Annotated in this window: 38 protein-coding genes and 1 riboswitch; of the genes, 35 read left to right on the forward strand and 3 right to left on the reverse strand. The window is 71.5% G+C overall.

Annotated elements, in window-relative coordinates; translation table 11 throughout:
- The first annotated feature begins 220 nt into the window (after nt 1-220).
- The 9 genes from I0C86_RS08230 (at nt 221) to I0C86_RS08270 (ending at nt 9,108) form a co-directional block, all read left to right on the forward strand.
- Nucleotides 221-892 (forward strand): hypothetical protein, encoded by a 672-nt coding sequence (locus tag I0C86_RS08230; RefSeq protein WP_407676277.1) that lies wholly within the window; start codon nt 221-223, stop codon nt 890-892.
- Nucleotides 893-1,029: 137 nt separating this feature from the next.
- Entirely contained in the window at nt 1,030-1,500 is a 471-nt protein-coding gene (locus I0C86_RS08235; RefSeq protein ID WP_196200617.1) for a DUF948 domain-containing protein, read from the forward strand.
- A 44-nt stretch (nt 1,501-1,544) separates the two neighbouring features.
- Complete coding sequence (locus I0C86_RS08240) at nt 1,545-1,850, forward strand: hypothetical protein (protein WP_196200618.1); 306 nt, start codon at nt 1,545-1,547, stop codon at nt 1,848-1,850.
- Nucleotides 1,847-4,528 (forward strand): alanine--tRNA ligase, encoded by a 2,682-nt coding sequence (alaS, locus tag I0C86_RS08245; protein ID WP_196200619.1) that lies wholly within the window; start codon nt 1,847-1,849, stop codon nt 4,526-4,528. Before I0C86_RS08240 ends, alaS begins: the two co-directional genes overlap by 4 nt.
- A gap of 109 nt (nt 4,529-4,637) precedes the next feature.
- Nucleotides 4,638-5,099 carry a Holliday junction resolvase RuvX gene (gene ruvX / locus I0C86_RS08250; RefSeq protein ID WP_196200620.1) on the forward strand — a complete coding sequence of 154 codons (462 nt, stop codon included), beginning with the start codon at nt 4,638-4,640 and terminating at the stop codon, nt 5,097-5,099.
- Nucleotides 5,096-6,322: an endolytic transglycosylase MltG gene (gene mltG / locus I0C86_RS08255; RefSeq protein WP_196200621.1), complete on the forward strand. Its 1,227-nt coding sequence runs from the start codon at nt 5,096-5,098 to the stop codon at nt 6,320-6,322. Before ruvX ends, mltG begins: the two co-directional genes overlap by 4 nt.
- Nucleotide 6,323: 1 nt before the next feature.
- Nucleotides 6,324-7,154, forward strand: coding sequence for a shikimate dehydrogenase (locus tag I0C86_RS08260; RefSeq protein ID WP_196200622.1), 831 nt, complete (start codon nt 6,324-6,326; stop codon nt 7,152-7,154).
- 236 nt (nt 7,155-7,390) lie between these two features.
- Nucleotides 7,391-8,569, forward strand: coding sequence for a chorismate synthase (aroC, locus tag I0C86_RS08265; protein WP_196200623.1), 1,179 nt, complete (start codon nt 7,391-7,393; stop codon nt 8,567-8,569).
- Nucleotides 8,569-9,108, forward strand: a complete 540-nt coding sequence (locus tag I0C86_RS08270; RefSeq protein ID WP_196200624.1) for a shikimate kinase — start codon at nt 8,569-8,571, stop codon at nt 9,106-9,108. Before aroC ends, I0C86_RS08270 begins: the two co-directional genes overlap by 1 nt.
- Nucleotides 9,109-9,168: 60 nt before the next feature.
- Here the strand turns inward: I0C86_RS08270 and I0C86_RS08275 are convergent, their stop codons facing one another.
- Nucleotides 9,169-9,918: an alpha/beta fold hydrolase gene (locus I0C86_RS08275; RefSeq protein WP_196200625.1), complete on the reverse strand. Its 750-nt coding sequence runs from the start codon at nt 9,916-9,918 to the stop codon at nt 9,169-9,171.
- An 83-nt stretch (nt 9,919-10,001) separates the two neighbouring features.
- Here I0C86_RS08275 and I0C86_RS08280 point away from each other — a divergent pair, with 83 nt between their 5' ends.
- A complete protein-coding gene (locus tag I0C86_RS08280) occupies nt 10,002-10,982 on the forward strand; it encodes a helix-turn-helix transcriptional regulator (RefSeq protein ID WP_196200626.1) in 981 nt (326 codons plus the stop codon).
- Here the strand turns inward: I0C86_RS08280 and I0C86_RS08285 are convergent.
- Nucleotides 10,969-14,280, reverse strand: coding sequence for an NACHT domain-containing protein (locus I0C86_RS08285; RefSeq protein ID WP_323373532.1), 3,312 nt, complete (start codon nt 14,278-14,280; stop codon nt 10,969-10,971). The two genes, I0C86_RS08280 and I0C86_RS08285, sit on opposite strands and share 14 nt — an antisense overlap.
- Before the next feature lie 111 nt (nt 14,281-14,391).
- Here I0C86_RS08285 and aroB point away from each other — a divergent pair, with 111 nt between their 5' ends.
- Genes aroB through nusB form a run of 4 tightly spaced genes read left to right on the forward strand, consistent with a single transcriptional unit; the run spans nt 14,392 to nt 17,010 of the window.
- A complete protein-coding gene (aroB, locus tag I0C86_RS08290) occupies nt 14,392-15,474 on the forward strand; it encodes a 3-dehydroquinate synthase (RefSeq protein ID WP_196200627.1) in 1,083 nt (360 codons plus the stop codon).
- Nucleotides 15,471-15,974 carry a type II 3-dehydroquinate dehydratase gene (gene aroQ / locus I0C86_RS08295; protein WP_196200628.1) on the forward strand — a complete coding sequence of 168 codons (504 nt, stop codon included), beginning with the start codon at nt 15,471-15,473 and terminating at the stop codon, nt 15,972-15,974. The genes aroB and aroQ overlap by 4 nt, the downstream gene beginning before the upstream one ends.
- A 44-nt stretch (nt 15,975-16,018) precedes the next feature.
- The gene (efp, locus tag I0C86_RS08300; protein WP_196200629.1) at nt 16,019-16,576 is read left to right on the forward strand and encodes an elongation factor P; all 558 of its coding nucleotides are present in this window, start codon (nt 16,019-16,021) and stop codon (nt 16,574-16,576) included.
- Between the two features lie 23 nt (nt 16,577-16,599).
- The gene (nusB, locus tag I0C86_RS08305; protein WP_196200650.1) at nt 16,600-17,010 is read left to right on the forward strand and encodes a transcription antitermination factor NusB; all 411 of its coding nucleotides are present in this window, start codon (nt 16,600-16,602) and stop codon (nt 17,008-17,010) included.
- 386 nt (nt 17,011-17,396) lie between these two features.
- On the opposite strand, the gene bldD is transcribed toward nusB, so the two are convergent.
- Nucleotides 17,397-17,885: a transcriptional regulator BldD gene (gene bldD / locus I0C86_RS08310; RefSeq protein ID WP_101366736.1), complete on the reverse strand. Its 489-nt coding sequence runs from the start codon at nt 17,883-17,885 to the stop codon at nt 17,397-17,399.
- 284 nt (nt 17,886-18,169) lie between these two features.
- Here bldD and pyrR point away from each other — a divergent pair, with 284 nt between their 5' ends.
- The 21 genes from pyrR (at nt 18,170) to I0C86_RS08415 (ending at nt 43,532) form a co-directional block, all read left to right on the forward strand.
- Entirely contained in the window at nt 18,170-18,751 is a 582-nt protein-coding gene (pyrR, locus tag I0C86_RS08315) for a bifunctional pyr operon transcriptional regulator/uracil phosphoribosyltransferase PyrR (protein ID WP_196200630.1), read from the forward strand.
- The gene (locus tag I0C86_RS08320) at nt 18,751-19,677 is read left to right on the forward strand and encodes an aspartate carbamoyltransferase catalytic subunit (RefSeq protein ID WP_196200631.1); all 927 of its coding nucleotides are present in this window, start codon (nt 18,751-18,753) and stop codon (nt 19,675-19,677) included. Before pyrR ends, I0C86_RS08320 begins: the two co-directional genes overlap by 1 nt.
- A complete protein-coding gene (locus I0C86_RS08325) occupies nt 19,674-21,053 on the forward strand; it encodes a dihydroorotase (protein WP_196200632.1) in 1,380 nt (459 codons plus the stop codon). The genes I0C86_RS08320 and I0C86_RS08325 overlap by 4 nt, the downstream gene beginning before the upstream one ends.
- Nucleotides 21,054-21,105: 52 nt before the next feature.
- Nucleotides 21,106-22,224 carry a glutamine-hydrolyzing carbamoyl-phosphate synthase small subunit gene (gene carA, locus I0C86_RS08330; RefSeq protein ID WP_196200633.1) on the forward strand — a complete coding sequence of 373 codons (1,119 nt, stop codon included), beginning with the start codon at nt 21,106-21,108 and terminating at the stop codon, nt 22,222-22,224.
- Nucleotides 22,224-25,565: a carbamoyl-phosphate synthase large subunit gene (carB, locus tag I0C86_RS08335; protein ID WP_196200634.1), complete on the forward strand. Its 3,342-nt coding sequence runs from the start codon at nt 22,224-22,226 to the stop codon at nt 25,563-25,565. Before carA ends, carB begins: the two co-directional genes overlap by 1 nt.
- 8 nt (nt 25,566-25,573) lie before the next feature.
- On the forward strand, nt 25,574-26,626 hold the full coding sequence (locus I0C86_RS08340) for a quinone-dependent dihydroorotate dehydrogenase (RefSeq protein WP_196200651.1): 1,053 nt from the start codon (nt 25,574-25,576) through the stop codon (nt 26,624-26,626).
- 58 nt (nt 26,627-26,684) lie between these two features.
- Nucleotides 26,685-27,959 (forward strand): adenosylmethionine--8-amino-7-oxononanoate transaminase, encoded by a 1,275-nt coding sequence (locus I0C86_RS08345; protein WP_196200635.1) that lies wholly within the window; start codon nt 26,685-26,687, stop codon nt 27,957-27,959.
- A gap of 97 nt (nt 27,960-28,056) precedes the next feature.
- The gene (gene pyrF / locus I0C86_RS08350; protein WP_196200636.1) at nt 28,057-28,899 is read left to right on the forward strand and encodes an orotidine-5'-phosphate decarboxylase; all 843 of its coding nucleotides are present in this window, start codon (nt 28,057-28,059) and stop codon (nt 28,897-28,899) included.
- 171 nt (nt 28,900-29,070) lie between these two features.
- Nucleotides 29,071-29,388, forward strand: a complete 318-nt coding sequence (gene mihF / locus I0C86_RS08355) for an integration host factor, actinobacterial type (RefSeq protein ID WP_196200637.1) — start codon at nt 29,071-29,073, stop codon at nt 29,386-29,388.
- 26 nt (nt 29,389-29,414) lie between these two features.
- On the forward strand, nt 29,415-29,927 hold the full coding sequence (locus tag I0C86_RS08360; protein WP_196200638.1) for a nucleoside/nucleotide kinase family protein: 513 nt from the start codon (nt 29,415-29,417) through the stop codon (nt 29,925-29,927).
- A 192-nt stretch (nt 29,928-30,119) separates the two neighbouring features.
- A complete protein-coding gene (gene rpoZ / locus I0C86_RS08365) occupies nt 30,120-30,383 on the forward strand; it encodes a DNA-directed RNA polymerase subunit omega (protein ID WP_007075826.1) in 264 nt (87 codons plus the stop codon).
- A gap of 20 nt (nt 30,384-30,403) precedes the next feature.
- Nucleotides 30,404-31,609 carry a bifunctional phosphopantothenoylcysteine decarboxylase/phosphopantothenate--cysteine ligase CoaBC gene (gene coaBC, locus I0C86_RS08370; protein ID WP_196200639.1) on the forward strand — a complete coding sequence of 402 codons (1,206 nt, stop codon included), beginning with the start codon at nt 30,404-30,406 and terminating at the stop codon, nt 31,607-31,609.
- Nucleotides 31,610-31,698: 89 nt separating this feature from the next.
- Nucleotides 31,699-32,892: a methionine adenosyltransferase gene (gene metK, locus I0C86_RS08375; protein ID WP_196200640.1), complete on the forward strand. Its 1,194-nt coding sequence runs from the start codon at nt 31,699-31,701 to the stop codon at nt 32,890-32,892.
- Nucleotides 32,893-32,951: 59 nt separating this feature from the next.
- On the forward strand, nt 32,952-34,919 hold the full coding sequence (locus tag I0C86_RS08380; RefSeq protein ID WP_323373533.1) for a primosomal protein N': 1,968 nt from the start codon (nt 32,952-32,954) through the stop codon (nt 34,917-34,919).
- A gap of 232 nt (nt 34,920-35,151) precedes the next feature.
- Entirely contained in the window at nt 35,152-36,135 is a 984-nt protein-coding gene (locus tag I0C86_RS08385; protein ID WP_196200641.1) for an AAA family ATPase, read from the forward strand.
- A gap of 177 nt (nt 36,136-36,312) precedes the next feature.
- On the forward strand, nt 36,313-36,930 hold the full coding sequence (def, locus tag I0C86_RS08390; protein ID WP_196200642.1) for a peptide deformylase: 618 nt from the start codon (nt 36,313-36,315) through the stop codon (nt 36,928-36,930).
- Between the two features lie 7 nt (nt 36,931-36,937).
- A complete protein-coding gene (locus I0C86_RS08395; protein ID WP_196200643.1) occupies nt 36,938-37,864 on the forward strand; it encodes a methionyl-tRNA formyltransferase in 927 nt (308 codons plus the stop codon).
- 17 nt (nt 37,865-37,881) lie between these two features.
- Entirely contained in the window at nt 37,882-39,519 is a 1,638-nt protein-coding gene (locus I0C86_RS08400; protein ID WP_323373534.1) for an RsmB/NOP family class I SAM-dependent RNA methyltransferase, read from the forward strand.
- A 130-nt stretch (nt 39,520-39,649) separates the two neighbouring features.
- Nucleotides 39,650-41,758 (forward strand): xanthine dehydrogenase family protein molybdopterin-binding subunit, encoded by a 2,109-nt coding sequence (locus tag I0C86_RS08405; RefSeq protein ID WP_456319946.1) that lies wholly within the window; start codon nt 39,650-39,652, stop codon nt 41,756-41,758.
- A gap of 54 nt (nt 41,759-41,812) precedes the next feature.
- A complete protein-coding gene (rpe, locus tag I0C86_RS08410; protein WP_196200646.1) occupies nt 41,813-42,493 on the forward strand; it encodes a ribulose-phosphate 3-epimerase in 681 nt (226 codons plus the stop codon).
- 76 nt (nt 42,494-42,569) lie between these two features.
- Nucleotides 42,570-43,532: a GGDEF domain-containing response regulator gene (locus tag I0C86_RS08415; protein ID WP_196200647.1), complete on the forward strand. Its 963-nt coding sequence runs from the start codon at nt 42,570-42,572 to the stop codon at nt 43,530-43,532.
- Between the two features lie 81 nt (nt 43,533-43,613).
- A riboswitch (FMN riboswitch) is annotated at nt 43,614-43,787 on the forward strand.
- The last annotated feature ends 76 nt before the right edge of the window (nt 43,788-43,863 follow it).

Genomic DNA, 43,863 nt, shown 5'->3' on the forward strand with positions numbered 1-43,863 from the left:
GCGTCAGATGGGTATAAGAGACAGTCCCGACGGTGTCGTCCGTCCCGACGGTCCGGCTCGCCCGGCCGTGCGGCCGGAGGGTCCGGTCCGGCCCGACGGTCCCGGACGCCCCGAGGGCGCGGGCCGGTCCGGTGCCGCGCCCGGGCGTAACGAGCCGGTCGTCGGCGTGCTGCCGGACCGGCCGCTGGGCGCCGAGGAGCCCGGTCCGGCGTCGGCCGCGGTGGAACCGGTGCGGGGGGCGCGGGCCGAAATCCGCCGTCAGCTTCGGGAGCAACGGCGGCTGAAGACCATCGCGCTGCTGCTGGCGAGCCTGCTGGTGCTGGGCGCCCTGCCGATGTACTTCGGTCTCCGGGCCGCCACCCGTGATCCGGTGTTCAACTCCCTCGACGCGCTCGCGGTGCCGGCCTGGGCGGCGACCGACACCGTCGACGGGGTGAGCGGTAGCCGGTGGTGCTTCATCGAGTGCCGGTTCCGGGAGCGGACCGTCACCTCCGAACGGAAGTGGGAGGAGACGGCGCAGGCGTACGAGACCGCGCTGGGTAGCGAGGGTTGGCGGCCATGGAAGGTGGCGTTCTGCCCCGAGCAGCAGGTGGAGGGGCACTACACGTGCTGGCGTCGGGACGAGCTGACGCTCGACCTGTGGGTGCGGCAACCCGCCTGCCAGCCCCCCGTGGCGGGTCAGCCCGCTCCCGGTGCGACGCCCGACGCGACCGCCCGGGACGCCGAGAACTGCGAGGGATCGCTGGTCTCGATCAAGGTCCGGAACGCCATCGCGGACGAACGGACCGGTCCCCAGCCGCGCACTGATCCGTCGCTCACCGGCGAGGACCCCGATCCGCTGCTCACCGGCGACCCGCTCGGTGGGCTGACGCCCACACCGACCCCGTCGTGAGGCCGGTTGTCGTCACCGACGGTAGGGTTGGATGTTGGTACTTCGGCGGGTGACCCGGGTCTGCCGCCGGTCGGCGGCGCCGGGCGTCCCGGTGAGACGGTCGCGTGATTCGAGACGGTGCATAGAGGAGGACACGGGTGGACGCTGGAGAGATCGGCCAGATCGCCGCGCTCGTCGCGGCCGGGGCATTCCTGATGCTGGTGCTGGTGCTGACCAGGCCCATCTGGAAACTGGGTAGCACCGTGGACGCGGCGACCCGGGCGATCAACGACCTCAACGACCGTACCGCGCCACTGTTGGGCAACATGAACGTCACGGTGGAGAACGTGAACACGGCGCTGGGACAGGTGCACACCTCGCTGGACGGGGTGAACATCCAACTCGCCAAGATCGATACGATGACCGGCCACGCCCAGAACGTCACCGCCAACGTCGCCAACCTGGCCACCGTGGTCTCCGCCGCCGCGGCGAACCCCCTGGTCAAGGTGGCGGCGTTCGGATATGGCGTCCGTAAGGCCGCCTCGGCGCGCCGGCACGCCGAGCAGGAGCGCGAGGTCCGTACCACCCTCAAGCAGCAGCGCCGGGCCAGCCGACGCGGCGAGCGCTGAACCCGCCGCGTCCGACAACCGGTGGTACGAGGAAGGATGAGGCCATGAAGCGACTGCTCTGGTTGGGCATCGGGCTCGCCGTAGGTGCGTTGGTCGTCCGCAAGCTGACCCGCACGGCACAGGCGTACACCCCGGGCGGCATCGCCAGTTCGCTGACGGAGTCCGCCGGTGGTCTGGTCCAGGCGATGCGGGAGTTCGCCGACGACGTCCGCGACGGCATGGCCGAACGTGAGCAGCAGATCCACGAGGCGTTCGCCGAGGGCGTGCAGTTCGACGACCAGTTCGCCGAACTGCGCGAGGACCCCCGGATCGGCGACCGCGAGTTGTTTCCGGAGGAAGGCACCAGATGAAAACGGCGGAAGTCAAGCGGCGCTACCTGTCGCACTTCGAGGCCAACGGGCACACCGTGGTCCCGTCCGCTCCGCTGCCGGCGATCGACGACCCGAACCTGCTGTTCGTCAACGCCGGCATGGTGCAGTTCGTGCCGTACTTCCTCGGGCAGCAGACGCCGCCGTACCGGCGGGCGGTGTCGGTGCAGAAGTGCATCCGTACGCCGGACATCGACGAGGTGGGGAAGACCTCCCGGCACGGGACGTTCTTCCAGATGAACGGCAACTTCTCGTTCGGTGACTACTTCAAGGACGGCGCGATCTCGCTGGCCTGGGACCTGGTCACCAAGCCGGTGGCCGAGGGCGGTTTCGGGTTGGATCCGGAGCGGATCTGGCCGACGGTCTACCTCGACGACGACGAGGCCGAGGCGATCTGGCGGAAGATCGGGGTGCCGGCGGAGCGGATCGTCCGGCGGGGCAAGGCGGACAACTTCTGGTCGATGGGGATCCCGGGGCCGTGCGGCCCGTGTTCGGAGATCTACTACGACCGCGGCCCGGCGTACGGCGCCGAGGGTGGTCCGGCGGTCGACGAGGACCGGTACCTGGAGTTCTGGAACCTGGTCTTCATGCAGTTCGAGCGGGGTCCGGGCACGGACAAGGAGAACTTCCCGATCCTGGGTGACCTGCCGGCGCAGAACATCGACACCGGCATGGGTCTGGAGCGGATGGCGTCGATCCTGCAGGGGGTCGACAACCTGTACGAGATCGACGAGGTGCGGCCGATCCTGGACCGGGCGGCCGAGCTGACCGGGAAGCGGTACGGGGCGCACTCCGGGCACGCGGCGAGCGAGTCGCATCCGGACGACGTACGGCTGCGGGTGGTCGCCGACCACGTCCGGACCGCGTTGATGCTGATCGGTGACGGGGTGACTCCGGCGAACGAGGGCCGGGGTTACGTGCTGCGCCGGATCATGCGGCGGGCGATCCGGGCGGTACGGCTGCTGGGCTGGCAGGACCGGGCGTTGCCGGAGTTGCTGCCGGTGGCCCGGGACTGCATGTCGCCGTCGTACCCGGAGCTGGCGACGGAGTTCGAGCGGATCTCGTCGTACGCGTACGCGGAGGAGGACGCCTTCCTCTCCACGCTGCGGGCCGGTACCACGATCCTGGACACGGCGATCGCGCAGACCCGGTCGTCGGGCGGTGCCCGGCTCTCCGGGGCGAAGGCGTTCCAGTTGCACGACACGTACGGCTTCCCGATCGACCTGACCCTGGAGATCGCGGCCGAGCAGGGGCTACAGGTCGACCAGGACGGGTTCCGCCGGTTGATGGCCGACCAGCGGGCCCGGGCCAAGGCCGACGCGCAGGCCCGGAAGACCGGGCACGTGGACCTGTCCGCGTACCGGACCGTGCTGGATGCCGGCGGGCCGGTGCAGTTCACCGGGTACACCGAGGTGTCCCGGGAGTCGTCGGTGCGGGCGCTGCTCGGCGCCGGTGGTGGCCCGGTCGAGGTGGCCGGCGAGGGCGAGACCGTCGAGCTGGTGCTGGACGCGACCCCGTTCTACGCCGAGGGTGGTGGTCAGCAGCCCGACATCGGCCTGATCACGGTCGGTGGCGGGCAGGTCGAGGTGCTCGACGTCCAGCAGCCGGTGCCGGGCCTGATCGTGCACCGGGCCCGGGTGGTACGCGGCGAGGTACGCACCGGCGAGGCCGGGCTGGCCGAGATCGACGTGACCCGGCGTCGGGCGATCTCCCGGTCGCACACCGCCACGCATCTCGTGCACCAGACGATGCGGAACTTCCTCGGCGAGTCGGCGACCCAGGCCGGTTCGCTGAACGCCCCGGGTCGGCTGCGGTTCGACTTCAACACCGCGACCGGGGTGTCGCCGAGCGTGTTGACCGACGTCGAGCAGCAGATCAACGAGGTGCTCCTCGCCGACCTGGAGGTGCACGCCTTCATCACCTCGCAGGAGGAGGCCCGCCGGATCGGCGCGATGGCGCTGTTCGGCGAGAAGTACGGCGAGGAGGTCCGGGTCGTCGAGGTCGGTGACTACGCCCGCGAGCTGTGCGGCGGTACCCACGTCGCCCGGTCCGCGCAACTCGGCCTGGTCAAGATCCTCTCCGAGTCGTCGATCGGCTCCGGGGTACGCCGGGTCGAGGCGCTGGTTGGCCTGGACGCGTTCCAGTTCCTGGCCAAGGAACACCTGCTGGTGTCCCGGCTGGCCGAGCTGTACCGGGTGCCGGGCGACCAGGTGGCCGACCGGGTCGAGCAGACCATCGCCCAGTTGCGGGACGCCGAGCGCGAGCTGGAGAAGATGCGGGCGCAGTTGGTGCTCGGCGGTGCGGCGGCGCTCGCCGGTCAGGCTCGGGACGTACGGGGCGTCGCCTTCGTCGGTACCGAGGCGCCGGAGGGCGCGGCTGGCAACGACGTCCGTACCCTCGCGCAGGAGATTCGCGGCAAGATCGACCAGGCTCGCCCGGCGGTGGTCGCGGTGGCCGCCCGGTCCGGTGGCAAGGCGTCGCTCGTGGTCGCGGTCAACGCGGCGGCGAAGAACCGGGGGGTCTCGGCGGCCGCGCTGGTCAAGGGTGCGCTCTCCGGGCGGGGTGGCGGCAACGCCGACCTGGCCCAGGGTGGCGGCCTGCCGGCCGGCGAGGCGCCGAGCCTGCTGGCCGCGGTCGAGAAGGCGCTCGCCGAGGCGTGAGTTCCCGCTCTGGTTGCTCCCCGGCGGGCCGTTGTGATTGGATCTCCAGCCACGACGGCTCGCCGGTCGGCCCGACCCTGGCCGTGACCTGGTTGAGCGGAGGATGTGGATGACCGGACCTGCCCGTGGCGTGCGGCTCGGCGTGGACGTCGGCCAGGTGCGGGTGGGCGTGGCGGTCTCCGACCCGGATGGGATCCTCGCCACCCCGCTGGTCACGCTGGCCCGAGACCTCAAAACCGGTATTGATGGGGTTCCTACCGATATCTCGGAAATTGCACGGCTTGTCGAACTGCATGAGGTGGTCACGGTCGTGGTCGGTCTGCCGGTGACACTCGCCGGTGGAAACGGTCCCGCGGCACAGCACGCGACGGCGTACGCCCAGCGGGTCGCGGCGGCGGTAGCTCCCGTGCCGGTGGATCTGGTGGATGAGAGGATGTCGACCGTCGTGGCTTCTCGTAGGCTGGCCGAGCGGGGCGTCCGAGGACGACGCCAACGGGCGGTGGTCGATCAGGCGGCCGCGGTGGAGATTCTGCAGAGCTGGCTGGACAGGCAGCGGAGGCGGACGGGATGATCGACGACTTGGAGCTCGCGTTCGACGAGCGTGCGGAGAAGGGACGGCACCGCCGCGGCGCGCAGCGCAAGCTGAACAACAAGAAGAAGAAAAAGCGTGGTGGACGCGGCAGGACGATCACCGCACTGCTGATGGCGTTCGTGCTGCTCGGCGTGCTGGGTGGGGTCGGCTGGTACGGCTTCGACCGGATCTCGGGCTACTTCGTCACCCCGGACTACGACGGCGGCGGCACCGGCGAGGCCCAGATCCAGATCGAGGAGGGCCAGAGCATCGCCGAGATCGCCAACACCCTCGTCGCAGCCGGTGTGGTGAAGAGCACGAAGGCCTTCATCGAGGCGGCTCAGGCGAACTCGCGCAGCCAGAACATCCAGCCGGGCGTGTACAAGGTCCGCAAGGAGATGAACGCCGAGGCGGCGCTGGGCCTGCTGCTGGATCTGAAGAACAAGATCGTGAACGGCCTCCTCATCCCCGAGGGCGCCACCTCGACGCAGATCTACAAGCTGCTGTCGAAGGAGACGAAGCTCCCGGTCAAGGACTTCCAGGAAGCCGCGAAGGACCTGAAGGGGCTGGGCATCGCGGACTTCTGGTTCAAGCGCGACGACCGTCAGGCGGCCAAGAAGTCGATCGAGGGCTTCCTGTTCCCGGACACCTACGAGCTGCCGCCGAACGCGACCGCGGAGCAGATCCTCAAGCTGATGGTGGATCGGTTCATGGCCGTGGCCAAGGACCTCGACTTCGTCGACCGGGTGCAGAAGGAGCGCGAGATCAGCCCGTACGAGGCGCTGATCGTGGCGTCCCTGGCCCAGGCCGAGGCCGGGAAGACGGCCGACCTCGGCAAGGTCGCCCGGGTGGCCTACAACCGCATCTACTCGGAGAACCACTACTGCAAGAACGGAAACGGGCTGACCGGCTGCCTCGAGTTCGACGTCGGAGTCAACTACTACTGGGAGTTGACCGGCAAGAAGACCAAGCGGTCCGGACAGATGACCGACGCCGAGCTCTTCGACAAGAACAACCCGTACCGGATGCACGGCAAGGCCGGGTTGCCACCGGGACCGATCAACAGTCCGGGTCAGAAGGCCCTGGAGGGCGCGATGAACCCGCCCAAGGGGACCTGGCTGTTCTTCGTGGCGGTCGACAAGGACGGCACCACCAAGTTCGCGACCACCAACGAGGAACACGAACGGAACATCCAGGAGGCCCGAGAGAACGGCGTGCTCTGAGGTGACCCGGACACGTCGGGCGGCGGTGCTCGGCAAGCCCATCGCGCACTCGCTCTCCCCGGTGATCCACAACGCCGGTTACGCGGCGGCCGGGTTGACCGGCTGGTCGTACTCCGCGATCGAATGTGCCGAGGTCGAGCTGCCCGAGCGGGTGGCCGACCTCGGCCCGGAGTGGGCCGGGCTGTCCCTCACCATGCCGCTCAAGGAGGTGGCGCTCGCGGTGGCCACCGAGGTCTCCCCGGTCGCCGCCGCGATCGGCGCCGCGAACACCCTGGTACGTCGTCCGGACGGCTCCTGGGCCGCCGACAACACCGACGTTCCCGGCATGGTCGACGTGCTGACCGGAGCGGGGGTGCCGGAAGGGGCCGAGATGCTGCTGCTCGGCGCCGGTGGCACGGCGCGGGCCGCGCTGGCCGCCGCTTTCGCGCTGAAGACCAGCCGGGTCACCTGCCTGGTACGGCGACGTACGGCCGGCGAGGAACTGGCCCGGCTGGCCGACCGGCTCGGCGTGCGCTTCGAGATCCGGGACTGGGCCGATCCGGGTGATCCGGCTCGGGCCGACCTGGTGATCTCCACCGTGCCGAGGGGCGCGGCCGACGGTTTCGCCGGGGCGGCCGGGTCCTGGCGTCCCGAGACCGTGGTCTTCGACGTCGTGTACGACCCGTGGCCGACCCCGCTCGCGGCGGAAGCCGCGGCGGCCGGCTGCCGGATCGTCTCCGGCCTCGACCTGCTGCTGGCCCAGGCCGTCGGGCAGTTCGAGCAGTTCACCGGTGTTGCCGCCCCGGTGCCGGCGATGCGATCCGCGCTGGCGGCGGCTCGGGGAGCGCGCTGAGTCGTCGGGCGCCTCGCCGACCAGGAGGGCGGTGAGCGGCGGTCCGCCGGGCGTTCCGCGCCGCGCGCCGGAGCGCCGGCCCTGGCCCGTCGAGGGCACCCGATCGGCGGCCGCGCAGCCCGCCGGAGGGACGCCGTCCGCAGAGCGGGACGGTCCGGGCGGTGCGGACCGGCGGGCACGGTCCGTGCCAAACTTGACCGGCGGTCGGCCCGGCCGCGGCGAGGAGAGGGTTTGTCGTGTTGCGCTGGTTGACCGCTGGAGAGTCCCATGGTCCCGCCCTCGTCGCGCTGCTCGAAGGGCTGCCGGCCGGCGTCGAGGTGACCAGCGACGAGATCGTCCGCGAGTTGGGTCGTCGGCGGCTCGGTTACGGCCGCGGTGCCCGGATGGCCTTCGAGCGGGACGAGGTCGAGATCATCGGTGGTCTCCGGCACGGTGTCACCCTGGGCAGTCCGTTCGCGGTCCGGGTGGGCAACTCCGAATGGCCGAAGTGGCGCACGGTGATGTCCGCCGATCCGGTGGACCCGACGGAACTGGCTGGCCAGGCCCGTAACGCGCCGCTGACCCGCCCCCGTCCGGGGCACGCCGACCTGGCCGGGATGCAGAAGTACGGCCACACCGACGCGCGGCCGATCCTGGAGCGGGCCAGTGCCCGGGAGACCGCGGCCCGGGTCGCGGTCGGCACCGTGGCCCGCGCGCTGCTCCGACAGGCGTTCGGCATCGAGATCGTCTCGCACGTCGTGGAACTCGGTCCGGTGGCCGCGAAGCCGGGTCTCCAGCCGCGTCCGGAGGACGCCGACCGGATCGACGCCGACCCGTTGCGCTGCCTGGATCCGGAGGCCAGTGCCCGGATGGTCGCCGAGGTGGACGCCGCGAAGTCGGATGCCGACACGCTCGGCGGAATCGTCGAGGTCCTCGCCTACGGCGTACCGCCGGGCCTGGGCAGCCACGTCCAGTGGGACCGCAAGCTCGATGCCCGACTCGCCGCCGCGCTGATGTCCATCCAGGCGATCAAGGGAGTGGAGATCGGCGACGCCTGGCAACAGGCCCGGTCCCGGGGCTCGGTGGCGCACGACGAGATCGTCCCCACCGCCACCGGCGTACGCCGGGTCACCGACCGGGCCGGCGGCCTGGAGGGCGGGATCAGTACGGGCGAGCCGCTGCGGGTACGCGCCGCGATGAAGCCGATCTCCTCGCTGAACCGCGCACTGTCCACGGTGGACGTGACGACCGGGGAGGCGGCGACCGCGATCAACCAGCGTTCCGACGTCTGCGCGGTGCCGGCCGCCGCAATCGTCGCCGAGACGATGGTCGGGCTGGTGCTGGCCGAGGCGGCGATGGAGAAGTTCGGCGGCGACTCGGTTCCCGAGATCCGCCGCAACCTGGCCGGCTACCTGGACAACCTGGTGATCCGCTGATGGCGCCGGTGTGTGTGCTGGTGGGTGTGATGGGCGCGGGAAAGACCAGCACCGGACTGCTGGTCGCCAGCGGCCTCGGAGTCGGCTTCCGGGACACCGACAGTGACGTCGAGGCGCTGGCCGGCAAGCCGATTCCGGAGATCTTCGTCGACGACGGCGAGGAACACTTCCGTACCCTGGAACGGGCCGCCGTGGCCGAGGCGCTGGCGTCCCACGACGGGGTGCTGGCGCTCGGCGGCGGCGCCATCCTGGCCGAGGAGAACCGGGCCGCGCTGGCCGGACACCGCGTCATCTACCTGTCGGTGGAGCTGACGGACGCGGTCAGGCGGGTCGGCCTGGGCGCCGGCCGCCCGCTGCTCGCGATCAACCCCCGGGCCACCCTGAAACACCTGCTCGACCAGCGGCGCCCGCTCTACACCGAGGTGGCCGGCCAGACCGTCGTCACCGACGGCCGGACCCCGGAGCAGGTCGCCGAGGAGATCCTGGCTGGACTCGCCGACGACCGCGTCGGCCGCCCGGCCGGTCCGCCCGCGGGTTGACCGGCCGGGGCACGCCAACCGGTCCGCCCGCGGGTCGACCGGCCGGGGCACGCCAACCGGTCAGCGTGGGACGTCGGCCGGGACCTTCCGGCCGATCCGGTCCAGCAGCTCGGTCAGGCCCTTCGGCTCGCTGAACATCGGCCAGTGCCCGGTCGGCAGGCCGTAGAGGTCGGCGCCGGTCAGCCCGGCGAAGAACGGGTTACCCTCCTCGATCATCCGCCGCACCAGCTCGACCGGGAAGGTGCAGGCGATCAGCGCGGTCGGGACCGTGCCGCCGCCGGACAGTCGTACCGGGCGGGTGGCGCTACCCAGCGGTTGCCCGGTGGCACGCCTCCGGAGCAGGTCCAGGAACTCGTCGTCCAGCCCGGCGAGGTTGGTCGGATCCTCGGTCGGATCCCAGGCCGGTGGCGGCACCAGGTGGCCGTCGCCGATCAACGCCCGGAGCCGTTCCTGCTCCTGTGGCGGGTGGGTGTCGAACTGCGCCACGCCGTCCGGCAGCGGCCCGCTGTCCAGGTAGACCACCCGAGCCAGCCGTTCGGGAATCCGGTCCGCCGCCTGCTCGACGGGCATCCCGCCGCCGGAGTGCCCGACCAGCACCACCTCGCGGAGGTCCTCCGTTTCGATCAACCGGACGATGTCGGTGGTGTGGGTGTCGAGGTCGACGTCGGGGCCGGCGAGGTGGGCCCGCTCGGCCAGTCCGGTCAGGGTCAGCGGGTGCACGTCGTGCCCGGCCGCCCGCAGCCCGTCGGTCACCTCGCGCCAGGCCCACGCGCCGAGCCAGAAACCGGGGACGAGAACGAACGTGGCCATCTGGATCTCCTTCGATCTGCTGTTGTGCCTCGAACGGTAGAGTCGAATCCGGACGTGTTCCGCCCGGATTTGGAGTGTGACCCGTGGCACATCCGGCCGCTCGGGTGCTCGGCATGCTGGAACTGCTCCAGAGCCATCACCGGCTCACCGGTCCCGAACTCGCCGCCCGGCTCGACGTCGACCAGCGGACCGTCCGCCGGTACGCCGACACCCTCGTCGAACTCGGCATCCCGGTGCTCGCCGCCCGCGGCCGGTACGGCGGATACCGGTTGCGCCCCGGCTACAAACTGCCGCCGCTGATGCTGACCGACGACGAGGCGGTCGCCGTGCTGCTCGGGCTGGTCGCCGCCGAGCACCTGGGCCTCGGTACCGCCGCACCCGCCACCGACCTCGCCCAGGCCAAGATCCGCCGGGTGCTGCCCACGTCCCTCGCCGAACGGCTGGACGCCGTCCAGGAGACCCTCGGACTCAGCCTGCGACGCCGGGCGGACACGCCGAGGCCAGCCACCGCAACCCTGCTCGCACTGGGGGCGGCCACCCGTTCCCGGCACCGGGTCAGCATCGGTTACCGCTCCTGGGGCGGCGAGGCGTCCCAGCGCGACCTCGACCCGTACGGGCTGGTGTTCCACTCCGGCCGCTGGTACGTCACCGGCCACGACCACCTACGCGGCCAGATCCGTACCTTCCGACTCGACCGGATCGGCTCGGTCGACGTCGGCACCGCGACGTTCTCGGTGCCGGACGGGTTCGATCCGGTCGGACACGTAACCCGGTCGCTGGCCGGGGTGGCGTACCGGTGGGAGGTGGAGGTGCTGCTGGAGGCCGATCTGGAGCAGGCCCGGCGCCGGGTGCCGCCGAGCGTGGCCGAGCTGACCGCCACCGACGACGGCATCCTGCTGCGGACCAGGGCCGAGGACCTGACCGGGATGGCCCAGATGCTCGCCGGCCTGGGTTGGCCGTTCACCGTCGTACGCCCCGACGAACTGCGCGCCGCCGTCGGCGCGTACGCCGCCCTGCTCGCCGGCTACGCCGAGCGGTCGCCGGGGCCGGTCATTCCCGCCTGATCCGCACGTTCGGCCCGACGAGTTCGGCGTTGACGGTCGCCTGCTCACGGTCCAGATGCACCACCAGTCTCAGACCGGGCCACTGAGCCAGCGGTGCGAGGTCGACCGGCGTGTCGACGGCCGTCAGCGTCAGAGTCCTGAGGTGGGGAAGCGCCGTCAACGCCGTGAGGTCGACCGTCGGCTGCTGGCCGAGGGTGAGCAGGACGAGATCCGGCAGCGCGGCCAGCGTGCCGAAGTCCAGACGCGGCGTCCGGTAGAGATAGAGGGACCGCAGCTCGGGCAGGCCGACCAGCGGTGTCAGGTCGTCGATCCAGTCGCAGGCGTTGAAGAACATCCCGCCGACCTGAGGCGTTACGTCGACGAGCCCGGCAAGGCCCCCGGGAACGGTCTGGACGTCCAGCAGTCCGAAGACTGACAGGTTCTTGCAGTCCCGCAACCTCTCGTACTGAACGTCCTGGCACCTGTTGAGATAGAGATACTGCAAGCTGGGCAGCTCGACGACCGGCGTCAGGTCGACCCCGGCGGCGGTGATCGACAGCCATGACAGGTCGACCAACGCGGCCAGGGGGGTGAGGTCGGTGAACCGGTTGTCGAAGGGTACGAGTTGGAGCGAGCGCAACGCGGCCAACCGGCTCACCGCGGTCAGTTGACTCTGGTCCAGTTCGCAGGTCGGAGTGGCCCACATCATCAGACTCCGAAGATCCTCGCATGCGGCCAGCGTCGCCAGATGGCCGTGCCAGCCATTCTGCAGAAAGACCTCCGTCAGCGTGGGGACCTGGGTCAGGCACTCCAGAGCCACCGGCTCGGCGAGGTTCACCGAGATGGACCGTGCCTGGGCGAGTCGGCGGGCGGCGGGCAGCAGACCGGCCCGCCGGATCTCGATAGCGCCGTTGTCCAGCGGCGCGTCGCCGAGCACCCGGTCGACGTACTCGTCGGGGTCGAAGTACTCCCACGCCTGGGCCAGCTCGCGTTGTACCGCCCGACGCGGGTCGGCGGCGTACCGGCTCAGCACGTCCAGCGCGCGTGGGCCGTTGACCAGCGCGGCGGTCCGTACCGTCGCGGCGGCGCGCCCCTCGGAGAGGCCGGCCAGTCCGGTCGGAAGCTGGTCGAGCAGCGATTCCCCGACGGCGGCCAGCGAGCGTACCTCGGCCCTGCCGCGCGGCGGCAGTAGTCGGGCGAGTGCGGTGCGGAGTCGGGTCAGCAGCTCGGGCGGGTCCAGTCCGGGCAGGGTCTCCAGACAGGCGGCGGCGAGCAGGGTGAGGGTGCGCTGGTGCCGTGGCTCGCGACCAGCCCGGTCCAGGACGCACTTGATCAACTCGCTGCGGAGTGGCAGGTTGGCGTGCCCGGCGGTCATCACGACCACCTCCCGCCAGCTGTCCAGATGGGCCTGCCCGACCAGGAATCCGATGTGGCCCTGTTCGGCGATCTCCCGGGCCGTCAGGTACTCCTGGAAGGTGCGGTGCACGAAGTCGATCCGCCCCGGCACCGGGGACCGGACCACGCCGCTGCGCTGCACGAGGTGGTCCAGCACGGCCTCGGGGGCGGCGTCCAGCCGGGGCATGCCGGCGAGCCGCTGGCCCAGTCCGGCCGCAGCCTCGGTGGCCGGCAGTTCCGAGCGGGTGTTGATGGAGAGCCGCCAGGCGACATCCTGGAGCAGTTGCAGTCGATCCCGGGCGGTCAACCCGGGCAGCGCCACCGGCACGCCCCGCTCGGTGTCCCGCCGGTCGAGCAGCATGTCCACCGTCGCCTGGTAGATACCCATCCGATCGGGCGGCAGGTGGGTGTCGCGGTCCAGGTTCAGCGCGCAGAGCATGGCGCAGAGCAGCGGGCTGGCCGCGAGCTGCTGCAGGTGCGGGCTGCCGTCGAGCCGAGCCAGCAGAGCGCTCTCGTACCGGGGCAACTCCTCGGCCGGGCAGGGCAGCGAGCCGGCGTCCCGGGTTGCCTCGTGCCAGTGCCGGACCAGGGCCCGGACGTCCGGCGGCGTCATCCGTTCCAGGGCGGCCGAGCCGAAACCCTCGCCGTCGAGCCACCGGGCCGCTGCGGCGGCCGGCCGGGACGTGACCACGACCCGCTGCCCGGGGTACGCCCCGAGCAGGTCCCGTAGCCAGGATCGGACGTTCCGTCGCTCGTCGTCGGGCAGTTCGTCGACCCCGTCGACCAGCAGCATGACCCGGCCGGCGGCGAACTGCCGGTGCACCCAGCCGGCCGGCATCAGCGCGACGATCGGGTCGGCGACCCCGGTCAGGAACTGTTCCGGCCGGGGGAGTGACCGACCCGCGTGGCTGCGCAACTTGACCAGGAACGGCACCCGACCGTTCCAGTCCGCCAGCGCCCCGGTGAAGCCGCTCCGGGCGGCGGTGACGGCGAGCCAGCGCAGCAGTGTGCTCTTGCCCGCCCCGGCCTCGCCCCGGACGAGGGTGCGGCCGCGTTCTCCGAGCGCCTGCTCCACCCGTACCGAGGCGGCCTGGGTCAACTGGGCGTGCCGCAACGCTCCGGGGTCCCACCGCACCGGGTGGCGCCGGGCGGTCCGCCGATCGGCGGTGACCGCCAGGCTGATGTACGCGACGCTGAGCGTCGTACGGGGCCGGAACCGCCGCACGTCGACGCCGAACAGTTCGAGGTCGTCCAGTTTGTCGGCGACCCGGGTCAGGTACCGCCGGAGGAACTCCTCGTCCTGGTCGACGCCGGCCGGCGTGTCGGAGGTGTTGACCGGCAGCCGGTCCAGTACCTGTCGGACCTGGTCGGCGAGCCCGTCGAGCCGGCCGGCCAGTCCGGTGGTCCGGGCCAGCAGTTCCACCTCGGCACGGGCGGAGAACGGCGTGACCTGGGTGACGAGCTGCACCAGGCATCGGCAGCAGTCGTCGAGAGCCACGTCGTAGAGCCGCCGGGCGTCGGCGGAAAGGCCGGCCCGATCCGCCCGGTCGGGATCGGCGGCGCGGAGTGCGCCGGCGAGGCGTGCCGGATCGACGTCGGCACCGAAGACGGCGTCGTCGGAGAGGTCGGTCTCGGTGAACGTGTCGGCGACGGCGGCCAGCGCGGCGTTCGTCTCGGGCGCGGTCAGCCCGGCGAACCGGGTCGCGATCAGCGGCTGAAGTCGGGCGGCGACCTCGTCGACGACGGCCTCGATCTCGCGTTCCGCCCGGCGGCGGGAGAACTCGTCGGTGATCCTCTGATGCAGCAGTTCCGTCAGTGGCGCCGCCCGCTCCCGGCGTTCCCGCCGACCGCGCAGCCAGCACGTCGCGGCCGGTACCACCACCGCCCGGCCGAGCTGGAGCAATCCTGCTTCGACACCACTCACCCGAGCCTCCGTCAACCGAGGAGATCGTCACTGGTCGAACGGTTCGTACGGTATCGGTCGTGGGCACGCCGGGGCACTGCCTGCCGGGCCGGGCCACTACGCTCTGACCCGATGGACGACTTGGACCTGACCCGCATCCCGGTCGGTGGCGACCGACCGTACGACGTACTCGTCGGGCGTGGGCTGCTGGCCGCGCTGCCGCCGCTGCTTGACGGTGCCGAGCGCGTCGCCGTGCTGCACGCCCCACCCCTGGCGGCGCAGGCCGACGACCTGGCCGAGCGGCTGGGTGCCGCCGGGATCCGGCCGTTGACCGTGGCGGTTCCGGACGCCGAGGCCGGCAAGAGCATCGAGGTCGCCGCGAGCTGCTGGGACCGGCTCGGCGCGGCGGGGTTCACCCGGACCGACGCGGTGGTCGGGGTGGGCGGCGGTGCCGTCACCGACGTCGCCGGCTTCGTGGCCGCCTGCTGGTTGCGCGGGGTGCGGTGGGTGCCCGTGTCGACCTCGCTGCTCGGCATGGTCGACGCGGCGGTCGGTGGCAAGACCGGAGTCAACACCGCGGCCGGAAAGAACCTGGTGGGGGCCTTCCATCCACCCGCGGGCGTGCTCTGCGACCTGGCGATGCTGGACTCGCTGCCGCCGGTCGACCTGGTGGCCGGCCTCGCCGAGGTGGTGAAGTGCGGCTTCATCGCCGACCCGGTGATCCTCGATCTGATCGAGGCGGAGCCGGCGGCGGCCGTCGATCCGACCGGTCCGGTGGTCCGGGAGCTGGTCGAACGGGCCATCCGGGTCAAGGCGGACGTCGTCTCCGGAGATCTGCGCGAGGCCGGGCAGCGGGAGATCCTCAACTACGGGCACACCCTCGGGCATGCGATCGAGAAGGCGGAGGGTTACCGCTGGCGGCACGGGCACGCGATCTCGGTCGGCCTGGTCTACGCCGCCGGGCTGGCCCGCCGGGTCGGCCGGCTGGACGAGGCGACGGCGGCCCGGCACCGGGCGTTGCTGGCGACGCTGGGGCTGCCGACCTCGTACCGGGCGGACGCCTGGCCGGAGCTGCTGGCGGCGATGCGGGTGGACAAGAAGACCCGGGGCAACCGGCTGCGCTTCGTGGTGTTGGACGGGCTGGCCCGGACCGGCGTCCTCGAGGGCCCGGACGACGATCTGCTCCGCGACGCGTACGCGGAGGTGGCGCGATGACCGGGTCCGACGGGCCGAGGGTGTACGTGCTCAACGGGCCGAACCTGGGCCGCCTCGGCACCCGGCAGGTCGACGTGTACGGCGTGACCAGCTACGCCGACCTGGTCCAGATGTGTCGGGCCGTCGGTCGAGAGTGGGAGCTGGACGTCGAGGTGCGGCAGACCGACGCCGAGTCGGAGATGCTCGGCTGGCTGCACGCGGCGGCGGACGAGGGCGCGGCGGTGGTGCTGAATCCCGGCGCCTGGTCGCACTACTCGTACGCGGTCCGGGACGCCTGCGCCCTGCTGCGCGGTCCGCTGGTCGAGGTGCACATCTCCAACATCCACGCCCGGGAGGAGTTCCGGCACCACTCGGTGGTCTCCGCGGTGGCCACCGGAGTGATCTGTGGCCTCGGGGTCGACGGCTACCGGCTGGCCCTGATCCACCTGGCGCAGAAGCTGACCGGGACGCCTGAGAATCAGAGAAGAACCGAGACAAGATCAACTGGACGCTCCTTGTAGACTTGCCGGATCTCCGTCCGCCTAATTGAAGATCAAGGCAGGAAATGGCCACCACCAACGACCTCAAGAACGGTCTGGTTCTCAACCTCGACGGCGAACTGTGGGCCGTCGTGGAGTTCCAGCACGTCAAGCCCGGCAAGGGCGGTGCGTTCGTGCGCACCACGCTGAAGAACGTGCTGTCCGGCAAATCCGTCGACAAGACGTTCAACGCGGGTACCAAGGTCGACACGGCCACCGTCGACAAGCGCACGATGCAGTATCTGTACGCCGACGGCGAGGACTACGTCTTCATGGATCTGGAGACGTACGACCAGATTCCGGTCCCCGGCGGCACGGTTGGCGAGGCGGCCAACTACCTGCTGCCCGAGGCGGAGGCGATCGTCGCCACCCACGAGGGTGTGCCGCTCTACGTCGAGCTGCCGACCAGCGTGGTGCTGGAGATCACCTACACCGAGCCGGGTCTGCAGGGCGACCGGTCGACCGGCGGCAACAAGCCGGCGACGGTCGAGACCGGCGCGACGGTCCAGGTGCCGCTCTTCATCACCACCGGTGAGAAGATCAAGGTCGACACCCGCGACGGCCGCTATCTCGGCCGCGCCTGATGGCGGAGGGCCCCAAACAGCAGATGCCCGCCCGCCGCAAGGCGCGGAAGCGGGCCCTGGACGTTCTCTACGAGGCGGACATGCGGGCCCGCCCTCCGGTCGAGGTGCTGGCCGGTTATCTGCAACGGTTGGAGCAGCCGCGTCCGGAACACCTCGGGTACGCGATCGGCCTCATCGAGGGCGTGGCGGCGAACCAGGCGCGGATCGACGAGTTGATCGACAGTTACGCCGAGGGCTGGACCCTCGACCGGATGCCGGCGGTCGACCGTAACCTGGCCCGGGTCGCCATCTACGAGCTGCTCTACGTCGACGAGATCGACGACGCGGTGGCGATCAGCGAGGCGGTCGAGTTGGCCCGGCAGATGTCGACCGACGACTCGCCACGGTTCCTCAACGGCATTCTGGGCCGGATCGCCGAGTACGCCACCCGGTAGGTTCGCCACCCGGTGAGTTCGGCGCCGTCGTTTCCGATCCCGTCGTCCGGTCTGCGGCCCTCCGTCCCGTGCCGTCCCGTCTGCGTGGCTGACGAGGCGCGGGCGCGGTAGCGGAGGGTCGCGGGCGGGCGTGCACCGGACAGTCCGCCGGATCGCGTGGGCCGGCCGCCGCCGGACCAGGGCTGGCCGCCGGACCAGGGCTGGCGGCGCGCGCCGCCTCAGCGGCCGCTGACGGGCCGGGGCGTATTGGATCTCCACACAGAGCACCCGACCTGCCCTTCGTGGGCTCTGGCGCGCTCTCGGGTGCCCTGACGCGTGCCTTCGGCCCGTCGGGAAGGCACAACGGGGCCCGTGCCAGCTCGGCACGGACCCCGGCAGTGAGGGGATCAGGACGCGAAGAGCGCCCGGGGGTCGGCGACGAGGACGCCGTGTTCGGTGAGCCGCTCGATCAGCCCGGAGGGTGACGAGTCGTAGACGATCGCGAGCGCCCGCAGGTCGTCCGCGCGAATCGACAGCACCCGCCCGTTGTAGTCACCCCGCTGCTGCTGGATGGCTCGGGCATAGCGAGCGACGTAGGCGAGGTCCTCGGACGCCTCGTCGTACAGCCGCTCAAGGTCGAGCACGATCTTGTTCGTCGGCTCGTGCCGGACACCGCTGCCGTCCGGCAGCAGCTCCGAGACGGGCACCCGGTAGAAGTCGGCGAGCTCGGCGAGACGTGACACCGTGACGGCGCGGTCCCCCCGCTCGTACGAGCCGACGACGACGGCTTTCCACCGCCCGTTTGACTTTTCCTCCACCCCCTGCAGGGACAAACCCTGCTGCTGACGGATAGAGCGCAGGCGCGCGCCCAACGACTTGGCGTATTCAGAGGGCATTCGGCACTCCCAGTGCTGGTCGGGGATCTCCCCAGCGATCGCTACGGAGCGTGACGGTACGGGGATTGCGACACGTGGTCAAGTGCTAGTTACCTACCTATTACAAAGATCGTGTTCTCGAGGGCGGTTTCGCCTCGCTGATTCGACGGTCAGTGACCCGCCACGGCCAGCCCCGTGGCCAGTGGTAACGTGACTAGAGCCCCGGCCCGCCGAGTCTGCTGGCGACCGCCGGAATCCGACGTCCTTTAACGACCCGTCCCGTGAGGCGGGGAAGGGGGTCCGCCGTGGCGTACCCGCAGGCTGCTCAACCGCCGCCGGTACCACCACCGTCCGTGAAGGTCATCCTGACCAGCGCCGAACTGGCCCGGGTGGTGGACCGGATCGCACACCAGATCCTCGAGAAGACCCAGGGCGCCGCCGGCACCGTGCTGCTCGGCATTCCCACCCGAGGAGCCCCGCTGGCCCGTCGGCTGGCGGCCCGGATCAACGCCTTCGAGGGCATCGACGTACCCGTGGGTGTGCTCGACATCACTCTCTACCGCGACGATCTCCGCCGCCACGCGGTACGGGCGATCGGGCCGACGGACGTGCCGGCCGAGGGGATCGACGGCAAGCGGGTGATCCTGGTCGACGACGTCCTCTTCTCCGGCCGAACCGTGCGGGCCGCCCTCGACGCGCTCAGCGACATCGGGCGGCCGAGTTCGGTGCAACTCGCCGTGCTGGTCGACCGGGGCCACCGCGAACTGCCGATCCGGGCCGACTACGTGGGGAAGAACATCCCGACGGCGCTCGCCGAGAGCGTCAGGGTGACGCTCGCCGAGACTGACGGCGCCGACGAGGTCAAACTGATCGGAGGGCCGGCGTAGTGCTCAAACACCTGCTCAGCGGGGCGGACCTGGATGCCGCCACCGCCACACTGATCCTGGACACCGCGGGCGAGATGGCCCGGCTGGCCGGTCGCGAGGTGAAGAAGCTGCCCGCGCTTCGCGGCCGTACGGTGGTCAACCTCTTCTACGAGGACTCCACCCGGACCCGGATCTCCTTCGAGGCGGCGGCCAAGCGGCTCTCCGCCGACGTGATCAACTTCTCGGCCAAGGGCTCCAGCGTCTCCAAGGGCGAGAGCCTGAAGGACACCGCGCTGACGTTGCAGGCGATGGGCGCCGACGCCGTGGTGATTCGCCACCCGGCCTCCGGAGCGCCGCACACGCTCGCCAACTGGATCGACGGGTCGGTGCTCAACGCCGGTGACGGGACCCACGAGCATCCGACGCAGGCGCTGCTCGACGCGTACACGATGCGGTCCCGGCTGGGTCGGGTCGCCGGACTGTCGGTCGCGGTGGTCGGCGACGTGCTGCACAGCCGGGTGGCCCGGTCGAACGTGCTGCTGCTGGCCACCCTCGGCGCCAAGGTGACCCTGGTCGGGCCGCCCACGCTGATCCCGGTCGACATCGGCACGGCCCTGGCCCCCGGCACCGAGGTGTCGTACGACCTCGACGCGGTGCTGCCCACCGCCGACGTGGTGATGATGCTTCGGGTGCAACGGGAGCGGATGGCCGACTCCTACTTTCCGTCCGCCCGGGAGTACGCCCGGCGGTACGGGCTGGACGGACCACGGATGAGACGCCTGCCGGACCACGCGATCGTCATGCATCCCGGACCGATGAACCGGGGGATGGAGATCGCGCCCGAGGTGGCCGACTCATCCCGGTCAACGATCGTCGAACAGGTCACCAACGGCGTTTCCGTCCGGATGGCCGTGCTGTACCTGCTGCTGGGGGGAATGGACCGATGAGCAAATCAACTGTCGGCGGTGACCAGGTCACGCCGACGTACCTGATCCGGGGTGCCCGGGTGGTCGGCGGCGGGCCGACCGACCTGCTGGTCGCCGGTGGCGTGGTGACGCGGGTCGGCTCCGGCCTGGACGCCCGGGGCGCGACGGTGGTCGACGCGGACGGGCTGGTCGCGCTGCCCGGCCTGGTCGACCTGCACACCCACCTGCGTGAGCCGGGCCGGGAGGATGCCGAGACGGTCGAGTCGGGCTCCCGCGCGGCGGCGTTGGGCGGCTACACCGCGGTCTGCGCGATGGCCAACACCTCGCCGGTAGCCGACACCGCCGGCGTGGTCGAGCAGGTGTGGCGGCTCGGCCGCGAGGCGGGCCTGGTCGACGTGCAGCCGATCGGCGCGGTCACCGTCGGGCTGGCCGGCGAGCGCCTGGCCGAACTGGGCGCGATGGCCGACTCCGCCGCCCGGGTCCGGATCTTCTCCGACGACGGGCACTGCGTGGCGGACCCCCGGCTGATGCGTCGGGCGCTGGAGTACGTCAAGGCGTTCGACGGGGTGATCGCCCAGCACGCCGAGGAGCCCCGGCTCACCGAGGGTGCCCAGATGCACGAGGGCGAGGTGTCGACCAGGCTGGGGCTGACCGGCTGGCCGGCGGTGGCCGAGGAGGCCATCATCGCCCGGGACGTGCTCCTCGCCGAGCACGTCGGCAGCCGGCTGCACGTCTGCCACCTCTCCACCGCAGGCAGCGTGGAAGTGCTCCGGCACGCCAAGGCGCGGGGCGTGCGGGTGACCGCCGAGGTGACCCCGCACCACCTGCTGCTCACCGACGAGATCGTGGGCGGCCGGCGGGAACTCGTCGGCCCCGCCCTCGCCGGCCCCACGTCCGGCGGTGCCGGGACCGTCGGAACCGGCTACGACCCGGTCTTCAAGGTCAACCCGCCGCTGCGGACCGCCGCCGACGCCGCCGCACTGCGGGAAGCCCTGATCGAGGGGATCATCGACGTCGTCGCCACCGACCACGCCCCGCACGCGCTGGAGGACAAGGAGTGCGAGTGGGCGTACGCCCGGCCGGGCATGCTCGGCCTGGAGACGGCGCTGTCGGTGCTGCTCTCCGTACTCGGCGAGCGGTGGGACCTGATCGCGGAGCGGATGTCCCGGACCCCGGCCCGGATCGCCGGGCTGGTCGAGCACGGGCGGGACCCGGCACCGGGCGTACCGGCCAACCTGACCCTGGTGGATCCGGCGGCCCGCCGCACGGTGGACCCCGGCGAGATGGCCAGCCGCAGCCGCAACACCCCGTACGCCGGAATGACCCTGCCCGGCCGGATCGTCGCGACCTTCCTGGCCGGCGAGCCGACGGTACTGGACGGAAAGGCGGTGCGGTGATGCGAGCGAGGAGTGAGCTTGCGAGCCCCGCGGTCCGGATCGGAGGAGTGAGATGAACCGGAGACGACCGGCGATCCTGGTCCTGGAGGACGGGCGGACCTTCCGTGGCGAGGCGTACGGCAGCGTGGGGGAGACCTTCGGCGAGGCCGTCTTCAACACCGGGATGACCGGCTACCAGGAGACGTTGACCGATCCGTCGTACCACCGGCAGGTGGTGGTGCAGACCGCGCCGCACATCGGCAACACCGGGGTCAACACCGAGGATGACGAGTCCGGCCGGATCTGGGTCGCCGGATACGTCGTCCGGGACCCGGCCCGGATCGGGTCGAACTGGCGCGCGACCGGCGGTCTGGAGGACCGGCTGGCCACCGAGGGCGTGGTCGGGATCTCCGGAGTGGACACCCGGGCGCTGACCCGGCACCTGCGGGACCGGGGCGCGATGCGGGTCGGCGTGTCCAGCCTCGACGACGATCCGGCTGCCCTGCTGGCCCGGGTGCGCGAGGCACCCCGGATGACGGGCGCCGACCTCTCCGCCGAGGTGAGCACCGCGAAGCCGTACACCGTCGCGGCCGAGGGCGTACACCGGTTCACCGTCGCCGCGCTGGACCTGGGCATCAAGCGGAACGTCCCGCGCCGGCTCGCGGCGCGGGGGGTGACCACCCACGTGCTGCCGGCGTCGTCGAGCATCGACGACCTGCTGGCCACCGGCGCCGACGCGGTCTTCTTCTCGCCCGGCCCCGGCGATCCGGCCACCGCCGACCATCCCGTCGGGCTGGCCCGTGAGGTCATGCGCCGGGAGGTTCCGCTGTTCGGCATCTGCTTCGGCAGCCAGATCCTCGGCCGCGCGCTCGGCTTCGGCACCTACAAACTGGGGTACGGCCACCGTGGCATCAACCAGCCGGTGCTGGACCGGAGCACCGGCAAGGTCGAGGTGACCAGCCACAACCACGGCTTCGCCGTCGACGCGCCGCTCAACGAGGTGATCGACACCGACTTCGGTGCCGTCGAGGTCAGCCACGTCTGCCTGAACGACAACGTCGTCGAGGGGCTGCGGGCCAGGGACGTGCCGGCGTTCACCGTGCAGTACCACCCGGAGGCGGCGGCCGGCCCGCACGACGCGGACTACCTGTTCGACCGTTTTGCCGAGCTCATCGAAAAGAAGGGCGCCTGATGCCCCGGCGGACCGACCTGAAGCACGTCCTGGTGATCGGCTCGGGACCGATCGTCATCGGACAGGCCTGCGAATTCGACTACTCCGGCACCCAGGCCTGCCGGGTGCTGCGCGCCGAGGGGCTGCGGGTCAGCCTGGTCAACTCCAACCCGGCGACCATCATGACCGACCCGGAGTTCGCCGACGCCACGTACGTCGAGCCGATCACCCCGGAGTTCGTGGAACTGGTCATCGCGAAGGAACGGCCGGACGCGCTGTTGGCGACGCTCGGTGGGCAGACCGCGCTGAACACGGCGGTGGCGCTGCACGAGTCCGGCGTGCTCGCCAAGTACGGGGTGGAGCTTATCGGCGCCGACATCGACGCGATCCGGCGGGGCGAGGACCGGCAGCTGTTCAAGGAGATCGTCGCCAAGGCCGGCGGCGAGACCCCGCGCAGCCGGGTGTGCCACTCGATGGACGAGGTCCGGGCCACCGTCGCCGACCTGGGCCTGCCGGTGGTGATCCGGCCGTCGTTCACGATGGGCGGCCTCGGCTCCGGAATGGCGCACACCGACGAGGACCTGGACCGGATCGCCGGTTCGGGCCTGGCGGCCAGCCCGGTGCACGAGGTCCTGATCGAGGAGAGCGTGCTCGGCTGGAAGGAGTACGAGCTGGAGCTGATGCGCGACCGGCACGACAACGTCGTGGTGGTCTGCTCGATCGAGAACGTCGACCCGATGGGCGTGCACACCGGGGACAGCGTCACGGTCGCTCCGGCGATGACCCTGACCGACCGGGAGTACCAGCGGCTGCGTGACCTCGGGATCGCGGTGCTCCGCGAGGTCGGGGTGGACACCGGCGGCTGCAACATCCAGTTCGCGATCAACCCGGACGACGGCCGGCTGGTCGTGATCGAGATGAACCCCCGGGTCTCCCGGTCCTCGGCACTGGCCTCCAAGGCGACCGGCTTCCCGATCGCGAAGATCGCCGCGAAGCTGGCCGTCGGCTACACCCTGGACGAGATCCCCAACGACATCACCCTGAAGACGCCGGCGGCGTTCGAGCCGGCGCTCGACTACGTGGTCGTCAAGATCCCCCGGTTCGCCTTCGAGAAGTTCCCGGCCGCGGACCGGGAACTGACCACCACGATGAAGTCGGTCGGCGAGGCGATGAGTCTGGGCCGGAACTTCCCCGAGGCGCTGAACAAGGCGATGCGGTCGATGGAGACCAAGGAGGCCGGGTTCTGGACCGTGCCGGACCCGGAGGGCGCCACGCGGGACTCGACGCTGGCCGCGTTGCGGGTGCCGCACGACGGGCGGCTCTACACCGTCGAGCGGGCGCTGCGGCTCGGCGCCTCGGTGGCCGAGGTGTCGGCGGCCTCCGGCGGGATCGACCCCTGGTTCCTGGACCAGATCGCCGGCCTGATCGAGCTGCGCGCGGAGATCGTCGGTGCGGCCGTACTGGACGAGGAGATGCTGCGGCGGGCCAAGCGGGCCGGGATCTCCGACCGCCAGATCGCCGCGCTCCGGCCGGAACTGGCCGCCGAGGACGGCGTCCGTACCCTGCGACACCGGCTCGGAGTACGGCCGGTCTACAAGACCGTCGACACCTGCGCCGCCGAGTTCGCCGCCGGTACGCCGTACCACTACTCGGCGTACGAGGGGTACACGGCCTCCGACGGCGAGACCGAGGTGACCCCGTCGGACCGGCCCAAGGTGCTGATCCTCGGCTCGGGGCCGAACCGGATCGGCCAGGGCATCGAGTTCGACTACTCGTGTGTGCACGCCGTGATGGCCCTGCGCGAGGTCGGCTACGAGACCGTGATGGTGAACTGCAACCCGGAGACGGTCTCCACCGACTACGACACCGCCGACCGGCTCTACTTCGAGCCGCTCACCTTCGAGGACGTCCTGGAGGTCTGGCACGCCGAGCAGACCTCGGGTCGGGCCGCCGGCGGGCCGGGGGTCGTCGGCGTGATCGTCCAGCTCGGCGGGCAGACCCCGCTCGGGCTGGCCCAGCGGCTCAAGGACGCCGGAGTGCCGATCGTCGGCACCAGCCCCGAGTCGATCCACCTGGCCGAGGAGCGGGGCGCGTTCGGCGCGCTGCTGGACCGGGCCGGGCTGCGCTCCCCGGCGCACGGCACCGCCACCTCGTACGACGAGGCGCGGGCGATCGCCGAGGAGATCGGGTACCCGGTGCTGGTCCGGCCGTCGTACGTGCTCGGCGGGCGGGGGATGGAGATCGTCTACGACGACCCGACGCTACGCGGGTACATCACCCGGGCCACCGACATCTCGCCGGACCATCCGGTGCTGGTCGACCGGTTCCTGGACGACGCGATCGAGATCGACGTGGACGCGCTCTGCGACGCCGACGGCGAGGTCTACGTCGGCGGCGTGATGGAGCACATCGAGGAGGCGGGGATCCACTCCGGCGACTCGTCCTGCGCGCTGCCGCCGATCACCCTGGCCAGCTCCCACCTGGAGGCGGTACGTCGCTACACCGTGGAGATCGCCCGGGGGGTCGGGGTACGCGGCCTGCTCAACGTCCAGTACGCGCTCAAGGACGACGTCCTCTACGTCCTGGAGGCGAACCCCCGGGCGTCCCGGACGGTGCCGTTCGTCTCCAAGGCGACCGCCGTCCCGCTGGCCAAGGCCGCCGCCCGGATCATGCTCGGCGCGACCATCGTGGAGCTGCGCGCCGAGCGGCTGCTTCCGCCGACCGGCGACGGCACGACGACGCCGGTCGACGCGCCGGTGGCGGTGAAGGAGGCGGTGCTGCCGTTCAAGCGGTTCCGCACGCCGACCGGCAAGGGCATCGACTCGCTGCTCGGCCCGGAGATGAAGTCGACAGGTGAGGTGATGGGCATCGACACCTCGTTCGGGCACGCCTTCGCGAAGTCGCAGGCGGCGGCGTACGGGTCGTTGCCGGTCCGGGGGAAGGTCTTCGTGTCGGTGGCCAACCGGGACAAGCGCGGCATGATCTTCCCGATCAAGCGCCTCGCCGACCTCGGGTTCGAGATCGTCGCCACCACGGGCACCGGTGAGGTGCTGCGGCGACACGGGATCTCCTGCGAGCTGATCCGCAAGCACTACGAGGAGGGCGCCGACTCTCCGGACGCGGTGGCGCTGATCTCGGCGGGCGAGGTCGCCCTGGTGATCAACACTCCGCAGGGTTCCGGGGCGAGCGCCCGGTCCGACGGGTACGAGATCCGCAGTGCGGCGGTCGGCGCCGACATCCCGTGCATCACCACGGTGCCGGGCGCGGCGGCGGCGGTGATGGGGATCGAGGCGCTGATCCGCGGCGACATGTCGGTCCGTCCGCTGCAGCAACTGCACGCGGCGCTGCGGGCGGACGAGTGAGCCCGGACCTGACGACCGGGCCGGGGCGGGCCGGGCCGGCGGGTGGGACGGTCTTCGACCGGATCGTCCGGCCGGCGCTGTTCCGGCTCGGCGGCGGGGACGCCGAGACGGCGCACGAGTGGACGCTGCGGCGGCTGGCCACCCTCTCCCGGCGTCCGGCCGCACTGGCCGTGCTGGGCGCCCGGTACGCCGTGGCGGCTCCGCGCACGGTCTTCGGGGTCGACTTCCCCAACCCGGTCGGCCTGGCCGCCGGGATGGACAAGGACGGCGCCGCGTTGCCGGCCTGGCCGGCGCTGGGCTTCGGCTTCGTCGAGGTCGGCACCGTCACCGCGCACGCGCAGCCGGGCAACCCCCGGCCGAGGCTGTTCCGGTTGCCGGACAGCGCGGCGGTGATCAACCGGATGGGCTTCAACAACGCCGGTGCGGCGGCGCTGGCGGCCCGGCTGGCGGCGCTGGAGCGTCCCCTGGGGGTGCCGCTGGGCATCTCGCTGGGCAAGTCCAAGGTCACCGAGCTGGACGACGCGGTGCAGGACTACCTGGCCTCGTACCGGATGTTGCACCCGTACGGCGACTACTTCGCGGTGAACGTCTCCTCGCCGAACACCCCCGGCCTGCGCGCGTTGCAGGACCGGGGACACCTCGACGCGCTGCTGGCCGCGCTGGTGGGGGAGAAGCCGATCCTGGTCAAGATCGCCCCGGACCTGACCGAGGCGGCGATCGCCGAGGTGCTGGAGGTGTGCCTGAGCCGGGGCGCGGCCGGGGTGATCGCCACCAACACGACGCTCGGCCGGGACGGCCTCGCCCCGGCCGACCGGTCCCGGGCCGGCGAGGCCGGTGGGCTGTCCGGCCGACCGTTGACCGAACGTACCCGCCGGGTGGTCTCCTTCGTGCACGCCGAGACGGGTGGCGCGCTGCCGGTGATCGGGGTGGGCGGCATCCTCGACCCGAGCGACGCCACGGCGCTGCTGGACGCCGGAGCGAGCCTGGTGCAGCTCTACACCGGATTCGTCTACGGCGGGCCGGGGCTGGTCCGCGCGGTGGCCCGGGCGACCCGGCGGTGACCCGGAGACGGGTCCCGGCGGATCGGCCGGAGCCGTCGAGAACGTCGGAGGAGGACCGGTGACGCCGGAGGAGATCGTCACACTCGACCGGGCGCACGTCTGGCACCCGTACGCGCCGATGCCGGCCACCAGCAGGCCGTACGTGGTGGAAAGTGCCGCCGGGGTCCGGCTGCGGCTCGCCGACGGCCGGGAACTGGTGGACGGCATGTCGTCGTGGTGGGCGGCGATCCACGGGTACCGACACCCGGTGCTGGACGCCGCGGTCACCGACCAGCTCGGCCGGATGAGCCACGTCATGTTCGGCGGCCTGACCCACGAGCCCGCCGTCCGGCTCGCCGGCACTCTGGTCGAACTGACCCCGGCCGGCCTGGAACACGTCTTCCTCAGCGACTCCGGCTCGGTCTCGGTCGAGGTGGCGGTGAAGATGGCGTTGCAGTACCAGCGCGGCCGGGGGCGCCCGCGGCGGCACCGGCTGGCCACCTGGCGGGGCGGCTACCACGGCGACACGTTCCATCCGATGAGCGTCTGCGATCCGGACGGCGGGATGCACTCGCTCTGGACCGACGTGCTTCCCCGGCAGGTCTTCGCGGACGTGCCGCCGTCCGGGTTCGACGCGCCCGTCGACGAGGCGTACGCGGCCGCGCTCGCCGACGCGGTGGAGCGGCACGCCGAGGAACTGGCCGCGGTGATCGTGGAACCGGTGGTGCAGGGGGCCGGCGGCATGCGGTGGCACAGTCCGGAGTACCTGCGGCTGCTCCGGGAACTGACCGCGCGGCACGGCATCCTGCTGATCTTCGACGAGATCGCCACCGGCTTCGGCCGGACCGGTGCGCTCTTCGCGGCCGAGCATGCCGGTGTCACCCCGGACGTGATGTGCCTCGGCAAGGCGCTCACCGGTGGCTATCTCAGCCTGGCGGCGACGCTGTGTACACCGGAGGTCGCCGAGGGCATCTCGGTGACCGGGGTGCTCGCGCACGGTCCGACCTTCATGGGCAACCCGGTCGCCTGCGCGGTCGCGAACGCCTCCATCGGGCTGCTGCGGGCCGGAGACTGGGCGGGGGAGGTCGCGAGGGTCCAGGCGGCCCTTTCGTCCGGTCTGGCGCCGTTGCGGGGCGTTCCCGGGGTCGCTGACGTCCGCGCGCTGGGGGCGATCGGGGTGGTGCAGCTCGACCACGACGTCGATCTGGCCGCGGCGACCGCCGCCGCCGTGGCGCACGGGGTGTGGTTGCGGCCGTTCCGGAACCTGGTCTACACGATGCCGCCGTACGTCACCGGGGACGAGGACCTGGCCCGGATCTGTACGGCGATCGGCGCGGCCGTCGCGGCCGGCTGAGCGGGCCGACGGCGGTCCGGGGAACCGGCTGGGCGCCGCGACAGGAGTCGACCAGACGCCGCGACAGGTGGTCGTGGCGCGCGGAGAGGAGAGCGATATGGAGACCTTCGGCAGCCGGTTGCACCGGGCGATGGCGGAGCGTGGCCCGCTGTGTGTGGGCATCGATCCGCACCCGGCCCTGCTGACCCGCTGGGGTCTGTCGGACGATCTCGACGGGCTGACCCGGTTCAGCCAGATCGCGGTCGATGCGCTCGGGGACCGGGTCGCGGTGGTCAAGCCGCAGTCCGCGTTTTTCGAGCGGTTCGGCGCTCGGGGACTCGGCGTACTTGAGTCAATTATCCGACAGTTACGGGGCGCCGGGACGCTCGTCCTGCTTGACGTCAAGCGCGGTGACATCGGTTCCACCGTCGCCGCGTACGCCGACGCGTACCTGGACCCATCCAGCCCGATGTATGTCGACGCGGTCACCGCGAGCCCGTTCCTGGGGGTCAACTCGCTCGCTCCGATGTTCGAAGCGGCGGGCAAGCACGGCGGCGGCGTGTTCGTGCTGGCACTCACCTCCAACCCGGAGGGCGCGAGCGTCCAACGCGCCCGCGGCGCGGACGGCCGTACCGTCGCGCAAACGATCATCGACGAGATTTCGCAGCTCAACAAGGGTGCGGAGCCGCTCGGCAGTTTCGGGCTGGTGGTCGGCGCGACCATCGGCCCGACCGGGCACGACCTCTCCTCGGTGGGCGGTCCGCTGCTCGCTCCGGGGCTCGGCGCGCAGGGTGGCCGCGCCGCCGACCTGCGCACGGTCTTCGGAAACGAGCTCGGCGCGGTGCTCCCGTCGTACTCCCGGGAGGTGCTCGGCGCCGGTCCCGACCCGGCCGCGCTGCGCGCCGCGACGGACCGCGTTCTGGCCGATTGTCGGGCCGCGCTGGCCGCTGCCAGTCAGTGATCTCGTGGTCACGCTGAAGTGATCATGGCGTGCCCACGTTGCCGAAAGCTCCGTTGACCGCTAGTTTTCCCGGCGCTGGGAACCACATACCCCTTTGGTTGCCAGGCACACCACGTTTCACAGATGCGACGGCGCGTCCCGCCCGTCGCGATAGGGACCTGAGGAGAACTGGTGCCGCTCCCCCAACTGAGCCCCGAGCAGTGTGCAGCCGCGCTGGAAAAGGCCGCGGAGATCCGCAAGGCCCGTGCCAAGCTCAAGGAAGAGCTTAAGCAGGGCAAGACCACCCTCGCCGCCGTCCTCGACCGGGCGGAGGCGGACGATGTCGTCGGTAAGCTGAAGGTATCGGCCGTGCTTCAGGCCATGCCGGGAATCGGCAAGATCCGGGCGACCCAGATCATGGAGAAGCTCAAGATCGCCGACAGTCGTCGCCTGCGTGGCCTCGGTGAGCAGCAGCGCAAGGCACTGCTTGGAGAATTCGCGGCGAACTAGTTCCACTCGCCGTGTAGAAACAAGCAGTGGGTACGCATGACGATGTCCGCACTGCGGCTCGTCTCACGGTCCTTGCCGGCCCTTCCGGGGCCGGCAAGGACAGCGTGACCGAACTTGTCCGGGCCCGATCGCCGAGGTTGTGGCTGTCCGTCCCGGTGACCACCCGGCCCCGTCGGAAGTACGAGATCGACGGTGTGCACTATCGTTTCGTCGACCGGGACGAATTCGCGCGACTACTCGACGACGGGCAGTTGCTGGAGTGGTCGGAGATTGGCGTTCACCGCTACGGAACGCCGCGCGAGCCGGTCCGGAGCCGCCTGTCGGCCGGTCTGCCGGTGCTGCTGGCGATCGACCTCCGGGGCGCCCGGCAGGTGCGGGTGGCGATGCCCGAGGCGCGGCTGGTGTATCTCGCCCCGTCCGGGGCCGGCGTCCACCGGGCCGGTCGCGAATTCGACGCAACGGTCGTCAACGACGTGGTCGGGCGTGCTGCGGATGAACTGGTAGGCTTGCTCGGTTCGTCCTTTCTGACGCCGACCTGATCCAGTTCTGGCCCGATCCAGTTCCGGCCCGACCCCGCTTCGACCCGATGCCTGATCGAGTCCGAAGCGTCATCGAGCCCGTAGCCTGATCGAGTTTCGACCTGACGTCGACGTCGCCCTGGGCCGACGCCAGACCGAGCCAACTCCGACCTGACCGCCCGGCGCGGTCGAGAGACACCGAGGTTTATCTCCGTGGGATCCATCGCCAACCCCGAGGGCATCACCAACCCGCCGATCGACGAGCTGCTTGAGAAGACCACCTCCAAGTACGCCCTGGTGATCTTCGCCGCCAAGCGTGCCCGCCAGGTCAACGCCTACTACAGCCAGCTCGGCGAGGGCCTGCTGGAGTACGTCGGCCCGCTGGTGGAGACCACGCCGCAGGAGAAGCCGCTCTCCATCGCGATGCGGGAGATCAACGCAGGTCTGCTCACCGCCGAGCCGACCGACCAGCCGTAGGGCCGGTCAGGCGTCGTCCGATGACCGCGGTCGTACTCGGGGTCGGCGGAGGCATCGCCGCGTACAAGGCGTGCGAGCTGCTGCGCCTGTTCACGGAGTCGGGCCATCGGGTCCGGGTCGTGCCGACCGCCTCCGCACTCCGGTTCGTGGGCGCCCCGACGTGGGCGGCGCTCTCCGGGCAACCGGTCGCCGACGATGTCTGGGCCGACGTGCACGAGGTGCCGCACGTGCGGCTGGGGCAGGGCGCCGACCTGGTGGTCGTCGCGCCCGCCACGGCCGACCTGCTGGCCAGGGCCGCGCACGGACTCGCCGACGACCTGCTCACCAACACGCTGCTGACGGCCCGCTGCCCGGTGCTGATCGCACCCGCGATGCACACGGAGATGTGGGAGCACCCCGCCACAGTGGAAAACGTCGCCACGCTGCGTCGGCGCGGAGCCGTGGTGCTGGAGCCGGCGAGCGGTCGGCTGACCGGGGCGGACACCGGAAAGGGCAGGCTTCCCGATCCGGCCGAGATCTTCGCGGTGGCCCGCCGGGTGCTCGCCCGCGGCGCCGACGCGCCCCGGGACCTGGCCGGCCGCCGGGTCGTGGTCACCGCCGGCGGCACCAGGGAGCCGCTGGACCCGGTGCGGTTCATCGGCAACCGGTCGTCGGGCAAGCAGGGCTACGCCTTCGCCCGGACGGCGGTGGCCCGTGGTGCCCGGGTGACACTGATCGCCGCCAACGTGGGACTGCCCGACCCCGCCGGAGCGGACGTGGTCCGGGTCTCGACCACCGAGGAACTGCGCAAGGCCACCCTGGAGGCGGCCGGGTCCGCCGACGCCGTGGTGATGGCGGCGGCGCCCGCCGACTTCCGGCCCGCGACGTACGCCGCAGACAAGATCAAGAAATCCGACCGTGGCGCGGCGCTCACCGTCGAACTTGTGGCCAACCCCGACATCGCCGCTGAGCTGGGCGAGCGTCGGCGCCCCGACCAGGTGCTGGTCGCCTTCGCCGCCGAGACCAGCGACGCCGAGGCCAATGCCCGCGGCAAGCTGGTCCGGAAGAAGGCCGACCTGATCGTCGTCAACGAGGTCGGACCGGACAAGGTCTTCGGGGCCGACACCAACACCGCCGTCGTGCTCGGCGCTGACGGCTCGGTGACAGCGTTTTCTGAGCAATCCAAGGAAGATCTCGCCGATGGCGTGTGGGATCTGGTAACAACGCGCTTGACCGGCTCGTCATGAGCGAAAACGACGCCAAGGGTGTTGGCCGTCAGACCAGGCGGCGGTGACTACACTGCCGCGCAACGTGTATTCGAGATCTTAGGAGCACCGTGGTACGCCGCTTGTTCACATCCGAGTCGGTCACGGAAGGCCACCCGGACAAGATTGCTGACCAGATCAGCGACGGTATCCTCGACGCGCTGCTGGACCAGGACCCGCGCAGCCGGGTCGCGGTCGAAACCCTCATCACGACCGGCCAGGTGCACGTCGCGGGTGAGGTGACCACGAAGGCGTACGCCGACATCCCGGCGATCGTCCGCGAGACGATCCTGGGCATCGGCTACGACTCGTCGAAGAAGGGCTTCGACGGGGCCTCCTGTGGCGTCAGCGTGTCGATCGGGTCCCAGTCGCCGGACATCGCCCAGGGTGTCGACAGCGCCATCGAGTTGCGGTCCGGTTCGTCGGAGAGCGCGCTGGACGCCCAGGGCGCCGGCGACCAGGGGATGATGTTCGGCTTCGCGTGCTCGGAGACGCCCGAGCTGATGCCGCTGCCGATCGCCCTGGCGCACCGGCTGGCCCGCCGGCTGTCGGCCGCCCGCAAGGACGGGACCATCCCGTACCTGCGTCCGGACGGCAAGACCCAGGTCACCATCGAGTACGACGGCCTGCGTCCCGTTCGGCTGGACACGGTCGTGGTGTCGTCGCAGCATGCCGCCGACATCTCGCTGGAGTCGCTGCTCACCCCGGACGTCCGCGAGCACGTCATCGCGCCGGAGCTGGAGGAACTCGGGCTCGACATCGACGGCTACCGGCTGCTGGTGAACCCGACCGGCCGGTTCGAGATCGGTGGCCCGATGGGCGACGCCGGGCTGACCGGGCGGAAGATCATTGTGGACACCTACGGCGGGTACGCCCGGCACGGTGGCGGGGCGTTCTCCGGCAAGGACCCGTCCAAGGTCGACCGCTCGGCGGCGTACGCGACCCGCTGGGTGGCGAAGAACGTGGTGGCCGCCGGACTGGCCGAGCGCTGTGAGGTCCAGGTCGCGTACGCGATCGGCAAGGCCCACCCGGTGAGCCTGTTCATCGAGACCTTCGGCACCGAGAACGTGCCGGTGGACCGGATCGAGCGGGCGGTGTCCGAGGTCTTCGACCTGCGTCCGGCCGCGATCATCCGGGACCTGAACCTGCTCCGTCCGATCTACCGGCAGACCGCCGCCTACGGCCACTTCGGCCGTGAGCTGCCCGATCTGACCTGGGAGAGCACCGACCGCGCCGCCGACCTCAAGTCGGCCGCGGGAGCCTGACCACCAGCAAGCGCAGCGACCGGCAGCCCGCACCCGGGTTGCCGGTCGCTCGCGTCTGCGTGGATGTGCCGCTGGCCCACCTGGACCGGCCCTTCGACTACCTGGTCCCGGCCGAGTTGGCCGAACAGGCCCGGGCCGGAACCCGGGTCCGGGTGCGCTTCGCGGGTCAACTGGTCGACGGATGGCTGCTGGACCGGGCCGAGACGTCCGCGCACGACGGCCGGCTGAGTTATCTGGAGCGGCTGGTGTCGCCCGAGCCGGTGCTGACTCCGGAGATCGCCCGACTGGCCCGCGCGGTGGCCGACCGGTACGCCGGCAACCTCGCCGACGTGCTGCGGTTGGCCGTGCCGCCCCGGCACGCCAAGGTGGAACGCGAACCGGCCCCGCCCCCGGCGGTCGCCCCGGTCACTGCCGACGGCGGGCAGGCAGCCGGTGACACCGGATCGGTGCCGACCGGCCGGGACGACGGCGCGGCGGACGACCCCGGCTGGGGGAGCTACCCGGCCGGGCCCGGGTTCCTGCGGGCACTCGCCGACGGCCGGGCGCCCCGGGCGGTCTGGTCGGCGCTGCCCGGTGAGGACTGGGCGGCCCGGTTCGCGGACGCGGCGGCGGCGACGGTACGGGGCGGACGCGGGGTGGTGGCCGTGGTGGCCGACTCCCGCGATCTCGAACGGCTCGACGCGGCGCTGACCAGCCGGCTCGGCGCGGGGCGGCATGTCGCGTTGTCGGCGGCGCTCGGCCCGGCCCGGCGGTACCGCGCCTTCCTGGCCGCCCGCCGGGGTCAGGTGCCGGTGGTGATCGGCACCCGGGCCGCGATGTTCGCTCCGGTCGCCGAACTCGGGCTGGTGGCGATCTGGGACGACGGGGACGACCTGCACGCCGAGCCCAGGGCGCCCTATCCGCACGCCCGGGAGGTGCTGCTCACCCGGGCCCGACTCGGCGAGGCGGCGGTGCTGGTGGCCGGGTACGCCCGGACCGCCGAGGCGCGGCTGCTGGTCGAGACGGGCTGGGCGAAGGAGATCGTGGCCGACCGGGCGACGCTGCGGGCCCGCTCTCCCCAGGTGACGCCGACCGGTGACGACCCGCAGTTGGCCCGGGACCCGGGGGCGGCGACGGCGCGGCTGCCCAGCCTGGCCTGGGAAGCCGCCCGAGCCGCGCTCAAGGCCGACGCGCCGGTGCTGGTCCAGGTGCCTCGGCGTGGCTACCTGCCCTCGGTCTCCTGCGCCGAGTGCCGGGCTCCGGCCCGATGTCCGCACTGTGCCGGTCCGCTCGCCCTGCGCTCGGCAGGTGCGATTCCCGCCTGCCGATGGTGCGCGCGGGTGGCCGCCGGGTACGCCTGTCCGCACTGTGGTGGCCGGCGACTGCGGGCCGCGGTGATCGGCGCCCGGCGTACCGCTGAGGAACTTGGTCGGGCGTTTCCCGGCGTGCCGGTGCGGACCTCGGGGCGGGAGGAGGTGCTCGGCACCGTGCCGGGCGGCGCCGGCCTGGTGATCTCGACTCCCGGCGCGGAGCCGGTCGCCGAGGGGGGCTTCGGCGCCGTACTGCTGCTCGACTCCTGGGCGATGCTCACCCGGGCCGACCTACGGGCGGGCGAGGAGGCGCTGCGCCGCTGGCTGGCGGCGGCGGCGTTGGCCCGGCCCGCTTCGGCCGGCGGCCGGGTGGTGGTGGTCGCCGACGGGGCGTTGGCGCCGGTGCAGGCGTTGCTGCGCTGGGACCCGGGTTGGTTCGCGGGGCGGGAGTTGGCCGAGCGCCGCGAGTTGGGTTTCCCGCCGGCCGCCCGGATGGCCAGCCTGACCGGGGTCGCGGCGGCGGTGGCGGACCTGCTCGACGCGGCGCGGCTGCCCGAGGGGGCGGAACTGCTGGGTCCGGTACCGGCGACCGAGGGGCAGGAGCGGATGCTGGTCCGGGTGCCCCGGTCCGGGGCGGCCGCTCTCGCCGCCGCCCTGCACGCCGCGGCGGCGACCCGGACCGCCCGCAAGGCCGCCCAGCCGGTACGGGTTCAGATCGATCCGCATGACATCTTCTGACCGGGTGCGGGTCGGATTTTCGGCCCCGAAACCTACACGGAGTGTTGTTTCGCCGACGCTGTGAAGTGGGTATCAATGTGGGGACGCACTAAGAGTCCGACTGGCTGGCCAGGATCCGAGTGATACCATCGCCCCTCATGCTTCACTCGGGTGGTGTGACGGTGAGTGATCGCGCCGGTGCGATGTTCAAACTATTGATCTTGAAAAACCTGGGATCAGGGGTGGGTAGGGCGTGACCGGTCGTCAATCGATCGTCCTCAATGGCGATCTTGGTAGCGGCAAGAGCACCGTCTCCATCGAGCTCGCCAGGCGACTCGGCTTGAAGCGGGTCAGCGTCGGCGATCTCTATCGGGAGATGGCCCAGCAGCGGAAGATGACCGCGCTCCAGCTCAACCTGCACGCCGAGCTGGACCAGGCGGTCGACGGCTACGTCGACCAGCTCCAGCAGGACATCGCCGACTCCGGTGAACAGTTGATCGTCGACAGCCGTCTCGCCTGGCACTTCTTCAAGGACGCGTTGAAGATCCACATGATCACGGAGCCGACCGAGGCCGCCCGTCGCGTGCTCGCCCGGCCGTCCGGCCCGGCCGAGAGCTACTCCTCGGTCGAGGAGGCGAGAGCCAAGCTCCACGAACGCAGCGAGAGCGAGCGGAGCCGGTTCATCGTCCGGTACGGCGTCGACAAGGCGAAACTCCGCAACTACGACCTGATCTGCGACACCACGAAGGCCTCGGCGGCCGAGGTGGTGGAGCACGTGATCGCCGCGTACGAGGGCTCCTTCGGGCAGGAGATCCTCCGCGACAGGCCGCCCCTGCTGCTGCTCGACCCGGCCCGGATCTTCCCGTCGCAGGAGATCCAGGGGCTGCGCGGGCTCTGGGAGACGGACTTCGTCCAGCAGATCGGACAGGCTGGCGAGGAGGCGTTGGAGCCGCTGCGCATCGGCTACACCGGTGAGCAGTTCTTCGTCGTCGACGGGCACCGGCGGCTCAGCGCGGCACTCCGAAACGGCTTCAAGCTGGTCCCCGGCCAACTGGTCGCGGAGTGCGAAGAGCCGGTCGTCGGCGGCCTGAGCGCGATCGACTTCTTCCGGGCCGAGGTCGGGCTGAGCGTGATCTACGACTGGGAGGCCGCGCACGGCACCCAGTTGCCGCTGCCCGCGCACATCCTGGAGCGCACCGACGCCGTACTGGCCGGCGAGCCGGGAACCCAGCCCTAACCGGACCGCCGCCTCGACCGGGCACCAGACCGCCGACCGGCAGCGGATCCGTCTTCGACATCCGTGCCGCCGGGCATCGATGGTCGCCGACATCCGCGCCGGCCCGGGGTCATGTCCTCGGCACGACCGTAGACTGGTACGGCACCGTTACTCCCACCCGTGAAGGAGCCGTCCCGCGTGACCGTCCAGCCCATCCGTCTGTTCGGGGACCCGGTGCTGCGCACTCCGGCCGAACCGGTCATCGACTTCGACGCCGAGCTGCGCAGACTCGTCGCCGACCTGACCGACACGATGCGCGAGCAGAACGGCGCCGGCCTCGCCGCGCCGCAGCTCGGCGTGGGCCTGCGGGTGTTCTCGTTCGACGTCGACGACGTGGTCGGGCATCTGGTGAACCCCGTACTGGACTTTCCGGACGCCGAGGAACAGGACGGCCAGGAAGGCTGCCTCTCGATCCCCGGGCTCTACTTCGACACCAAGCGTCGGCTGAACGTCGTCGCGAAGGGCTTCAACGAGTACGGCGACCCACTGCAGATCGTCGGAACCGGCCTGATGGCCCGGTGTGTGCAGCACGAGACCGACCACCTCGACGGCGTGCTCTTCCTGGACCGGTTGGACACCGAGGCGCGCAAGGAGGCGATGCGGGCGATCCGACAGGCGGACTGGTACGACCAGGACGCCCCGCCGGTGGTCAAGACCAGCCCGCACGACGCCCCGGCCGGTCGGCGTCAGGCCCTGGCCAGCCGCCTCGGGTTCGGATCGGACCGCTCCACCAACCCCTTCGGGCTGGGTCGGTGACGGCCCGGTGCGTCTGATCTTCGCCGGTACGCCGGCCGTTGCCCTGCCCGCCCTGGATGCCCTCGCCGCGTCGTCGCACGAACTGCTCGCCGTGGTGACCCGGCCGGACGCCCCCGCCGGGCGGGGCCGAGGGCTGGCCCGGTCACCGGTGGGCGCCTGGGCCGACGAGCGCGGCATCGAGGTGCTGACCCCGGCCCGGCCCCGGGAGCCGGAGTTCCTCGACCGGTTGCGCCACCTCGCTCCGGACTGCGTACCGGTGGTCGCCTACGGCGCGCTGGTGCCGCCGGTGGCGCTGGAGATTCCCGCCCACGGCTGGGTGAACCTGCACTTCTCGCTGCTGCCGGCCTGGCGCGGCGCCGCACCCGTGCAGCACGCGGTGCTGCACGGGGACGAGTTCACCGGCGCCAGCGTCTTCCAACTGGAGGCGGGACTGGACACCGGACCGGTCTTCGGCACCCTGACCGAGGAGATCCGGCCCGCCGACAGCGCGGGCGACCTGCTGGCGCGGCTCGCCGTGTCCGGCGCCGGGTTGCTGGTCGCGGTGCTGGACGCGATCGACGCGGGGACCGCGCGGGCGGTGCCGCAGCCCGCCGACGGGGTCTCGCTGGCCCCGAAACTGACCGTCGAGGACGGCCAGGTCCGCTGGGCGGAGCCGGCCTTCGCCGTGGACCGCCGGATCCGGGCCGCCACACCGGCGCCGGGAGCCTGGACCGAGTTCCGGGGTGCCCGGGTCAAACTCGGCCCGGTCCAGCCGCTTGCCGAAGGGCCGGACCTCAAGCCGGGCGAACTTCTGGTCGAGCGCGGACGGGTGCTGGCGGGTACCGCCACCGGACCGGTGGCGTTGGGAGAGGTACGAGCGGCTGGTAAGCGGGCGATGCCGGCACCGGACTGGGCTCGCGGAGTCCGGGTAGCCGGTGGGGAGCATTTCGAGTGAGCGAGCGTAGCGGGCAGATCGACGGCGGCGAGCGGGCCGGAACCGACCGGGCCGGTGCCGATCAGAGTGGTGCCGATCGGGCCGGTGCCGATCAGAGTGGTGCCGATCGGAGTGGTGCCGATCGGAGTGGTGCCGATCGGAGTGGTGCCGACCGGGGGCGGGGCGGTGGACCGGGCGGAGCCGACCGCGGTCGCCCGGACCAGGGTCGCCCGGACCGGGGACGCCCGGACCGGGGACGTGGCGGCCCGGGTGGCGCCGACCGGGATCGCGCCGGTCGTCCACCGCGCCGGGAGCGCCCGCCGGTGGACCTCCCCCGGCAGGTGGCGTACGAGGCGATCGAGGCGGTGCACCGCGACGACGCGTACGCGAATCTGGTTCTGCCCGACATCCTGCGGGAGCGGCGGCTGCACGGCCGCGACGCGGCCTTCGCCACCGAACTGACCTACGGCACACTGCGGCTGCGGGGCACCCTGGACGCGATCCTGACCGCCGCCGCCGGCCGGGACGTCGCGCGGATCGACCCGCAGCCGAGGGACGCGTTGCGACTCGGCGCCTACCAGTTGCTCTACACCCGGGTTCCGGCCCACGCGGCGGTCTCCTCGACCGTCGACCTGGTCCGGGCGGTGGCGCCGGGCGCGACCGGGTTCGCCAACGCCGTGCTCCGGGAGGTTGCCGGAAAGGACGCCGACACCTGGATCGCGGAGCTGTCGCCGGCCGCCGACACCGACCCGATCGGGAACCTGTCGCTCGCCTACAGCCATCCGCAGTGGATCGTACGGGCGTTCTCCGAGGCGCTCGGCGGGGATCTGGGGGAGACCACCCGGCTGCTGATCGAGGACAACCACCGGCCCTCGGTACACCTCTGCGTCCGGCCCGGCCGGGCGGACGCGGCCGAGGTCGCCGACGAGGTCGGTGGCGCGCCCGGCGCCTTCTCGCCGTACGCGGTCTACCTGCCCGGCGGCGCCCCCGGCGAGCTGGCCGTGCTGGCCGACGGCCGGGCGCACGTCCAGGACGAGGGTTCCCAGCTCGTGGCCGCCGCCTTGGTGAACGCCGAACTCGACGGCACCGACGAGCGATGGCTGGACCTGTGCGCCGGGCCGGGTGGCAAGGCCGGTCTGCTGGGCGCACTGGCCGCGCAGCGCGGTGCGAAGCTGACCGCGGTGGAGGTCGCCGAGCACCGGGCCCGGTTGGTGTCCCAGGCGGTCCGGGGCCTGCCGGTCACCGTGCTGACCACCGACGGCCGCACCGTCGGAAACGACCCGGACCTGCCGGCGGACTCCTTCGACCGGGTGCTGGTCGACGCGCCGTGCACCGGGCTCGGCTCGCTGCGGCGGCGACCGGAGTCGCGGTGGCGCCGCCAGCCCTCCGACCTGCCGGCGCTGACCCGGTTGCAGCGGGAACTGCTCGGCGCCGCGCTGCGGGCGGTCCGTCCCGGTGGCGTGGTCGGCTACGTGACCTGCTCGCCGCACGTCGTGGAGACGCACGTCTCGGTCGGCGAGGCGGCGCGGCGTTCCGGCGTACCGGTGGACTTCGTAGACGCCCGCCCGCTGCTGCCGGCGGACATGCCCGGCCTCGGTGACGGCCCGACGGTCCAGCTCTGGCCGCACCGGCACGGCACCGACGCGATGTTCCTGGCGATGCTCCGCCGAGGCTGACCCCGACCCCCTGACCGGTTAGGAAGGGCCCCTTCTTATACAGAAAACGATAAGAAGGGGCCCTTCCTTACATCTGTGTCCGGCTAGATTGTGGGTATATGTCTGGTTGGTGGAGGGGGACGGGATGACCATGCCGGCTCGGGCCATCGGTACCCCGCTGGACCGGCTCGACGGGCCGCAGAAGGTCACCGGCACCGCCCGGTACGCCTTCGAGCATCCCGTGGAGCGGCCCGCCTATCTGCATCCGGTGCAGGCGACGATCGCCCTCGGACGGATCGTCGGAGTGGACACCACAGTCGCGTCGGCCGAGCCCGGGGTGCTGGCGGTGCTCACCCACCAGAACGCGGCCCGGGTCGCCTCGGTCGACGACCCCGAGGTGGCGATCCTGCAGGACGCCGAGGTGCGGTACCGGGGACAGTTCGTCGGTGGTGTGGTCGCGGAGACGTCGGAGATCGCCCGTCGAGCCGCCGACCTGGTCCGGTTCGAATACCAGGCCCGGCCGCACGACGTCGAGCTGCGGGCCGACCATCCCGACCGGTACGCCCCGGAGACGGTCAACGGCGGGTTCGCCACCGACAGCGTGCGGGGCGACCCGGAGCGGGCACTGTCGACGGCAGCGGTACGTCTCGACGCCACCTACACGACGCCCCGGTACCAGCACAATCCGATCGAGCCGCACTCGACCATCGCGGTCTGGGCCGATGGTCACCTCACCCTCCACGTGGCCAGCCAGGGCGTGCACCGGTTGCGCGACTCGATCGCCGCCCTGTTCGGACTCGACCCGGAACGGATCCGGGTGATCTCACCGCACGTCGGCGGTGCGTTCGGCGGCAAACTGCACGCCCATCCGGACGTCGCGCTCGCGGTACTGGCCGCGATGGCCGTCCCCGGCCGGGCGGTGAAACTCGCGCTGACCCGGCAGCAGATGTTCATCCACGTCGGCTACCGCACCCCGACCATCCAGCGGATCCGGCTCGGTGCCGACGCCGAGGGACGACTCGTCGCCGTCGCCCACGACGTCGTACAGCAGACCGCGCGGATCAAGGAGTTCGCCGAGCAGAGCGCGTCACCGACCCGGGTGATGTACGCGGCCGCCGACCGGAGTACCACGCACCGGATGGTCGCACTCGACGTACCGGTCCCGACGATCATGCGAGCGCCCGGCAAGACCCCCGGGATGTACGCCCTCGAATCGGCGATGGACGAGATGGCGATCGCCTGCGGACAGGATCCGGTCGAGTTCCGGATCGCCAACGAGCCGGCCACAGATCCCGAGCGGGATCTGCCGTTCTCCAGCCGCAACCTGGTGGCCTGCCTGCGCGAGGGGGCCCGCCGGTTCGGCTGGGACGGGCGGGATCCGACGCCCCGGGCCCGTCGGCGGGCTGGCTGGCTGGTCGGCACCGGGGTCGCCGCCTCGATGTACCCGGTCTACCGGCTGCCCGGGTCGTCGGCCATGATCCGGCTCGGTCCGGACGGTCGGTACACGGTCTCGATCGGCGCCGCCGACCTGGGCACCGGCACCTGGACCACGCTGACCCAGATCGCGGCCGACGCGTTGGACGTTCCGGTCGGCCGGATCGAGCTGCGGATCGGCGACACCCTGCTGCCGCAGGCGATGGCGGCCGGGGGCTCGTCCGGGATGACCTCGTGGGGTTCCTCGGTGGTCGAGGCGGCGCGGCGGCTACGGGCCCGGCTCGCCGACGAGCATGGCGGCGTGGTGCCGGCCGAGGGGATCGAGGCGAGCGCGGAGATGCCGGACAACCCGTACGCGGACAGGTTCGCCATGTACGCCTTCGGTGCCCAGTTCGCCGAGGTCCGGGTCTGCGAGGAGACGGGGGAGGTCCGGGTGCCCCGGCTGCTCGGCGTGTTCGCCGCCGGGCGGATCATCAACCCGAAGACCGGCCGGTCCCAACTGCTCGGCGGAATGACCATGGGCCTGTCGATGGCACTGCACGAGCGGGCCGTGGTCGATCCCCGGTTCGGGTACGTGGTCAACCACGATCTCGCCGAGTACCACATCGCCACCAACGCCGACGTCGGCTCGGTCGAGGTGCACTTCGTCGAGGAGGACGACCCGTACGTCAACCCGATGGGCTCGAAGGGCATCGGTGAGCTGGGCATCGTGGGGACGGCCGCGGCGATCGCCAACGCCGTCCAGCACGCCACCGGGGTGCGGGTACGCGACCTGCCGATCACTCCGGACCGGTTCTTCGCCGACGGGGTTCCGACGGGAGGGTGACCGGGATCCGCATCCGGCGACGGCCCGGGTGACCGGCATTCGTACACTGGCGCGGTGACCGTACCTGCGCCGATCGTCGCGCCCAGTATTCTCGCCGCAGACTTCGCCCGGCTCGCCGACGAGGTCCACGCGGTGGAGTCCACGGCGGACTGGCTGCACGTCGATGTGATGGACAACCACTTCGTGCCCAACCTGACCATCGGGCTGCCGGTGGTGCAGAGCCTGCTGGCCGTGACCACGTTGCCATTCGACGTACACCTGATGATCGAGGATCCGCGGCGCTGGGCGCCCAGCTACGCCGACGCGGGGGCGTACAACGTGACCTTCCACGCCGAGGCGTGCGACAACCCGGTCTCGCTGGCCAAGGATCTGCGCTCGGCCGGGGCCAAGGCCGGGTTGGCGGTCGACCGGGACACTCCGATCGAACCGTACCTTGACCTGTTACCCAGTTTCGATACATTGCTGATCATGACTATCAAGGCGGGCTTCGGGGGGCAGCGGTTCATCCCCGAACTGCTCGACAAGGTCCGTACCGCCCGCCGGCACGCCGACGCGGGCCACCTGGAACTTCGGATCGAGGTGGACGGCGGCATCGCGGCCGAGACCATCGAGCAGGCGGCGGTGGCGGGCGCGGACGCGTTCGTCGCCGGCACCGCCGTCTACGCCGCGGCGGATCCGGCCGCGGCGGTGACGCAGCTGCGGCGGCTTGCCGAACGCGCCGTGCCACGGGCATGAGCGAGCGTAGCGAGCGAATCGGCCAGTTCGGTGCCGGGGAGCCTCGTGCCTGCGCGGAGCGAAGCGGAGCGCGGGCATGAGCGTCGACGGGGTCGAGGAACGGCCCGACGTGATCCTGGTGGTGGACGACGACGAGGACATCGTCCGGTTCGTCGCGTTCAATCTGCGCTTGCACGGTTTCGAGGTCATGCAGGCCGGAGACGGCCAGGAGGCGCTGGAGATGATCGAGCGTCGGCGTCCGGATCTGGCCGTGGTCGACCTGCGGATGCCCCGGGTCGACGGGCTGGAACTGACCCGGCGACTCCGGGCCAATCCGATGACCTCCGCCCTACCGGTGATCATGTTGACCGCCAAGGGCCTGACCGTGGACAAGGTGCACGGCCTCACGGCGGGTGCGGACGACTACCTGGTGAAGCCGTTCGACACCGCCGAACTCATCGCCCGGGTCAGTTCGACCCTGCGCCGCAACAAGGAGTTCCGCGAGGTCTCCCCGCTGACCGGGCTCCCCGGCAACACCCGGATCCGTCGGGAGATCGGCGACCGGGTACGCAGCGGCGTCGACTACGGGGTCGGCTACATCGACATCGACCGGTTCAAGAGCGTCAACGACCGGTACGGCTTCGTCCGGGGCGACGAGTTCATCAGTGCCCTGGCCCGCAGCCTGCACCGGGCGGTGGTCTCGGTCGGCCTGCCCCCGGCCTTCCTCGGGCACATCGGCGGCGACGACTTCGTGATCGTCTGCGCTCCCGAACAGGTCCGGCCACTCACCGAGCGGGCCGTGGTCGACTTCGAGAAGACCGCCGACGAGCTGTACGACCCCGAGGACGCCAAGCGTGGCTACGTCGAGTTGAAGGACCGCCGGGGCAACGTCCAACGCGCCCACCTGGTCACCCTCTCCATCGGTGTCTCCCTGTCGGTGCCCGAGCGGCGGTTCACCGACCCGCTCGAGGTGATCGCGGCGGCCTCGGAGATGAAGACGGTGGCCAAGAGCCAACCCGGGTCGTACGTGGCGATGGACCGGCGTCGCCCCGGAGGGTGACCGCAGTCACTTCGATGTGAGGTCGGTCGCCTCACTGGCACTCGACCCTCGAATCCGTGCAACACTCGACCGGTACCCACCACGCGCTGGCGGGACTCGGTGAAATTCCGAACCGGCGGTGATCCGGGCGAGAGCCCGGTAAGCCCGCGACCCGGTCGGCTCAGTGCCGCCCGGTGGACCTGGTGAGAACCCAGGGCCGACGGTTGAGTGCGGGCACCGCCCACGCTCAGACAGTCCGGATGGGAGACGGCGCGCGGGACGGACAGGCCTGTCGGCCGGCGTCTGCATGCCGACCGCGCGCTGTCTCCCATCCGGGCTGTCTGAGCGTGGG

Origin of the sequence: Plantactinospora alkalitolerans (assembly GCF_015690345.1) — a bacterium.
GTDB classification, from domain to species: Bacteria; Actinomycetota; Actinomycetes; order Mycobacteriales; family Micromonosporaceae; genus Plantactinospora; species Plantactinospora alkalitolerans.

Excerpts from the sequence above, each read along its gene's own strand:
- I0C86_RS08240 (WP_196200618.1), top strand. The coding sequence starts at position 1,545 with ATGAAGCGACTGCTCTGGTTGGGCATCGGGCTCGCCGTAGGTGCGTTG.
- alaS (WP_196200619.1), top strand. The coding sequence starts at position 1,847 with ATGAAAACGGCGGAAGTCAAGCGGCGCTACCTGTCGCACTTCGAGGCC.
- ruvX (WP_196200620.1), top strand. The coding sequence starts at position 4,638 with ATGACCGGACCTGCCCGTGGCGTGCGGCTCGGCGTGGACGTCGGCCAG.
- mltG (WP_196200621.1), top strand. The coding sequence starts at position 5,096 with ATGATCGACGACTTGGAGCTCGCGTTCGACGAGCGTGCGGAGAAGGGA.
- I0C86_RS08270 (WP_196200624.1), top strand. The coding sequence starts at position 8,569 with ATGGCGCCGGTGTGTGTGCTGGTGGGTGTGATGGGCGCGGGAAAGACC.
- I0C86_RS08275 (WP_196200625.1), bottom strand. The coding sequence starts at position 9,918 with ATGGCCACGTTCGTTCTCGTCCCCGGTTTCTGGCTCGGCGCGTGGGCC.
- aroB (WP_196200627.1), top strand. The coding sequence starts at position 14,392 with ATGGACGACTTGGACCTGACCCGCATCCCGGTCGGTGGCGACCGACCG.
- aroQ (WP_196200628.1), top strand. The coding sequence starts at position 15,471 with ATGACCGGGTCCGACGGGCCGAGGGTGTACGTGCTCAACGGGCCGAAC.
- efp (WP_196200629.1), top strand. The coding sequence starts at position 16,019 with ATGGCCACCACCAACGACCTCAAGAACGGTCTGGTTCTCAACCTCGAC.
- nusB (WP_196200650.1), top strand. The coding sequence starts at position 16,600 with ATGCCCGCCCGCCGCAAGGCGCGGAAGCGGGCCCTGGACGTTCTCTAC.
- bldD (WP_101366736.1), bottom strand. The coding sequence starts at position 17,885 with ATGCCCTCTGAATACGCCAAGTCGTTGGGCGCGCGCCTGCGCTCTATC.
- I0C86_RS08325 (WP_196200632.1), top strand. The coding sequence starts at position 19,674 with ATGAGCAAATCAACTGTCGGCGGTGACCAGGTCACGCCGACGTACCTG.
- carA (WP_196200633.1), top strand. The coding sequence starts at position 21,106 with ATGAACCGGAGACGACCGGCGATCCTGGTCCTGGAGGACGGGCGGACC.
- carB (WP_196200634.1), top strand. The coding sequence starts at position 22,224 with ATGCCCCGGCGGACCGACCTGAAGCACGTCCTGGTGATCGGCTCGGGA.
- pyrF (WP_196200636.1), top strand. The coding sequence starts at position 28,057 with ATGGAGACCTTCGGCAGCCGGTTGCACCGGGCGATGGCGGAGCGTGGC.
- coaBC (WP_196200639.1), top strand. The coding sequence starts at position 30,404 with ATGACCGCGGTCGTACTCGGGGTCGGCGGAGGCATCGCCGCGTACAAG.
- I0C86_RS08405 (WP_456319946.1), top strand. The coding sequence starts at position 39,650 with ATGCCGGCTCGGGCCATCGGTACCCCGCTGGACCGGCTCGACGGGCCG.
- I0C86_RS08415 (WP_196200647.1), top strand. The coding sequence starts at position 42,570 with ATGAGCGTCGACGGGGTCGAGGAACGGCCCGACGTGATCCTGGTGGTG.